Origin of the sequence: Candidatus Endomicrobium procryptotermitis (genome assembly GCA_031279415.1) — a bacterium.
Lineage (GTDB): Bacteria > Elusimicrobiota > Endomicrobiia > Endomicrobiales > Endomicrobiaceae > Endomicrobium_B > Endomicrobium_B procryptotermitis.
Window position 1 is genome coordinate 57,672 of the sequence record JAITIP010000003.1, and the last position, 40,618, is coordinate 98,289.

A 40,618-nucleotide genomic window follows, 5' to 3' on the forward strand; every position below is an offset into this window, starting at 1 on the left:
TTTTTTTTTCTGAGAAACAAAATGGAATCTTAGATACGGCAAACAACAGAAATGCAGCAAAGGCAAGAACCATTTTTTCAAAATCCCCTCAAAATTGCGCCGCACAGAGTGCAGCGCAATGCTTTAATATGTCGCACAATCACAAGAACATGCAATGACAAATGAGCAGGTGGAACAAAATGCAGGGTTGTCAGCCTGTATGTGATTCAAAATCTGCTCTTTATTGTTACAGAAAAGCTACCATTTGTTGGTATGGATTTTTCCTGCATCATACTTGTTTTTCGGCTGTGTTTCGCCTTTGGGCTTGCCTATTGGAATTACGTTTAAAGGAACAAATTCAGAAGGTATTGAGAAAGTTTTTCTTACGGCGTCAACTCTTTTTTTGTCCGGATAAACAGCCGTCCATACTGCGCCAAGTCCCAAATCCTGCACGGCAAGCAAAATATTTTCCGTAGCTGCCGAACAATCCATTATCCAAAAATCTTCCGAGTCTTTTTTCCCGCAGACTATTATTGCTATAGAAGCTTCTCTGAGCATTTTTGCATAAGGAAGCTTGTCTGCAAGAGAGTCAATCACTTCGTGATCGTCAACTATGATGAAAGCCCATGGCTGAACATTCCTAGCGCTCGGAGCAGCCATGGCAGCTTTCAAAATAATGTCCAAGTCCTGCTGTTCTATTTTGCCCCTTTCATAACTTCTGACGCTTGTTCTTTTCATAATGGTGTCAATGGTCTGTGCTGCAAAAACATTTGAAACAAAGAAAAACGAAACAACAAAATACAAAAATAATTTTTTCATTGTATCCTCTTTTTAATTATATTACGGCAAGATAAAAGTCATTAATATAAGAACTAATAATTTATACATCCGAACAAAGAGAAAGACGCGATGAGTTCACAATATTTATTAAAAAGTATTTAAATTGCCCGTAATTATACCATAATATTTTTCGTGCTTGCAAGATTCGCTTGAATATAGTAAAACCATTTGGATGATTATAAATATCATCACGACAAAATACTATTACTGAAGCAAAAAAGTTTTTATTTTATCAACGCAAGCAGAGCTTGTTTGAGGAGTGAAATAACCTGGACAATTATAAACGCCGCGATAAAAAGGCTCAAAACAGGGTCAAAAAAATACATGTCCTTAAGATAATATATTGCTGATGCAGAGGCAATCAACGGCATTAAAGCGGCGCACAGCGCGTATTTTATGAAAAGCGTTTTTATGTCTTTATTTTTTTTGATTTCGGGATAAAGAAGCAATAAGCAAAAAGCCAGCCCTGTAAAAGCCGAAAATGCCATCCAGCATGTCATAGCAAGGTTAATCCCCACAGGGTCAGCAAAAAGAACAACCGCTTTATAAATTATATACAGAGCGATTATCAGCAGCATAACCCCGTTTAAACATATCGAATAGAACTGCGAACGTTTAAAGGCTTCGCCTTCTTCTTTGCTTATGTTTAAATTTTTGCCGATTATTGCAGGCAGCGCAGCAAACGACGCTGCGAGCATCAAGCCCGCGTGACTTAAAAGAGAAAGGCTTCCGGAAAAAAAGCTGCCCACCGTTTCAACAAACACCAGCAATAAGCCGATGCCTAAAACAGTGGGCAGTTTAAACTCTTCTTTTATTTTTATCATCGTTATTATTAAACAATTAATAAATAATCATTATTGTGTTTCGCAAGTCAGGCTTGCAAAACCTGTTAACAGGTTCGTCCGCGCCGAAATTCTAAACGGTTCATTGTTAATTATTAATTGGACTCCTGTTACTTTACCAGCGGCAGCCTGTAACTGTTCTTTTCCGTGAACTTAATGATGTTTCCCATCATTTCAACCGCTTCGGCGGGATATTGTCCTACCGCGGTTTCTGCTGAAAGCATTACATAATCGCTTCCGTCAATGATAGCGTTTGCAACATCGCTGACTTCTGCTCTTGTCGGAATCGGGTTTTCCACCATGCTTTCAAGCATTTGCGTCGCGGTTATGACGAACTTTTTGCGCGAACGGCATTTCTTTATTATATATTTTTGTACAACAGGCACAGTCCACAGCGGAATCGAAATTCCCATGTCGCCCCTTGCGACCATTATGCCATCGCACACGTCAAGAATCGAAGGAAGATTGTCTATTCCTTCCCTGTCTTCAATTTTAGCTATAAGTTTACAACAGTCTTTCTTTTTTTCTTTTTCCAATATGGAAATAAGAGGTCTCATGTCACCCGCAGTTCTCACAAAAGAATTTGCAACAAAATCGACATTGCGTTTTAAAGCAAAACGCATATCTTCCATGTCTTTTTTTTCCATATGAGGAAATTGAAGGTTCGCCTGCGGTATGTTGATGCCTTTATGCGTTTTGAGAACGTAATCCGACTGCACTTCTGTGATAAGCTCATCTTTTTTCGAAGACAATACTTTTAGTTTTAAGTTACCATCATCTATAAAAATATCGAAACCTTTTTTTATGTCCATAAGAGAATTTGAGTAATCTATGTAAATCTTTTTATTGTTGCCGGCAACCTCTTTATTCGTAAGTATAAGTTTTTGTTTCTTTTTCAGTTCGACTTTACCATTTTTGATTTCTCCGACCCTTATTCTGTGACCTTCAAGATCTGCAAGAATTTTTATGTCTCTGCTGTATTTTTTATTGAAATTTCTTATTAACGCAAAATCTTTTTCGTGTTCGACATAAGTTCCGTGCGAAAAATTAAGCCTTATAACCGTCATTCCCGCGTACGCCATTTTTTTCAGAACTGATAAAGAACGCGTCGCCGGCCCCATTGTGCATATTATTCCTGTTTTTGCCATTTGTGCTCCTTTCTTCTATTCAATTTAATATAGTGCATATAAAAAACAGCTTTTATTTCCATTCCGGGATTTCCTGTATCCAAAATTCTGTGCCGTGAACTCTGTTTACCGCGAGTTTTGAAGAATTTGCCCACTCTCCGCCTAGACTATAAGTATGATACAGTAAATACGGTGTATCAGGTATTCTTATCGGGTCCATAAAAGTCTTTCTTTGAGGATTATTTTTCTTTTCAGTCATAATCTCATAAAATTTACCTGTTTTTAAATCACAAACATAAATCCCGATAGTATCTTTTTCCACTTCATCTGAAGTACGGCCTTTCAAATTTCCGACAAAATGCGTTCCGTAAAAATATATTTTTTCATTCACATTATCAACATAAAAATATGTACGCGCCATTATTGCTATATAATTTTTTGAAAGAACCCTTCTCTTGCTGCCTTCTGCTAACTCAAAAATTTTATCTGCACTTATTATATCCAAACCTCTTGCCAAAAGTTCTTGTCTTTCTTCTTCTGTGCGGAGCGGGATAAGATTAATATATTTTTTGTCGTTAATAATAATTTTATTATCAAAATTATCGTAATCTTCAGCGTCACGTACAGGTATTATATTTTCCAACAGAGAATTTATTTCTTGTTCTTTTAGCGTTAATTCCATCAAATGCCTGTCGCGGTACTTTAATATAAGTGTTTTACTATGTCCGTTGCCAGCATCATAATTTAAACATATGTACAGTTCATTTTTGTTTATTACATATCCGTCAAAAGAACAATACCTTTTTTCAAGCCTGTAAAGCATAGAAGCTTCATTGTACGGCTGTTGCATATCATCAGCCGCTACCCCGCAAGCGGATAATATAAAAAGCGTAAATATTACTATTATTTATTTCATATTTAACATTTTATGTCTTCTTATTACAAAAAAAATCAGCTGCAGGTACTCTGTCTGGACCAAATTGCACTGAAAAATTATCTGTTTCTCCAATCTCTTTAGTTCTGGTGTTATAACCGTCAACTATAACTTTGCCGTCTTGTAAATCATTGCCTGTTACAAACACTACATGTCCTTGTCCGCCTGAGGGATTGTTATATATTGCCAGAATTATGTTGCCCTCAGCTGCAAGCTGTTGAGCTGTGGTATGGTCAAGAACGCCGCTTGCCATTCGTGGAATCATTTCGCCGTTACCGGATTTGCCGAAATAATCATACATCTGGTTTGCGGTCATTGTCCATGGGCTTCCTTCCGCCATCGGCAGCATTATGCCGTATCTGGCAGCAAGCCCGCAGTACACATATAAATACAGTATGAAGAATCATTACCCTTTGCATATTGCAGGTCTCTTTCCCTTGCCTGAATATACTTGTTTAACTTCTCGTATTCTTTTTCAATATCATCTCCATATATTCCTATATCAAAGAATAGTAAAGGCATATCAAAACCAAGCGGCTGTACATCTTTGCGGGAAGGTTTGAAATACGATACGCAGCTTATATATATTACCGCGTCGGACGCATTAATAAAAGTTACGACGGCGTTTGAATACCCGTTTGCCGTAATTACGATTTTTGCCCGTTATACAATAAAAGCATGCTTTATTTATGCAACAATAAATATGTGCTATTTGTTATGAATCTACTTTCGGCAGATGAGATAAAGCTTCTTCAACTTTTTCCGAAGGATACTCATAATCCAGCATTTTTCCGGAAAGGTAGTTATCATATGCGGATAAATCGAAATGTCCGTGACCTGAAAGATTGAAAAGAATAGTTTTTGATTTTCCTTCTTCTTTTGCTTTAAGTGCTTCATCGATGGCCGCTTTTATCGCGTGTGCCGATTCTGGCGCAGGAAGAATTCCTTCCGTTCTCGCAAAAGTTACTGCAGCATCAAAAACTTCGCGCTGCTTTACCGCTATCGGTGTAACGATTTTATGTTTTACCAAAGCCGAAACGAGCGGAGATGCTCCGTGATAACGCAGTCCTCCTGCATGTATTCCGCCTGGCATAAAAGTATGTCCAAGCGTATACATTTTAAGAGCAGGCGTAAATCCCGACGTGTCACCATAATCGTACGCTAAAATGCCTTTTGAAAGTTTTGGGCATGCTGAAGGTTCCACTGCGATCGCCTTTAAATCCGCTTTTTTACCATGCAGTTTGTCCATTATAAAAGGAAAAGCCGTTCCCGAAAAGTTTGAACCGCCGCCAAGACATGCGATAACTATATCGGGATAATCGCCTGCTATTTCAAGCTGCTTTTTTGCTTCAAGACCTATTACTGTTTGATGCATTGCTACATGATTTAAAACGCTTCCTAGAGAATATTTCGCATTTTTATGTGTAATCACATCTTCGATAGCTTCGGAAATCGCTATTCCCAAAGAACCCTGATTGTCCGGATCTTCGACTATAACTTTTCTTCCGACTTCGGTTTGAACTGAAGGGCTGGAAAAAACCTGTGCTCCGTAAACTTGCATTAAAGATTTTCTGTAAGGTTTTTGTTCAAAAGAAACTTTAACCATATAAATGACGCATTCGATGCCAAACATTTTGCAGGCCATAGCGAGAGCCGATCCCCACTGTCCTGCGCCAGTTTCCGTAGCTATCCTTTTTACGCCTTCTTTCATGTTATAGTAAGCCTGCGCAACTGCGGAATTGGATTTATGGCTGCCCGAAGGACTTACACTTTCATTTTTAAAGTATATTTTTGCGGGGGTGTCTAAAGTTTTTTCAAGATTGTATGCCCTTACGAGCGGGGAAGGTCTCCATATTTTGTAAACGTCAAGGACTTCCGACGGAATATCTATAAATCTTTCCATGCTCATTTCTTGTTTTATGATTTCTGCGGGAAAAATTGCCGATAAGTCCTGTGCGGTGGCAGGTTTTCCAGTTTTTGTGTTAAACGGCGGATCGAGCGGCTGCGGAAGATCTGCCTGTATGTTGTACCACTGTTTAGGCATGTCCTGCTCGTTTAATATTATTTTCTTTAAACTTGATTTTGACATTCTGCTCTCCTTATTTAATAAATTAAAGAAATGGCTGCGACAGCTGCGGAATTACCATCGAAAGCCCGGAGCTTTAAATATTTTTAAAATATACGGTAGATAATCAAAAAGATTTTTATATTTCATAAATAATTAAAAATTATATATAATACTCGAAATAAAAGTCAAATAAACAAAAAAAATTGCATGCCCACAAAAAATCAAAAAATGATTGAAAATAAAATCATTATCGTTTTTTTAGAGAATTATTGACTTTTTTTTAAAATTATATTATAAATTAAAGGCGTTTTGAAAATTTAGCAGCTATTAAGTTGCGGAGGTATTTTTCAGATGAAAAAGCCCGATGTCATTAGGCAGGTTTCAGATGTTTCAGGATTAACTCAAGGCGATTCCAATCGAGCAATAAAAGCTCTCGTAAAAGTTATACAGGACAGTCTGAAAACCGGTGAGGTCATTTCGCTTTCAGGGCTTGGCTCATTCCGAGCTAAATCACGCAAAGCTAGACAGGGCAGAAACCCTAAAACGGGCGAAGTGATTCCTGTTCCACCCGGCAAAAAGGTTTCTTTCAAGCCCACCACTACCCTCAGGAAAATAATACAATAGCAGAGTACCAAATTTATGATAAATATAGAGCCATCAAAAAAATTAGATAAGTTACCGCCATATCTTTTTACAAAAATTAACCTTTTAAAAACTGAAGCTTACACAAAAAATCTTGATGTAATCGATTTGGGCATGGGTAATCCGGATTTGCCTACGCCCAATCATATTGTTGACAGGCTTTGTGATACTGTAAAACATCATCATAATACACACAGATACCCGCAGGCAAAGGGTATGCCGAAATTCAGAAGGGCTGTAGCCGAATGGATGGGGAGAAGGTTCGGCGTAAATATGGAACCTGAAAGTGAAATTCTTGCGCTTATAGGTTCAAAAGAAGGAATTGCTCATCTTTGCATGTCTTATCTAAATCCAGGAGATTATGTTTTAGTCTGTGACCCCGCTTATCCCGTACATTTTAATGGAGTTGTTCTTGCCGGCGCAAAAATCTATTCAATGCCTCTTCTTGAAAAAAACGAGTTTCTGCCGGATTTTACGAAAATACCGGAAAAAACGGCACAAAAAGCAAAAATAATGTTTTTAAATTACCCAAATAATCCGACAGCTGCTGTTGTTGAAGATAATGAATTTTGGAAAGAAGCCATAAGATTTTGCAAAAAGTATAATATTTTGCTGGTTTCCGACAATGCTTATTCAGAACTCACTTTCGGCGATTACTGCGCACCTTCGATTTTTGAGTTTCATGGGGCAAAAGAGGTCGCTTTGGAATTTCATTCATTTTCCAAGACATTTAATATGGCAGGCTGGAGGCTCGGATGGGTTTGCGGGGACAAAAAGCTTGTCGGCCCGTTAGAAAAATTTAAATCATTTTTAGATTATGGCGCGCCGACTTTTATGCAGCTTGCCGGCATTGCAGCTTTAAACGGTTCTCGGGAATGCGTAAAAGAGCTTTCTACAGTTTATGAAAGAAGAATGAAAAAAATGACGTATGGTTTACAGAAAATAGGCTGGAAAGTCAGAGAAAGCAAAGCGACAATGTATATTTGGGCGGGTTTGCCCGACTGTTTGTTAAAAGAAGGGTCATTAAAAGTTGCAGAAAAACTTATAAAAGAAACTGGTGTTGTGGTTTCGCCTGGAGTGGGTTTCGGCAAACATGGCGAAGGGTATGTGCGAATATCGCTTGTAACGCATGACAGGCGCTTTCATGATGCGCTTCTTAGAATAAATAAATTTACCAAAAACGCAGCAAATCAAAATGTTTCAAAAAGCATTTAAAAATAAAGGAAACGGTTTTATGAAAAAGAAATATATCAATGCAGGGCTTATAGGGTACGGCACTGTAGGCAAAGGCGTAGTAAAAATTTTGGAAGAAAACAAAAAAATAGCATTGCGTAAAGTCGGAAAACCGGTGAAAATCAAGTCAATATGTGATTTAAACCCGATAGACAGGCCAGAACTTTACGTTAAAAATTTCAAAGACATCATAAAAGATCCAGAAATCGATTTAATCATAGAACTTATCGGAGGATACGAGCCCGCAAGAACGATAATTCTAGAAGCTCTGCAAGCCGGAAAAAACGTCGTTACTGCAAACAAAGCTGTTTTGGCAAAATATTGGGACCAGATTTTTACTACGGCTCAGAATTGCCAAAAATCGATTTATTATGAAGCTTCGGTTGGCGGCGTTATTCCTGTCGTTCAGGGTTTAAGCGAAGGAATGGCTTCAGAAGAAATTCTTGAAATCAAAGGCATTTTAAATGGTACGACAAATTTCATTTTAAGTGAAATGACAAAAAAAGGTGTTGACTACGATGAAGCTTTAAAAGCCGCTCAAAAAGCGGGTTTTGCGGAAGCTGACCCTTCATTTGATGTTAATGGCATAGATACAGCAAATAAGTTAGCCATACTTGCTTCGCTTGCATGGGGCGGCTGGATAAAAGTCAAAAACATTTCCGTAAAAGGTATAGGAGATCTGGACATAGCTGACGTTTTAATAGCGCAGGAGTTCGGTTATGACATAAAACTTATCGGTTCGGCGCAAAAAACAAAAGCTGGAATAGATTTATCTGTACAGCCGTGTCTGGTAAAACACGGACATGCCTTTGCAACCGTTGAAAATGAATATAATGCCGTAACGATTACCGGAAAAGATTCGGATGATGTTTTGTTTTACGGCAAAGGAGCAGGACAACTGCCTGCTGCAAGTGCAGTCGTTTCTGACATAATAAATCTTTCAAAATTTATAGTTACAAATACAGCAGGAATCGTGCCGGATGTAATTTACGATAAAAAAACAAAAATAAAAATTCTTCCATCCGGAAAAAGTAAGAGTTCTTATTATCTGCGTTTCAACGTTGTGGACAAACCGGGCGTTCTTGCAAAGATTTCCGGCATTTTGGGTAAATACAAAGTTTCAATTGCAAGCCTTTCACAGCCCGATATGGAAGAAGACGGCATTACCCAGATAATAATTACGACTCATATGACAAATCGAGAAAATCTTGAAAAAGCGTTAAAACAAATAGACGCAGCAAAAACCATAGTAAAATCCAAAACAGTAAAAATAAAAATAGAATTCTAATATCCTTGCAGACGGAAAAATATAAAAGCATAAAAGGAGGCTGAGAAGCAGTAACCTTGCGTGCAAGCCGCATGATTTATGCTCTTGTTCTTTATCCAGCCTTCATCTTCATATTAAAATACTAAAACAATAACATCTGAAAATTAAATTATGTTCCCACAGAGCCGAAAACTGTCCAAAGAACCGTAGTTTGTACATCAGAAACCTAAAAATAGTCCTGTGGAATAACCGTGTCGAATTTTGTTTCGACGCGCTTTACTTGTCAGAAAAACACTCAGTTTGCCGATTTTAGCTTTTCACATAAGCCAAAAATCTTTAAATAATGTAAACTTTATACAAAATAATTAAAATTGACCGTGTTTTTTTTATATTATAGAATTTTTTAGATTTATTAAAAGAGGATAAGCGGCTAAATGGAAAAACTTATTTTGGAAATCATAGACGGACAGCAGATTACAAAAGAAGAAGCATCAAAACTTTTTGATTTTGAAATTGAAGAACTTTTTTTTGCAGCTTCAAAAATACGTAAAAAATATAAAGGCAACAAAGTAAAAATTTGTTCCATTATCAATGCAAAATCGGGACAATGCAGCGAAAACTGTAAATTTTGTGCACAATCTGCTCATCATAAAACAAATGTCAATGTCTATCCTTTAGTTTCAAACGAAAAAATAGAAGAAGTTTCAAATAAAGCTCTTGAAAACGCCGGATGTTTTGGCATAGTTTCAAGTGGAAACAATTTAACCGATGAAGAAATAGACAGACTTTGCGATTTGCTTAAAAAGCATAAAAAATCAGACCATTTTGGCATGTCCGTAGGATATCTATCCGATGAAAATTTAAAAAAACTTCAAAAAGCCGGCTTAAAAAAGCTTCATCATAATCTGGAAACTTCCGAAAGTTTTTTTCCAAATATCTGTACAACGCACAGTTATGAGGAAAGAAAAAACACTATAAAAAGGGCAAAAGCTTTGGGGTACGAAATATGCTCGGGTGGATTATTCGGCATGGGCGAATCCGTTAAAGACAGAATAGAATTGGCTTTTACATTAAAAGAACTCGGAGCGGACAGCGTTCCAATGAACTTTTTAATGCCGGTAAAAGGCACTGCACTTGAAAACATAACGCCTCTTGCTCCGGTTGAAATATTAAAAACGATAGCCGTATTTAGAATAATTCTTCAAACTCCTGACATTATGATATGCGGCGGCAGGGAAATAAATCTGCGCGATTTGCAGTCGATGATTTTTTATGCAGGAGCAAACGGCACCATGAGCGGCGGTTATCTCACCACTTGGGGAAGAGACCCGAAAACCGACAAACAGATGATAAAAGATTTAGGACTGGAAATAGATCCACATCGCTGATTTTTGAACGTTATATATCAGTAAAGTACATGCTTGACAAATTCATATTTAATAAGGATAAGAAATGCAAAATTATCTGAAGGTAAAAAAAGAAGAAGAAATCAAACGCAGAATAGCTGTTGACATATTTAAAGCATTTGATACGGTTTATATTATAGGTAATATCGATTTTTGTGTTTCACGGAAAGTCCATGTTCTTGATATGTTTGAAAACAGAACAGATTTTTTCTGGGCGGAAAGCAAGAAAGGTAAATCAGATATTTACGCATCCATTACACAGCTTATTTTAACTATTGGCAAAGCTAAAACTTACACAAAAGAGCTGCCGCCAATGTATATCGGAGCGTTTGATGCGGTTCAAATAGCGTTTGTTCCTTATTCTGAAATACAACATATATTTAGTCAGAATGATTTTAATTGGAATGTTACACCGAGTGATCATACAACAAAAGAATTCAAGCAAATATACAGTTTCATAAAAGAAAGTATAGATAAGAATGCAGCATTATTTGACTATGAAAGAGATGAATCAGAGCTTAAGCAATTTATCAACAACAAATTTAAGATAGGTAATGACATACAGAATAAAATCAAAATAGATAAAAATAACTATATAGTTATATATAACAAATGGCGCGAAGCAGTCAAGCCGACAATTAGTATAAACTGGGACGATATTGTTGACAATTTGATAGACGCTGATTTTTATTTAGCTGACCTGTTGTCTGCCAAGAATATAACTATCTCTGAAAAATTATTTGTTTTGCTAAACGATAATAGATATAACATCAACAAAAGAATAGACAAATATGGATTAATATCGCTACAAGAAGTAGGATTTAGAGATAAAGGCAAGGCACATACACAATTTTGGAATAGGTATGAGCATCCGCCAAAAGAGGAATACTGGGAATATATTGTCAACCGCCGGGATTTATTAGTTTCTCAAGATGTCAGAGAAATAAAAGGCGCATATTTCACACCGCAGATATGGGTAGAAAAAGCGCAGCAATATCTTGCTGACGTTTTGGGTGAAAATTGGCAGGACGATTATTATATATGGGATTGTGCCGCTGGAACAGGCAATCTTTTAACAGGTCTTTCAAACAAATATAATATCTACGCTTCAACATTAGACAAACAGGATGTCAATGTTATGTATGAGCGTATAGATAACGGTGCAAATTTACTCAAAGACAATGTATTTCAGTTTGATTTTCTTAATGATGATTTCTCAAAACTACCTCAAGGACTACAAGAGATAATCAATAATCCGCAAAAAAGAAAAAAGCTTGTCATATTTATCAATCCACCGTATGCCGAAGCAGGCAATGTCAAACAGAGAACAGGTACTGGAAAAAATAAAGACGGTGTAGCAAAAAACAATAAGTCCATATATTATAAATATTCACATCTTATAGGTAAGGCAGCAAATGAGGTATTTGCGCAATTCCTTATTCGCATCTATTTTGAAATAGCAGGCTGTAAAATTGCAGAATTTTCTAAATTGAAACTTTTGAGCGCCCCGAACTTTGCCAGAATACGTCAGATATTCAAAGCCAAACTTGAAAAAATGTTTGTAGTTCCATCATATACATTTGACAATGTTGACGGACATTTTCCGATAGGGTTTAAAGTGTGGGACACAGATAAGAAAGAATGTTTTGTAAAAATAAAAGCTGATGTATATATCGAGAATGGTGATTATATAGGACAAAAAACTATTTATTCTTACGATGATGTAAAGGGTTTTTTGAGCAAGTGGCTTGTTGAATTTAAAGATAAGCATAATACGCCGTTAGGAATGATGAACTCAGGCCGTAATGATTTTCAAAATCAAAGACTTGTTTATATCAAAAATCAAATTTCAGATAGTGCACACTCTATTACTATTACTCCTACCCTTACTAATATTATTCCTGCAAGTATATACTTTGCTGTTCGCAAGTGTATACCAGCAACTTGGTTAAATGACCGAGACCAGTTCTTATATCCGATTGATGGCTGGGAAAAAGATACTGAATTCCATAATGACTGTTTAGTCTATACACTATTTAATAACAACATACAAGCAAAATATGGCATTAATCACTGGATTCCGTATACAGAGCGGGATGTCAATGCAAGAAACAAATTTGAAAGTCATTTTATGTATGATTTTATCAAGAATAGGAAATTCTCAACAGCGGCAGAACAATTATTGGCAGCTGGCTTGGAATTATGGAAGTATTATCATTCAAAGATAACAGAATTAAATGTCGCTGCAAAAGAGCAAATAAACGCCGGATTTTACGATATTAAAGAGTATTTTCAGGGACGCAATGAAAAAGGTAAGATGAACAATAAGTCAAATGATGCCGAATATATGCGCTTAATCAAGGCAATCAGTTACAATGCCAATATAATAAGTAAAAAAATAGAGCCTAAAATATATCAATACGAATTCTTAAAAAAATGAGTTTTTGGGATTTTTAATACGATTTTTGCAATGTGTGCGGCTCTAAATAAATATCATTGTTTGCTAAAACAAAAAGGAAAGATAAAAAGTTAAATATCACTCCGAAAAAAACTAATAAAGCTATTAATTTGGTCTGTAGAAATTTAGAAATCAATTTGTCCTCCAATTTGTTTGTTATAATTAAAATAATAAAATTTACAATACCTAAATTTACATTTGAGGACAAAATTGTAAATTGTATAAAAATTGTGTAGTATGAATTGCCATCAATGTTTTCAGCAAATTAAAAGTCAGGTTGGAATAATATGCAAAATAAAACAGTGTTAATAACCGGAATTTCAAGAGGCATAGGTAAAGAGCTTGCGTTTGCGTTTTCAGAAAACGGCTGGAACGTATGCGGCTGTTATAAAACTAATAAGCCGGAATATGAAATTGACCGCTGTAAAGTTTTTCAATGCGATATTTCAAATCCTGAAGAAGCAGCTTCTTTTGTAAAAAATTCGCGGGAATCATTCGGCAAAATAGATTGTCTTATCAATAACGCATCAATAGGCAAAAATAAAATAATTCTAAAAGAGTCTGCAAAAAATTGGAATGAAGTCATACAAACAAATCTCAACGGCACATTTTATATGATTAAAGAAACGCTGGCAGTTATGTCAAAGCAGCGCAGCGGCTCAATAATAAATATTTCTTCAATTTCCGCTTTTAAATCTTATGCAGGAGCGGCAAGTTATTCAGCTTCAAAAGCCGCGGTTACGGCAATAACAAAAACCGCTGCAAGGGAAGGAGGACGTTTCGGCGTTTCTGTAAACGCCGTGCTTCCGGGTTTTCATTTTACTTCTCTCGGAAAATCTGCCGGCGGCAAATATATAGAAGAAAGAAAAGTAGAAAGCGTTTTAAATACCACTACTGACATAAAAGAACTTATAGAGTTTATTCTCATGCTTTCGCGGTTTAAAACTGTTTCCGGACAAATATTCAATATCGATTCAAGAATAATTTAAAAAATTTGCAAAAATAGCTGTTTATTTTATAACAGGAAAACAATGAACCCTAAGGTAAGATTTGCAGTGACCGGAATGGGAATAGTTTCTCCACTCGGAACTGGAAAAGAAACAAATTGGCAGAGATTGATAAGAGGCGGCTCGGCCGTACAATATGAAATAAAAAGCGAAGCATTCTTGGCACGCGTTCAAGATTTTAATATTCCGCAAAATATGCGGCGGCTCGGAATGGCTTTTATTGCCGCAAATGAAGCATTGGCAGAATCGGGCGTAAAAAATTCGGATTATTTACCGCGTCGAATAGCTCTTTCCTGTGGAGAAAGCAAACAAGATATATTTGCAAAAAATTTTACTTTAGAAAATGATTTTCCACAGCAGCTTAAAAGAGTGCTGGATATACATGGTGAAACCCGTTGTGCTGCGGCTGCCTGCGCTACTGGTTCTTTAAATATAATTCAAGGCTGCCGTATGATTGAAGAAGGTATATGCGACGCGGCATTATGCGGCGGCGCTGAAACTTCCATTCATCCCCTTTACATTGCGGCATTTAGAAATATCGGAGTGCTTTCAAAGCACGGAATACGACCTTTTGACAAAAATCGCGACGGTTTTGCCATAGGCGAAGGCGCGGCATTTATAGTTGTGGAAGATATCAAAAGAGCCCTATTGCGCGGTGCAAAAATTTATTGTGAAATAACCGGCTTTGCCGAAGGCATTTTTTCTAATCATCCGCTCAACATCGATTCATGTGAAAAAATGGCATACATCATAAAAAATGCTGCAAAAGATGAAATTCCTGATTATATTCATATGCATGGAACAGGAACAAAAGCCAATGATTTACGTGAAAGCGAAGCGATTGTTTCTGTTTTTTCAAATATACAAAATTTATCGGTAAGTTCCACAAAAGCAGCTACTGGACATATGCTCGGCGTTTCTGGCGTTGTGGGTGCAATATTTTCAATACTTGCAATGAGAAATAATATAGTTGCGCCGACGCTTAATTTCAGGGAAACCGATATAAAACAAGGTTTGAACTACACGCCCGTAAAAGCGCAAAAAAAATCTGTAAACTCTTCACTTTCCCTTTCTTTTGGTTTTGGTGGACAGGGAGCGGCTTTGTATTTCAAACGCAGCGCAGTCAACTCGTTTTAACCTCAAAGCTAGAATATTTTTTAGTTTGCGAAAAAGAAACAGTGGCAATTTCCTAAAAATTGTATAATCTTATAACAATAAAAAGTTTATGTTGAAACTTCCTGACGTTACCATAGCGGCTTTGGCTTGCACGCATGTGTATGAAACTGTCCAAGCTTTGAAATACAGCATGAAATGTGTCGAGTTTGGCGATGCGGTTTTGATAAGCTATAAAAAGCCGTTTTATCTGCCAGCTGGCATCCGTTTTGAATATACTTCAAAAAATAAAAGCATAATTGAGTTCAACCATAAGATACTTTACGAACTGCATAAATATGTCCACACTAATTTTGTTCTTTTGGTGCATTACGATGGTTTTGTGATAAATCCGGATATGTGGCGCAAAGAATTTTTAGATTATGATTATACGGGTTCCCCGTGGCCAAAATTAAAATCTTTGAAAGATATTAAAGGCAATATATGCCGTGTCGGAAATAGTGTTTCTCTGCGTTCCAAAAAGCTGCTTGAACTTCCTTCAAAAATCAAAATGCCTTTTGAAAAAGCGCACAACGGCACATATAATGAGGATTTAATTGTCTGTGTAAGCAAAAGGCATATTTTTGAAGAACACGGAATGCGAATAGCGCCTTTGGAAATTGCGAAATATTTCGGGCATGAAGCTGTAATTCCTGAAACAAAAGGCATTCGCCCGTTTGCGTTTCACGCCTATTTCGGCAAAAATTTTAAAAATAAACGTTTCGGCAGAGTTTGGCTTAAATATATTTTTATGAATAAACCTTTTTATATGCTGCGTCGTACTTTTTTAAAGCCTCTTATCGAAAAAATAAGGAAAAAGTACGATGTTTTGACAAAGTATAAATAAGAAAGTGCAGACAAAAACATTGAAATGGCAGCTTTTTTGACAATACGATTAGGAGTATAAAATGTTAGACAACTTTTTATCCGAACAATTATTACAGATACAAACTGCTGGACTTGAACGCAAACTCCGTTTGATTTCTTCTAATCCCAGTGCACATATAAATATCGGCAGGAAGAAATATATTAATTTTTCGTCAAACAATTATCTGGATTTGGCGGACAGCGCGCAAATCCGCAAAGCAGCGGCGCAGGCGGTCAAAAAATATGGCACAGGGGGTGTTTCTTCACGTTTGGTCGGAGGCAATCTTGAAATTCATGAACAGCTGGAAATGGAACTTGCTGCTTTTAAATCCAAAGAAAAAGCGCTGTTGTTCCCGAGTGGCTATCAGGCAAATGTCGGAGTGATAAGCGCTCTTGCTTTAAAAAATGCCAATGCGTGTGTTATAATGGACAAACTCAATCATGCTTCTCTTTGGGACGGCGCAAAACTGTCAGGAGCGAGAATTTTTGTTTATGAACATTGCGATATGGCTTCATTTGAAACCGTGCTCAAAAGAGCCCGCGGTTATACGTTAAAACTTGCCGTTGTGGAATCCTTTTTTTCTATGGACGGAGATTGTACTCCATTAAAAGATTTCGTACAATTGTGTGCTAAATATGGAGCTGTAAGCATGATTGACGAAGCTCATTCGACCGGCGTTTTCGGCAAAGAAGGCAGAGGCATGGCGTCAGAACTCGGTATTGAAGATAGAGTGGATATAATTATAGGCACTCTTTCAAAAGCTTTTGCCGCACAGGGCGGCTTTGTTTGTTCAAGCAAAAAATTAATTGATTTTTTAATAAATAAAAGCAGGGCTTTCATTTATACAACTGCAATTTCACCACTAATTTGCGCTGCAGCATTAAAAGCTCTCGAGATAATAAAAAAGTCCGATGACCGAAGAAAACATTTGACAGAAATTTCCAGATATTTAAAAGATAAATTGAAAAAAGCCGGTTTTAATACGTCAAATTCTGTTTCTCAAATTGTTCCGATAATAACGGGAAGCATAGAAAGCACACAAAAAATCGCTGAACTTCTTTATCGAAACGGCATATATGCTCCCGCCATAAAATTTCCAACAGTTCCGCAAGGACTTGCAAGAATAAGAATATCTTTAACATCCGGTCATGATTTTACAGATATCGAAAAGCTGCTGGAAGCTGGAATAATGAGAAGATAGGAGACCTGATAGAGTTTTATCGGACGGGCATTTGAAGGTGGCAAATTAGAATATGACATCTAGAAGCATTTAACTGAGCAAAGAGAGCTGGCAAAAGGATACTTTAGACAGTCTTTTTGACATTTCCGCACAGATTCTGCCTTACATGCCTCTGAAATCTTCAGTTAAAAGGAATTCTTGCCAAAGTGCGCATATCTCTGTTTCCGCGGGATTTTTTGGCTGCCTTATGGAGAAGCTGCCGGTTTTTGCATAAATTATTTCTATGATAGAAGAATGCTTTGTTTCTTTGTTTTTTATTTTGATTTTGTTGATTTCACAGTTTTCACTGACGACATATTGCGCATAAAATTTTGAGGTATGGTTTATAAAATTAATAAAATTTAAAGCTTTGTTTTTGAGATTTACAAATTTTTTACTTACTGTGCTTGATACGGACATGGCGGCCTTTTTTGCCAAAACGTCGGCTTCGTCGTTTTTTTTGTTTCCAGTGTGGCTTTTAATATGACGCCATTCAATGTTTATATTTGCGTTTTTTATAAAAGAGACATACTCTTTTGACAAATTGTTTTTCGGTTTCCATTCGCCTGTCGCAAACTTTTCTATACCCTGATAATCGTAATTTATTCTCACTTTCAATACTTTATTCGCAAAACACCATTTTAAAACTTCAATAACAGATTGCAGTTCTCCGCCGAACTGTCTGAATTCCACGTTTAAAATTATTCCCGTTATTTCAGCTTTTAGCTCATCGCCGAGATAAATAACGGCTCCATAACCTGCGGCTCCTGCAATATAAGAGCCGTCCACAAAAGCCTCGTAAATTCCGCTTCTTGCATCATAGGTGCTGTTTCCGTTCAGATTATTCCATGCATTGTCAATAATTACAGAAATTTTCTCATTTTTAATTTGTTTTTTTATTGAATATGTGTTTTTTGAAGGTTTATAATATATTAAAAGTTTACCATAATTTTGTCCGTTTTTGCTTACCTCGGCAATGAGCATATAATCTCTGAAACTTTCGTCATTGAAAAAAAGTTCAACTTTTTCATTTCTCAAAGCGCTATGCAATTCTAAAACTTTAATGGTCAATTCTTTCTTATAAAGAGGCATTTTGACTCGATTGTTTCGGCAGCATATCGGCCGTTATTTATGACGTTTATTATATCAAATTTCTGCTAATGCAAAGATATTATAGACTATTTTCCAATCTGCTTTTACCTTTGAGGTACCAAAAAATTTTATTTCTTGACTTAAACTATTCTTTAATATATAATCGCTTGACATGAACTGTATTCCTATTTTCTATAAATCATTATTTGGTTCTACGGCAAGCAAATTTAATATGCCGGTTTGGGACGCATGCTGGAAAGCCTATGAAAACAAACAGTATTTGAAATCGTTTGAACTTCTTTTTGATTATATAAATCCCGAATTTAATAAAAAGTACATATCCGCTGATAAAAAATCATATAAAATTCCGCATGGTTCCATAGTGGTCAGCATAAATATCGACGATAATACTATTTCCGTAAATGCGCCTTTTTTAAATATACCGGAAAAAAATGCTGTTGCGCTTTTGCGTCAAATAACGGAAATCAATTTTAATGAACTTTGCCTTGAGCAAATATTTTTAAGAGGAAGATCCCTCACTTTTGAGTATGTTTGCAAGATATGCGAATATAATCCCAACAAACTTTATTCGGTTTTTAGGCAGATATGCCTGACAGGCGACAAATATGACGATAAATTCATTTCGCAGTTCGGAGCGGAACGCATAACTAAACCGCTGATAACGCCTTTTAAACCTGAAACAGCGGAGATATGCTATAGGACTGTTGTAAATATAATAAACGAAGCTTTCGAATATGTCAAATATTTTGAAAATAACCGCTATTTTGGTTGGGCTTGGAGCATGCTTGCCTCCACAATGCGCAAAATAGATTATTACGCTCATCCTCAGGGACAATTCCGCTATGAACTCGAGCGGGAAATATCGGACATGCATTCAAATAGATTAAACCTTTCGGAAATTGTAACGCGTGCAAAAGCCTATCTTGAAAAACTGCTCACTACCGATAAAAAAAGTTTCATAAAAGATTTGTACGATATAGAAGTGTTTATTCCGTTTAAGCGAAGATCTAACCTGAAAGATATTCAGAACAATTTTCAGAAAGCGTATGAACACATAGAAAAATTTTTCGACGGTGGAGATTATATAGCCGCCGCGATGGAAACGCTTTTCTGTTTTTACAATTTATATTATCACAATGATTTGCAAGATGACATAAACGCGATAATCGTAAATGCAATGAGGCATTCGTCGGCAAAAGTATGGAGTGAAGGCACTCCGATTCTTTATGAGGCAATAAGCAAAATAATGAGGGGCGATTTGACTGTTAAAAAAGGCTTTTTTGCAAATTTTTTCGGACAATAATATGAACAAAAATAAAATAATTTCGCAAATAGTTTTTAAAGTAAACCACGCAGGCGGTTCCTGCTCGTGTTTTTATTTGAAAGACTACAATTTTTTCATCACTAACTGTCATGTCGTGGAAGGGTTCAAAAAAGTAGCCATAGAAAATTCGGAAAAAGAAAATTTTGTCACAAATGTCGTAGTGCAAGATCCAGCTGCTGACATAGCTTTTCTTCATTCGGAAAATGATTTCAGTTATCTTCCTTCCATAGAACTTTCACAAGAAATAAAACCTGAAATCGGATCTCAGGTATGCGCCGCGGGTTTTCCTTTCGGTATGCCGTTTACCATTACGAACGGCACAGTTTCGGCTCCAGAACAGTTGATTGACGGCCATAATTACATTCAAACTGACGCGGCGGTAAATCCAGGAAATAGCGGCGGACCACTATTTAGCGCGTCGGGACAGCTCATAGGAATAACGGTGTCAAAACTTAAAGAAGCTGAAAATATGGGCTATGCAATACCTGTTTCAATGCTTAAAGAAATGCTTGAATCGGTCAAAGATATTGACCGCACGGTTTTTGCCATACAGTGCAATACGTGCAAAGCTTTGATAAAAGAAGAAATCGAATACTGCCAAAACTGCGGAAATAAAATGAATATAAACGCTTTTAAAGAAGAAAAACTGACGCATTTGGCAGTTTTTTGCGAACAGTCCATCGCAAATATGGGCATCGATCCGATAATTGCGCGCAAAGGTTATGAAACGTGGCGTTTTCATAAAGGCAGTGCTGAAATAAGAATGTTCGTCTATCAAAACAATTATATGTTCTCAACGTCGCCGTTAAATGTTCTTCCAAAACAAAATATCGAGCCTTTATTAAGGCTTTTGCTTTCAGAAAACATTAAACCTTTTCAGTTTGGAATTTCAAAAAATGAAGTTTATATTTCTTACAGAGTGCAAATATCGGACATTTTCTCAGGTTCAGTCGAAGAAATTAAAAATAATTTCACACAAATAGCCATAAAAGCAAACGAACTTGACAATTACTTCCACGACAATTTTGGTTGTGCTTTTTCGGAATATTCCAAAAAGAACGGCAAAGAATAAAATGGTTCTAAATATATCCTTTCAGCTCGTCTTCAAATTTTCGCCAGTCCGGAAAAGCTTTTTTCATATACTCTTTAAACCTTTTATTGTGTTTCCTTTCTTTAAGATGTAAAAGTTCGTGAGCGGTAACATATTCGATACAGCCGACGCTCTTTTTTGCAAGTTCTACATTTAAAATTATTTTTTTATCGGATATATGGCAAAGTCCCCATCTGTCTTTCAGTCTTTTATAACCAATAATCACGGGGTTTCTTAAAATAACCTTATCCTTTTCGATTCCGCTGCCAAACCAATTCAGTTTGTCCCGCATGCTTTTAAATAAAAACTTCAACGAATCAGGTTCAGTATAAATGCCGAGTTTTTCCTCCCATTTTAAAACAAAAGACGGAACAATCTCTTCGAGTTTAATTTTATAGAATTCATCCATTGCTTTTTTTCTGTCAATGACGTCGGATTGCGGAGAGATATACATATCCACAGAATCAAAATTGAAAAAAACTTTAGGTGCAGCGGCATAATTGAAAACTTTTAACGTATATTTTTTTCCAAAAAGCTCAATGCGTTCATCGCTGACATAATTATTAACCGTTCTGGCCGGCAATGTGGATATTTTTTCCTTGTGTTTGCGTATCCATGCGATTTTTGAGGCAAAAAAAACTTCTATGGCATGCAATGACATTTTTAAAGGCGCCGATATGCAGACTTCGCCCGATAAAGAGTTTATTGAAATATAAATATTTTTGATTTTCTTTCTTTTGACCTCGGATTCAATCTCTGCGATTTTGAGTTTTTCCATATTTAAGTTATTTCCAAAAAAGCACTCCCACTTTTTATTCTTTTCCGCGGCCTTTTACCAGCTGCACATAAGCCGCAAGCCTGAAATCGTCGCTTTTAATATGATTTATAAGCCAATCGGCCATAATCTGAATCGTATGTTCGAGAAGAACGTCGCTGTAACCTTCCACATTAAGCTTTTCAACCAATTCTTTGACTGTTCGTTTAAAATCGTTATGATAACTTTTGTGGTTAAATTTGTCTGGATAATTATATTCTTCCTGCAATTTTTCTTCATCGGCGAAATGTTGTATCACATAAGCCGTAAGAAACTCTATAGTTTTATTGAGCTCTTGCGCACCTTCTCTGCGATGCTGTGCTTCCACAAGTTTATTTAATGCTGAAAACAATCCTTTATGCTGGCTGTCAATTATTTCATTTCCGGTCTCTAAATCACTGCTCCATTCATATGCCATATATTTCCTCCTTTTTTGCAATATTTTACTTTTTTTGAATACTCTTTTCCATAACATTGAAAATAATAAAAGTGTTGAAAGCAATATAATAATAATATAGAATAAGTTCTTAAGGAAAAACATGAAAAAATTCAAATCGTTTATATATGGGTCTGTAATTGTATCTTTATTTATGTCTTTGACATTTGCGCAAACGACAAAACTACTTTTTAAAATTGAAAGAAGCAAAAATGCCAATTTAGTACGCTACGATGCTAAAATTGACAACGACGGCCGGATAGATAAGGAAACTCCGATTGACTACTACTGGCTGTTATATGCTTCTGACGGAAGCCGCGAAGAAATAGCAAAGATTGAAAGAAGGGCATACGGTTTTAGCATTAAATACAATGAAGCCGGGCATTTTGATATGCAGATGAATGCAGTTAAAGACCGCAAGTTAAAAATTTTGCTTATAAATTCCGAACCTAAAGCGGAAATATTGATAAACGGAAGAAATGCATATTTATCAAAAATTTATATAAATTCCGAAGATAATTTTTTAAGTATTCCAGTCGTAAATTACTACACTTTAACCGGTAACGATATTGAAACCGGAGAGGAGATAGAGGAAAAAATAGCAGTAAAAAAATCTAAAACGGAGGAAACAAAATGAAGAAAGTAAGTCTTTTGGCTGCATTGGCAGTTATGATGGGAACAGTCGCAGTATTTGCTCAGGAAAAAAGCGGCATAACGGTTTCGGATTCGGCCGTATGTACGGCGATTGCCGACAGAATGCCTGAGGGAACAGCTGCAGAATTTTCAAAAGACACACCAAAAATTTATTATTGGACAAAAGTTGAAGGTGCTGAAGGCACAGAAATAAAACACATATGGTATGCCGGCGAAACGTCGATAGGAGAAGTTCCTTTAAAAATTACAACTCCCTCTTTCAGAACATGGAGCAGCAAAACCATTTATCCTGGTCTTGAAGGTGATTTGTCAGTTGTGGTAGTTGATGCAGACGGCAATGTGTTGAAAAAAGATGCTTTTCAAATAAAATAAACCATATTAGACTTTTCTGAGCGGCAACATTTTTTATTTTCCATAAAAAGTATCTTGAAAAGAAGGTTGTTATATGAAAAAAAATTCTGGATTTACCCTGACGGAAGTAATTGTTGTTATCATTATTATAGGCATTCTTTCAATTATTTCTATACCTATATACAGGGATCATGTTCAAAAATCAGTGGCAGTTGAAGGACAGGCATTACTCTCGGAAATTATGGCTACACAGGAAATTTATAACGCGCGAAATAAAACTTGGTACAATGCATCGTCTTTTACCGTCGTAGAAGCAAGTTATGTGCCTGAAATAGGCATTGATGCCAGAAGAAATAAGTATTTCAACAACTTTAAGTGGCGTTCAATAGATGTTACGAGTGATGATGACGTATCGTTTATCATTACGACTGACGGAATTTCAGGAACAAAAGCAGAAGGCGTGTCTTTAACTTTGAATTACTATAAAGGTAAAGCTTACGAAATAGTTCAGAATTCCACTAATTAAGCAGCAAGTTATAAAAAAGAGGAAGAACTTTGATTCTTCCTCTTTTTTTATATTTATAATTGCAGATGTTTTTGGGCAAGTAATTACTATGTTTTATTTCTATATATTGCACAGAATTTTTTCAATGTCTATGAAATACTTCAGGCTTGTAACCTGATTTTCAAACTCCCAGACACTTAATTATTGACAAGTGTCGAACAGAAAGAATTGCCCTGCATTTTTTTATATATTACCATCTCTTTAATTTAGCATAATTATAAATTTTTATTTGAATCGTTCTTATATTATATTAAAACTTATTTCCATAATAAGTTTTTAGGGAATTCTTTGTTTTTGAAGCAGTTTCACAAAGTATCTATTTTTACTCAAAATATCAAAAATAGGCTTAACCCTACTTCTAAAATTCCTTCAATATATTCTTTCTTTTTTCACTTGCTTATTTTTGAACTTCTTATGTAACTGTTTCATACTTTAAATCCGCCTTTTTAAATTTTATTTAAAGTATTTTACAGTAATTTTATTTTTGTGGAGACAGCATTTAGCACCGCTTAATTGACAAAAAGAGTGATTTTCATTAGAATACTTTATTATGAAGGAAAAAACTTTTAAACAATCTATTTCAACACTGTCTTTATTTATATTTTTTTTGATGTCGGCATGCGCAAGCGTAACGTCAAATTCTAAAACAACAATTTTGGAACATCCTCGATATGGAGAAACTATTGCAGAAACGCTTGCTGAAGAAATTTCCATTGAAGCTGCCCCCGAACCGGAAAAATTTATCAGAGGAATTCATTTATCCGCGTGGATAAGCGGTCCAAACAAACACAGAGCCGCAGTCATAGATTTATTTGACAATACCGAACTCAACACGGCGGTTATTGATATTAAAGAGATGGAAGGGCAAATATACATTGACGGAGTAAAAACTGCAAATAATAGCGGAGCCTATTTCAAAGCCATCCCGAACATCACCGAATATCTGGCAAAATTAAAAGAGAAAAATATCTATACTATTGCCAGAGTAGTGGTTTTCAGAGATAATCTTATGCCTAGGAAAAAGCCTTCCATGGGAGTAAAAAAACCAGATGGCACTCTTTGGACGGACAACAAAGGTATAACATGGCTTGATCCTTATAATAAAGACGTTTGGGAATATATTTTTGAAATGTGCGAAAGAGCGATTGACCTGGGTTTTGAAGAAATACAGTTTGATTACATAAGATTTCCCTCAGATGGAAATATAAAGAACTGCCGTTACAGCAATAAAGAGCATTCAAGCGAAACAGCTTCACAAGCTATAGTCGAATTTTTAAAAGAAGCCAACAAAAGACTTAAAGCAAAAGATGCAAAAATATCAATAGATGTTTTCGGTGGAACGACAACTTCTTCAAACGATATGGGAATAGGGCAAAAAATTGTCGAAATGGCGGAATGGGTGGATTACGTAAGTCCCATGGTTTATCCATCACACTACTATAGAGGAGAATTCGGATTACAGGAACCGAACAAAGAACCATATACGGTTGTTTACAAAGCGATAGAAGGTGCACTAAAAAGAATTCCAAAAGAAAAACTTCGTCCTTGGCTGCAGGATTTTACAATGTTCGGATATAAATACGAAAAAAAGCATATAAGAGCGCAAATACAGGCTTGTTATGACAATGAAATAGGAAATTGGTTACTTTGGAATCCCAGATGCGTTTACACAAGAGAAGCTTTAAAAGAAAATGAGGCTGAAATGTTATATGTAAAAAGTAGCCCTCTTACGCCTGAAATGATAAAGGCTGCAGAAAAGCTTGAAGTACCCGAAGCAAAACAAGAAGACAACCAGACACAAATTATAGAAACCACTAAAGAAATCGAAAAAGAAAAAACTACGGAATTGGAACAAGCCCAATAAAATTCATAAGAATGGCATAAAAGCTAAAGCTATAAGTACCATTTTTTTGTGGTCAATATGGATTTGTTCATTCAGCACACATTGGTTGACTACTAAAACTTCTTTATGGTAGAATAGCAAAAGTTATGATATTATCAATCTATTTTTTATCATTAATATTTTTTATTTTGGGCTGGATTTATTACTACAAACCGCAGCGCATACAAGGGATTAATAATTTTTTTAGAAACAAAATATTTAATGATAGATATATTTTGTTTAAAAGAAAAAAAGCTGCTGTTGTTTTTTTTATAATTGCATGTATTTTATTCACTTCCGGCTTAATAAAAGCGCATCATGATGAAAAAAATAATAAAAATTTACAGTTTGATATTGTAAATAAAGAGATTATTCTTGATATAATATCTGTTTATGTAAAACGTCTGTCGGACAGTCCAAAAGATTTGACAATATTGACAAAGTTGGCATATTCTTATGAGGCTTTCGGAGAAAAGAACCGCGAACTTCTTACGTGGGAAAAGATATTATCTTTGGATCCTGCAAATGAAACAGCGCAAAAAAAACTTAAATTTAAACGTTGAAACAAAATTATTTGCCATTTTAGGTTACCCTATAAAGCATTCTTTTTCACCGCTTATGCAAAATGCATGGTTTGAACAAGAAAAACTCAACTGTGCTTATATGTCTTTTGAAACTGATCCGAAAAATTTGAAAAAAACGCTTGAAGCTTTAAAAATCTTAGGATTTTGCGGAATCAATATAACAATTCCACATAAAACGGCCGTTATGGAATTTCTAGATTATACAGATAAGGCTTCAAAGCGCATCGGAAGCGTAAACACTATAGCGATAAAAAATGGTAAACTTTACGGATATAATACGGATTATTCCGGATTTGTTTCAGATTTGATTTCAAAAAATATAAAGATAAAAGGAAAAACAATATTTATTTTTGGAGCGGGAGGAGCGGCTAGAGCTATAATATATTCCGTAAAAAGCAGTGGTGCAAAAATGATATATTTAGCAAACAGAACGCATAAAACAGCTTTATCTCTTGCAGGAGAGTTTGAAATCGAAGCACCTCGAAAAGACAAAATTATTGAAAAAGCTGCACAGTCAGACTTGATAATAAACGCTTCATCCTGCGGTATGAACAAAACTGACAGATTTCCTTTTGAAATAAAATCATTAAAAAAAAATGCTGTAATTTATGAGATAATATATAATAAGTTGACTCCTTTTATCAAAGCAGCAAAAAAAAATAAAATTGCTTTTTATACAGGTGAAGGTATGCTGATAAATCAAGGCGCTCACGGATTTAAAATATGGACAGGAATATATCCCGACACTAAAAGTGCATTAAAATTATTAAATAAATTTATGAGGTAATCATGTTAATTTGGATTGTAAGAATTCTTATTATTTTGGCAGGACCTTTGATTGCATATTTTCAGATAGAACCTACATTGCAAAGTACTTTTGTAGGACTTACAATTTCTGCAGCAATTGTAGTTTTGGAATATTTTTTTCAAAAGACCCCTTTGGATACTCTTGTAATTGCAATTATCGGCATTGTCATGGGACTTATTGCGGCAAAAATTTTAGATTACGGAGTTGATTTACTTGACAGCCCGAAAATAAATCTCTTTTTTGAAAAATATTCGCTGCTTATTAAAATTGTCTTTTCTTATTTTGGCATGGTTATTGCCGTCAAGAAAAAGGATGAGCTTGACCTTCTCGACAAAGATATTCTAAAAATTTCAAAGAAGAATAAACCTCTTGAACCACTGCTTCTGGATACAAGTGCAATTATTGACGGAAGAATTTATGATATAGTAGAAACTAAATTTCTGCTTGCAACTCTTGTAATACCTAAATTCGTTTTGGAAGAACTGCAAAAACTAGCAGATTCAAATGATGCGATAAGAAGGAACCGTTCTAAAAGAGGGCTGGACATAGTCTCAAAACTTCAAAATTCGGAAGCCGTAGTTATAAAAATTTACGATAAAGATTATAAAAATATTGAAGGGACGGACTCAAAGCTTACTGAACTTGCCAAAGAACTGAATGCAAAAATCATAACTACGGATTTTAATTTAAACAAAATGGCGGCAATTCAGGGAATAACTGTTTTAAACATAAACGATTTGTGCAATGCTCTTACTCCTATTTTTCTGCCGGGAGAAAGTGTTATGATATTTCTTGTAAAAGAAGGAAAAGAGCCTAATCAGGCGATAGGATATTTAGATGACGGTACAATGGTTGTTGCAGAAGATGGAAGAAGATACGTAGGAAAAAAAATAGAGCTTAATGTCACTTCAATAATACAAACTTCATCAGGCAGAATGGTTTTCGGAAAAGTTTCCGAGAACAATGAATATCTCATGCCTTCACAGCGCAAAAACGGAAACGGTAGGCATTAATGAAAGCTGCAGCAATAATAGTCGCCGGAGGAGACGGCAAAAGGTTTGGATCTCAAACATCAAAACAGTTTTTAACGCTTTGTGGAAAACCAGTTTTTATGCACAGCATTGAAGCCTTTTTATCTGTGAAAGCCTTTAACCAGATAATATTAGCCGTTCCAAAATATCTGTCAGATGTTTTATCAAAAAAATATAAAAATTATGATTTTACTATTACTGCCGGGGGAAAAGAAAGATTCGATTCAGTAAAAAACAGCATGGCGTTTTTAAAAGGCGCTATAGAATTTGTGGCCGTACATGATGCGGTAAGACCGTTAATTTGCGCCGAAGATATTATATTGGTATTAAAAGCTGCAAAAAAATATGGCGCCGCAATAGCCGCTGAAAAAGCTAAAGATACTATAAAAATCTCCGAAAACGGATTTGTTAAAAGCACATTAGACAGAAACATTCTATGGAACGCGCAAACGCCTCAAATCTTTAAAGCTGCTCTTTTTAAAAAAATATATTCCGGAAAAATACCTAAAGATGTAACGGATGATTCAATGCTTGCAGAAAAAGCTGGACATAAAATCGCAATAGTTGAAACACGGTCACCAAACTTTAAAATAACGATAAAACAAGATTTCCTGTTTGCAAAACAGCTGCTTTCATCACGCTGCCGTCGATAAAAAATAACGCTGAAACTAAGAGGCTAAGTAACAGCCGTTACTAAACCCAAGATTCCAATCCTCTAATTTTCTGCCATTGCTATTTCTTAATGTTTCTATTTTTCGCAGGATATTTTTTGTTAAGTCGATTGACTGAGCTAACCGCTTAGGACGTTTGTTTAAAGGCACAATATTTCTTAAACTGAATTCTTTTTTTGCTTTTGTTTATCGTTCAATTGTTCGCGGCTATTTCTGATATTTTGCTTAATATCAGCCCTTTTGGCTTTAATTTCTTTGCTTGTTTCAAAATCTTTCGTCTTCGTTGTACTTCTTTGGAAATGTTCATTGCTATCCCCTATTTTATTATATCTAAAAAATGGACATTTCTATTTTGACCTGAAATTGTTTGAAAAAAGCAAATAAGAAAAGACTTTTTTAGTTGCAATGTTGACTGTAAAAATTGTAAAATAATCGAAAAATAATTGAAAAACGAGGATATTTAATGAATAAAAGGATAGCAGGCATAGTGCTTACTTTTTTTTATTTTTGCTGTTATTTTCCGATAAATCTTTATGCCGAAAACCAATATATGATATCAGGAATCATTACAAATAAAAATGATGATTCTCCCATAATAGATGCGCAAGTGCGCATCAGCGGAGATAAAGAGTTTTTGGAAAGAACTGATATTTTCGGATACTATCAAATTGAGAATATCGATGCCGGAATGTATCTCGAGATTACCGCCGCTAAAGATGGAATGATATTTTCTCCAGAAATTCTGAGAATTGCTTCTTTGAATTCTAATAGAACAATAAATTTTACTGCAGTTTATGAAGATCCTGAAGACAACCTAAAACCGCAGGAGCCAAAATACCCGTCAGCTTCCAGAAAAACTTCCACCGTCATAGTTTCACCTTCAGGTAGAAGTTCTAATCCCGAAGATGTACATGTAATCTCAAAACCGGCAAATGGAGTTTCTCAGCCGCAGCCTGAGTATGTAACGGCCACAGATTCCTTTTTTGATTCTTCACAGAGAGCAAAGGTCTCTTCTAGAGAAAAAGATTCTTTGCCGGCAAAAACAACTTTTGATTTAAGTGGAAAAGTCATTTATTATGCTTCAGGTCTGGTCGGAGTAAAGGTTATTGTAAATGATAATAAAAAACTTATGACGACTACCGATATTAATGGATATTATTCGATAAAAGGATTGAAATCTAATCAGAATTATACCGTAAAATTTATAAGAGACGGATTTACTTTTAACCCTTCCGAATACAAAATTGTCGATGGTAATAAAGATTTTGTGATTAATACCGAAGCGACCACCGGCAAGCAAAATATCAGCGGAAGGATAGCCGAAGGCAAAAACGGAATCGAAAATGTTTTAATTAAAATAATAAGCGGAGTCGATGAATTCACGGCATATACCGATAACGACGGTAAATTTTCCGTCAAAGGACTTGCTTATGGAAGCAACTATTTCATAACTGCCTCAAAAGAAGGCGTTTTGGTTATCCCTCCAAAAGTAACCGTTAACAAACTTGTCAGCGACAGGGTTATAAATTTTAAGGCCACGGTACAGAAATTTTCAATCATCGGGACGGTAAGAGATTATGACGGCAAAGCTGTTAAAAATGCAAAAGTTGAAGCCAAAACTGTATTTGACACTTTTAAAACCGTAACAAACTCAAAAGGCAGATATATTATAGAAGAATTACCAATGGCTTTGACTTATACTTTAACAGCAAATAAAGAAGGCTATTCTCCTTCAGAGATGATTGTCATTGAAAGTTTGGATAAAAATAAGGAGATAAATTTCCAAATAAAAAAAGAATCTAGTCCTTCTGTTAAAAAAAGAAATTCCGCTGACACTTCGGAAACAAAAAAACCTTCCGAGTCAAAACAGAACAAAAGATCCGTACAAAAAGAACGCGGCTCATCCGCACAGGAGGAAAGTAAAAGAGAGTCCGTAAAAAACTCTTTGAAAAATAATGCTGAAAAACCTCAGTCGGAAGACAGAGACGTTAATAAGAAAAAAGAGAAAAGCCTGAAGGCTGAACGCAAAAAGCTTGAAAAAGAAAGAAAAAAAGAAACCGAAAAACAAGAAAGACTTCAATATCAGGAACAAATAAAAAAAGAGAAGGAAAAAGCTTCGAAAATAAAAGGCGGTTCTTCGGACAAAGATTCTAAACCCGGCAAAGAAAAGCCGAAAAAGGTCTCTTCTGCAAAAGAAAAAATGGTAAAAGTAAGAGGTAAAATTGAATGCAAAGCAGGACGTCTTAAAGGTATAGAATTAAGTATGTCCCATGGGTTTTCGGCAAAGACAGATGAAAAAGGGAGATATGAATTTATAGTTCCAGCGGATAAAAGATACACTCTTACCGCCAACAGTCCCGATTTTTATTTTGAACCACAAAAAGTTGTTTACGATGGACTAAAGTCAAATGTCGTGCAAGATTTTGTTCCTTATATAACGATTGAAGGAGAAGTTTTTGCCGAAGGAAAAGGTATCCCTGATGTGCAGATAAACATGAACGGTGCACAAGTCACTTCTACCAATCAATTCGGAAGATATAAAATCGAAAAAATAGAATACGGTTCTCCTGTTTCGATAATCGCCTCAAAAAACGGACTTAATTTTTATCCGGGGTCGCTGCAAATTGCGGCGGTGGTAAAAAATTTAGAAAATGCCAATTTTACAGTTTCTTATTCGGTTGCCGGAAAAATAAGCACACAGATCGGAAATATGGTGCTTGGAAATGTCGTTATTGAGGTCAGCGGCAGTACAAAAACAAGCGTTTCTACGGATTTCAGTGGAAATTTTATGCTGTTAGGGCTGGCTCAAGGCGGATACTTTGAAATTACTCCTAAAGCCGGCGGATATTCCTTTACGCCTCCTTCCAGAAACTATTTCAATATGAGAGAAAGTTTTGTAGGCCAGAACTTTTCCGCAGTCAAAGAGACATATGTTGTAAAAGGGAATGTAAATGTCGGTGGAAAACCGATAAGAAATGCCGCGGTGAGCATATCTAAGAGGCCATTGAAATATTATACGGATGATGAAGGAGATTTTTATATCGCAAATCTTGATTACGGCGGACCTTACGTATTGAACGCTTTAAGCGCTGATCTCGAATTCGAGCCTATAACTATAGAACTTTTAGAAAAAGATACGACTGTAGAATTCTCCACAGATATTTCTCTTGGCGGCATAGTGGTTTCTGGAAATAACCCTCTCAAGGGAATTATTGTTGACGTCAACGGAAAAAAACATAAAACCGACGAAGAAGGACGTTATCTTATAACAGGACTTAAATATAATGGAGATTATCTTCTTTCGCTTTCCGCACCGGGAATAATATTTAATCCATCGCAAAAAGAGTATACAGGTGTTAAAAAGAGCATATTAAACGAAACTTTCAATGCTTCGGCGATAATAAATGGAAGAGTTACTTATAACGAAAAACCTTTTGCAGGAGCTTCAATAAAAATTAGTGATGATCCTAAAGAATACAAGTCCGATTCAAACGGTTATTTTTTGATAAAAGATTTAAAGCTCGGAGAAGATTATGTTTTGGAAATTTCAACTTTAGGATACAAATTTGATCCTCCAAAAAGAGAATATAAGAATCTTTCCGTAAGTAAGATGACAGAAAACTTTAAAGCTTTTGTCAGCGGTTTGTTTATAAGGGGAATAGTTACGGACAGTGACGGCAACCCACTGAAACAAACTGCCGTTATGATAGAAGGCGCTTCAAAAGCGCAGACTTTTACCAACGAGTTAGGACAGTTTATATTTGATGGTTTATCTGCAAATAAAAGATATGAACTTACTGTTTTAAGCAAATCGCACAAATTTGAAACTCCAAGCGGCATAATTGACGATATGAATACCAATATGGAAATTGAACTTGAGCCCGGAACAGCAGCTTTTGGCGTAAGTGCGGGAACGCTCGATTCCAAAGTAGGAGCTAAAAAAGTATTTTTCAAAATTAACGGTAAAGTTACCGTTAACGGCAAACCTCTTGCAAATGTTTCTATAAAAAGCAAAACTGAAAATCTTAAGACAAACGTTTCGGGAGAATACACTGTCAGCGTAAAATCCGGAGACAGCGTTGAAATAAAACCATTTCTTGACGGGTATGCTTTCAGCCCTGAACAATATTCTTTAAAAGATATTAAAGCTTCAGCTTCAAATATGAATTTTTCCGCGCGAATAAACAGCCATAATTTGAGTGGTCGCATTATAAATAAAAAATTAAAGGGAATTAAAGGCGTATCTGTTAAAGAAGAAAATTCTTACGATGATTTTATGACAGAGTCAAAAGGCGCTTATAAAATTACAGGGCTGACACATAGAAAAGACAGCATAATAATTCCTGATTCCGATGAATATGATTTTTATCCACAGAAAATCAGAGTCTTTTTAGAGAATAATTCTGTTGCAAACGATATTTATGCTTATCCAAAAAATATCAAAAAGTCCGAAGCTTTTATTTACGGTGGTATAAATTCAGCAGTTAATATCAAAGAGAATAATGTTTCCGTTGTGATGGTTTGTGCCGAAGGCGGCAGCGTTTTAGTTAAAATATCAGACAGCAGCGGCAGCGTGATAAAGGAGCTGAAGTCCAATGCTGTAAAAGGTAAAGCTTTTTCAGTTGATTGGGACGGTCGCAAAAGCACCGGAGAGGATGTGCCTGCTGGAAATTATTCTGTCGAGCTTGACGGAGCCGGTTTTAAAGGAGAAGTTTTAAAGTTCAGAGTGTTTAAATGAAAAAATTGAAAGTAAAGCTGCAGCACAATCCGTACGATATAATAATTTCCGAAAGAGAGTATGACTTTTTGTTTTCTTTTCGAAAATATATCAAATCGAAATCTATTTTTATCATTACAGATACGGCTGTTGCAAAACTTCATTTGAACAGTTTTGAGAAAATGTTACGCAAAGCCGGTTATGTGTGCAAAAGCGCCATTATAAAAGCTGGAGAAACCGGAAAAAATCTTAAATCTTTAAGCTTTCTTTACGATAAAGCTCTGGCTTGTGGAATTGACAGAAAAAGCTGCGTTATAGCGTTTGGAGGAGGCGTAGTAGGTGATGTTGTCGGCTTTTTTGCCGGGACATATATGCGCGGTATTGCACTGGTACAGGTTCCAACAACCCTTTTGGCGATGACAGATTCGTCCATCGGCGGTAAGACGGCCATAAATACTTCAGGAGGGAAAAATATTGCCGGCGTTTTTTATCAGCCTTTGTTTGTATGGATAAACACATCTTATCTGTCAACTCTTCCCGCAGGACACATACGAAACGGTATGGCTGAAATTATCAAATATGCTTTAACTTTTGATAAAAATTTTTATGATTATCTTTTAAGCCTGTTTTCAAAAGGTTTTATCTCTTTAAAAGATTTTGATTATATGATTTACAAAAGCTGCACGTTTAAAGCCGCCATCGTAGAAAAAGACGAAAAAGAAACAAAAGGTTTGAGAGAAGTTTTAAACTTCGGACATACTTTAGCGCATGCTTTGGAGACGTATACGGATTATAAAAAATTTTTGCATGGCGAAGCCGTTGCCGCAGGAATGCTTTTTGCGGCGTTACTTTCATACAAACTGACGAAATGTAAAAAAGAAACTTTTATAAAGACCAATATAATTTTGAAGGAAGCCGGATTTAACTTTAATTTGTCTGCCATGAATGCCGAAAAACTTGCTGTTTTGATGACTCGCGACAAAAAATCTATAGAAGGAAAAATAAGATTCGTGCTTTTAAAAGATATAGGAAAATCCGTTTGCGGCATAATTGCCGACAGCAAGAAAATACTTAAAATTCTTAAAAATTATTTAAAGGAAAACAAATGGAAAAAATACTTGTCATAAACGGTCCTAATATAAATATGTTAGGAATAAGAGAGCCAGAAGTATATGGTCATGTAACTCTCTTTGATATAGAAAAAGAACTTTCTGCTCTTGCAGAAAAATTAAAAGTTGAAATTGAATTTTTTCAATCTAATCATGAAGGAGAGATCGTAGATAAAATCCAGAAATCTTTGTCAAAAGTGTCGGCGATAATAATAAATCCTGCGGCCTACACTCACACATCTGTAGCCATAAGAGATGCTTTATCCGCAATTTCTGTTCCCGCGATCGAAGTGCATATATCAAACATACACGCCAGAGAAGAGTTTAGGCATAATTCTTTTACGGCCGGCGTCTGCATAGGACAAATTGCAGGGTTCGGCATTGATGGATACCTGTACGCATTAAACTATTTAAAAAAAGTTCTTACAGCTAAATAAAATGTATTGTAGGCTAAATGGAAAAACCTTGGCAATGGCAAGAATTTGCTTTTTTCCTGCCTAGATTGCGTGATGTTACAGCTATTGTAGCACATACCCCGCACACAATGACAAAAAAATAAACTTGCAAAAAAGATGTGTCACTCTATGGTGTCAAATACATATGACATCATTTCCACAAACCTTCTGAAAAATGGCGATGATTTTGCAGCTGAAATGCAGTAGTTAAACAAAAATATTATGCATATAACAATGACTATCATTGCCTCAAAAGAGAACACATGCATATTTTCCGTAAATAGCAGGTAAGGCAGAACATAAGCGATGCTTGTATTTTTTTTGCTTTTATTTAAGGGTTTTGAGTTCTTTTTTTATCGCATTTATAATTTTTGAAATTTCTTTTTTTGTCATAGTAAGATGCAAAAACAGTACCAGCGTATCGCCGAGGTTTCTTATTATCACGCCATCTTTTCTTATATTTGCGCATATTCTTGCACCGGTTTTCAATTTATAATCATAAGATTCGCCAGTGTTTTTGTCGCGCACTATCTCTATTCCCGCCATAACTCCACAATGTCTTATATTTCCGACTTTGCAATGGGCAGCAAGCGAACAAAGCTCTTTTTCAAGATGTTGGATTTTCAGCGGCAAAAATTTTAAAATTTTATCTTTTGTGAGAATGTCTATAACTGCTATCGCCGCTGCGCAAGCCAGAGGGTTTGCCGTGTATGAGTGTCCATGAAAAAATGTTTTAAAGTCTTCGTATTTTCCTAAAAAAGCATTATAAATTTCATTTGTCGTAGCTGTAACTGCAAAAGGAAGATATCCGCCAGTTATACCTTTTGACAAACATATAAAGTCCGGCTTTACGTCTTCATGTTCAACGGCAAACATTTTTCCGCTTCGCGCAAAACCCGTTGCGACTTCATCGCATATTAAAAGCACTCCATACTTTTTACACAAGTCCGCATACGCTTTTAAATAACCTTTAGGCATTACAACCATTCCGGCGGACGCTTGATTTAGCGGTTCTATGATTGCAGCGGCAATTTTGTTATGATGCTGCGCAAGAATAGTTTCAACTTCTTTTATGCATTCGCCTTTACAGTCAACTTTTTTGTTGTGCTCTTTAAAATTTACGGCATTAACTGGAAAAGGTATTTCTTTTTTTCTGTGTTCGCATCTGTAACAGTAAGGCGAACGAACAAAAAAAACGTCAAACAAAAGCCGTTTGAATTTTGCATGAAACAGTTCCATTCCGCCTACGGAAACCGCGCCTATGGTGTCACCGTGATAAGCATTTTTTAAAGATAAAAAAAATCTTTTGTCCTGTTTTTTTGACTGCCAGTACTGAAAAGCCTGTTTTAAAGCGATCTCGATTGCCGTTGAACCATTATCCGAATAAAAAATCTTTTTTAAATTTGAAGGAAGAATTTTTAAAAGCCTTTCGCTTAAATCGATTGCAGGCTTATGCGTAAGCCCTAAAAATGTTGTATGGGCAACTTTGTTTATCTGTGTTTTTACGGCTTTATCTATTTTTGGATTTCTGTGTCCAAGAAGCGTTACCCATAGCGAAGAGACGCCATCAAGATATTTTTTCCCATCAGCATCATAAAGATAAGAGCCTTTAGCTTTCTCTATTATCAGCGGAATGCAAGGATCGTCGTTTATCCAGTCGAACATCTGCGTAAATGGATGCCATATATTTTTTTTGTCAGACTTTATTAGAGCTTTTTTTATTTTATTATCCATGCATTTTTTTTCAAATCGATTTTTTCATTGTATCCCAGCTCAAGAACCGGGAGTTTAGTTATTTCTCTTATTATTTTTGCATTAGTTTTTGCCGAAATATCACTTTTATTTATTTTGCCGCTTAAAATTATTCCCAAAACTTTTTGCCCGCAGCTTTTCAATTTGTCTGCGGTAAGCAATGTGTGATTGAGCGTGCCCAGCCCGAATCTTGCAACGACGATTACCGGAAGATTAAACTTTTTTATCATATCGATTACAAAATAATTTTTCTTTAAAGGTACCATCAGCCCGCCTATACCTTCAACAACAGTGAACTCATATTTTTTTAAAAAATATTGCAGGCCTTTATAAGCGGCATTTAAATCGATTTTTTTGTTTTCAAGAAGAGAGGCTCCATAAGGCGACATCGGATTTTTATAAAACAGAGGCGTGACGGTTTTTGCTTTTTCATTTACGCCGGAAGCTTTAATCAAAATTTTTGCATCGTTTCTGTTTCCGGTAGACACCGGCTTAAAAATTCCACATGATATCGCAGCTTTTTTTGCGGCTTCGGCTATAGTGCAGGAAACATAAGTTTTTCCCACGCCGGTATCTATAGCAGTTATGAAGATTCCTTTGTACATATTTAATCCTTTAATTAGAAGCTGTGTAACGGCAAGATAAAATAGCGGTGGCTTAAAAGTCTTTGTTTTCTTGTTGCCGCTGTTTTTTTAATTTGCCGTCCGCAGCAGGACCTATTCAGTTTCCGATATATTTGTTTAACGGCTTTGTTCTATAAATAGGCGCCGGCATTTTGTCCGTTGTCACATAGCCTGGAGCCGCATTAATAACATCTGGGATTCTTCCTACTACCGTAGCACATGTGAGTTCTACAGTTGCAGGCTTGTTTATAATTACCTGCGTATTCGGTTCTCCTTCTATTATCCAATCATTTTGGTCAAACTCTTCTGGCGCGTAAACTTTGCCGATACATTCCGACTCTATGACTATCCCTTCTTTTGTTTCCGTCGTAACTACAGCAGACATTCCGGTCGCATGTCCAGCGGGAATCGTCATTTGCAACGTGGAACTTTTAAGGTCTTTCGAATATACCATCGGAATGGTTTTCTGTGTCTGCTTTGTTATCGTAAGTCCGAGTTTATCGCAAAGCCATCCATTGACGTTCCACATATAAGAAGGAAGATATTTTCCAGATTCTATTGTTTTTTGTCTTTCTTCATCAGTCACTTTGTCCACAGAAGCCACTTCTTTGTCAAAAGTTTCCAAATTAAGTCCGGCACCGTGCGCTTTTGCCAAAGCAATACCATAATCTTCAACATTATAACTTGATTTGCCTTTTATTTTTTTAATTGTCTGCGCTGCACCGGAAAGAACTGTTATAAGATTTCCCCAGAAAATATCCTGATACCCGCTGCCGCAAATTGTACATTCGTTTTTCTTTGCAAGTTCATCTATTTTTTTTGTCAGCACAGGAGAAGAGTTCTGCGGATAAAATGCTTCTTCACAGGTAGATATGGCATTTACTCCGGTTTTTGCACAGGTAAAAAACGCGTCTTTTACATCCTGCATTAAACTCATTGTGGTAATTACGCAGATGTCGGGCTTATCTTTTAAAAAAACCGATTCAGCTTCTTTAACGTCGCGCACTATAACGCCTTTTTTTCCGCTGCCTATAATATCGCCTATATCTTTTCCGATAACAGTCGGGTTTATATCGAAAGCGCTTACTATTTCGCCGCCTTTTTCATAAACATATCTCATAGAGTAAACCGACATTTTACCGCAGCCATACTGAGCAACTCTTACTTTTCTGTCCATAAAAATGCCTCCTTTTATTTCGTATTACCGCATATTTAGATTGTACATTTTTAGAAAAAAGAGCCTGCAATTTAAAATGCAGCAGGCTCTTTTATTTTATATCTCATCGACAGGCATAATTTTATCTTATCTCTATTATTATATATCTTTCTGCGATGCCTTCCGAAACTTCGTTGTCGGGTTTTGCCTGAATGACTTTTGATTTTTGTTCAATTATATCCATTAAAATTCCGTTCATTTCAAATATTCCCGCTATGACTTCGGTTCTGTCTGAAGACAAATAATCATAATCGCCGCCATTGACTTTGCCCACTTTTTGTGCATAAGCCGTTATCGTAACCTTTCCCGCTTTCAGTTTTTTTATTTCCGAAGCAATATCGTTGAAATAGGCTCTTGAACCGGAAGCCAAGAAAGAAGAATTTTCCATAAATCTTAAGTCTGAAACTTTTATTGTCTTTTTTATCGACCCAGACGGCTTCGGTTTGGCTTCAGGTTTAGGTTTTGCTGCTGATGCAAGAAGCATTTTTTCCGCTTTTTTCTTTTCGGCCGCAGCTTTAACTTTTGCTTCTTCTGCGGCTATTCTTTCTTCTTCTTCTCTCATTAGTCTTTCTATTCTTTCTTGTGCAGCTCTTGCGGCATCAGCTTCTCTTTGACGTTTAGCTTTAAGTTCCGCTTCTTTTTTTCTTTCCTGCGCCGTGTCTATGCCTTCATCAAATACTAAATCTTGCGTATCTAACGGGAAAACGTTTTCCTGTCGGCTTTGTGTAGGTTTCCGTTTTAGCTTTTCTTCGGCTTCTTTTCTTCTGTATTCTTCTTTTATCTTTTCTTGATCTTCTTTAATTTTCTTTTTACGAAGTTCTTCCGTTTCTTTTTGAGCAATTAAATCCATCTGCTGCCTTTGTCTTATTTCCCGCTCTCTCTGTTCGGCTCTGAGAGCGGCTTCTTTTTGTCCGCGCTCTCTTCTTACTTTTTCCAAATATTCTTCGCGTTCTCTTGCCGACTCTACTGCTTTGGCCGCTTCTTCCGCTCTTTGTTTAGCTTCAAGCGCAGCTTTTTTGGCTTCGGCTTCTCTTCTTCTCTGATCTTCAGCAAGCCTGGCCGCTTCTTCTCCAGCTCTTATTTTAGCCTCTCTTTCTTCCTGTTCCCTTCTTTCTTTTTCGCGCATCTCTGCAAGACGCCTTTCGCGTTCAACCTGCCTCAACTCTTCTTCAGCGGCTCTTTGTGCGGCTATGGATTCTCTTCTTATTCTCTCCTCTTCCATTCTTTGTGCTTCTCTTTTCTCTCTGATTTCAGCTTCCTGTCTTTCTTTTTCCATAATTTCCGCTTGAAGACGTTCTGCTTTGGCTCTGGCCGCAATTCTTCTTTCGGCTTCTTCTCTTACCTTTTTTTCCGCAGCAAGTCTCACCTGTTCGCGCATTTCAGCCTGCTTTTTTAACATTTCCTCTTTTGCTTTTTCTTCGGCAGCTTTACGCGCAGCCGCCATTTCTTTTTCTTTTCTTGCCTTTTCAGCTTTTTCCACAGCTTTCTGCGCGGCAAGCTCGGCGCGCTGTTTCTTTTCGGCTTCACGTCTTTCTTCAAGTCTCGCTTTGGCTTTTGCTTTTTCTTCTGCGGCTATCATCGCTCTTCTACGTTCAAGAGACTGCTGTTTTGCAAGAAGTTCTGCATTTGCTTTTGCCTGCGCTTCTCTTTGTTTTTGTAAAATCAACTGCCTTTCAGCTTCCTCTTTTGCTTTTCGTTCGGCAACAGCTCTTTCCGCTTCTGCGCGCGCTGTTTCTTCGGCTTCTCTTTGCGCAGCAACTTCAGCGGCCCGCTTTGCTTTAATATCTCTTGCGGCTTGTTTTTCCGCATCTTTTCTGGCTTTTTGCTCAGCGGCAAGTCTGGCTTTTTCCTGAGCTTCGGCACGTTTCTTTTCAAGAAGTTCAGCTTTATATTTTTCTTTTTGTTTTCTTTCAGCTTCTTTTTTTACCGCCAATTCCGCTTTTATTTTTTCTTCGGCTATTCTCTTTTCTTCCAGAATTTTCCGCCTTTCTTCTTCTTCTTTAGCTTTTTGTTCAGCAGCAAGTCTGGCTTTTTCTTCTTGCTCGGCCCGCTGTCTGGCCTGCTGCATGGCAAGAAGTTTTTCCGTCTGAACCTTACGACTTGCCGCAGCTTCTTCCGCTTCCTCTTTAAATCTTTTGCTTTCGGCTATATAAGCAGCTTTTTTTGCTTCTAGTTCGGCTTTTGCTTTTTCTCTTTCTATTCTTTCGGTTTCTTTCTGCGCAGCAAGTTCGGCTTCGCGTTTTGCCGCAAACTGCCTGTCTCGCTCTTCTTTATTTTTCTTTTCCCGCTCAAGATTTGCAATAGCTTCTTCCTGCGCGCGCTGTTTTGCAAGCAGCTCTTCTCTTAATCTCTTACCTTCTATTCTTTGTTTTTCTATATAT

36 protein-coding genes are annotated in these 40,618 nt (G+C 36.3%); 22 read left to right on the forward strand and 14 right to left on the reverse strand.

The features are described 5' to 3' along the window. Window positions 1–237: 237 nt before the first annotated feature. From LBD46_00495 to LBD46_00525, 7 genes are all read right to left on the reverse strand, one after another. On the reverse strand, window positions 238–798 hold the full coding sequence (locus LBD46_00495) for a nitroreductase family protein (GenBank protein ID MDR2425656.1): 561 nt from the start codon (window positions 796–798) through the stop codon (window positions 238–240). A gap of 245 nt (window positions 799–1,043) precedes the next feature. Then, window positions 1,044–1,643, reverse strand: coding sequence for a cation transporter (locus LBD46_00500; protein MDR2425657.1), 600 nt, complete (start codon window positions 1,641–1,643; stop codon window positions 1,044–1,046). Between the two features lie 128 nt (window positions 1,644–1,771). After that, window positions 1,772–2,809, reverse strand: a complete 1,038-nt coding sequence (gene pyk / locus LBD46_00505) for a pyruvate kinase (GenBank protein ID MDR2425658.1) — start codon at window positions 2,807–2,809, stop codon at window positions 1,772–1,774. Window positions 2,810–2,861: 52 nt separating this feature from the next. Beyond that, window positions 2,862–3,638, reverse strand: a complete 777-nt coding sequence (locus tag LBD46_00510) for a hypothetical protein (protein ID MDR2425659.1) — start codon at window positions 3,636–3,638, stop codon at window positions 2,862–2,864. Window positions 3,639–3,714: 76 nt separating this feature from the next. Then, window positions 3,715–4,104: a hypothetical protein gene (locus tag LBD46_00515; GenBank protein ID MDR2425660.1), complete on the reverse strand. Its 390-nt coding sequence runs from the start codon at window positions 4,102–4,104 to the stop codon at window positions 3,715–3,717. Then, entirely contained in the window at window positions 4,071–4,244 is a 174-nt protein-coding gene (locus LBD46_00520; protein ID MDR2425661.1) for a hypothetical protein, read from the reverse strand. The genes LBD46_00515 and LBD46_00520 overlap by 34 nt, the downstream gene beginning before the upstream one ends. Window positions 4,245–4,437: 193 nt before the next feature. Further along, entirely contained in the window at window positions 4,438–5,811 is a 1,374-nt protein-coding gene (locus LBD46_00525) for a TrpB-like pyridoxal phosphate-dependent enzyme (GenBank protein MDR2425662.1), read from the reverse strand. A 330-nt stretch (window positions 5,812–6,141) separates the two neighbouring features. Here LBD46_00525 and LBD46_00530 point away from each other — a divergent pair, with 330 nt between their 5' ends. The 9 genes from LBD46_00530 (at window position 6,142) to LBD46_00570 (ending at window position 17,024) form a co-directional block, all read left to right on the forward strand. Next, window positions 6,142–6,414, forward strand: a complete 273-nt coding sequence (locus LBD46_00530) for an HU family DNA-binding protein (GenBank protein MDR2425663.1) — start codon at window positions 6,142–6,144, stop codon at window positions 6,412–6,414. 15 nt (window positions 6,415–6,429) lie between these two features. Beyond that, a complete protein-coding gene (locus LBD46_00535) occupies window positions 6,430–7,647 on the forward strand; it encodes an LL-diaminopimelate aminotransferase (GenBank protein MDR2425664.1) in 1,218 nt (405 codons plus the stop codon). A gap of 19 nt (window positions 7,648–7,666) precedes the next feature. Next, entirely contained in the window at window positions 7,667–8,953 is a 1,287-nt protein-coding gene (locus LBD46_00540; GenBank protein MDR2425665.1) for a homoserine dehydrogenase, read from the forward strand. Between the two features lie 413 nt (window positions 8,954–9,366). Continuing rightward, complete coding sequence (gene bioB, locus LBD46_00545; GenBank protein MDR2425666.1) at window positions 9,367–10,320, forward strand: biotin synthase BioB; 954 nt, start codon at window positions 9,367–9,369, stop codon at window positions 10,318–10,320. 64 nt (window positions 10,321–10,384) lie between these two features. Beyond that, window positions 10,385–12,778 carry a hypothetical protein gene (locus tag LBD46_00550; protein ID MDR2425667.1) on the forward strand — a complete coding sequence of 798 codons (2,394 nt, stop codon included), beginning with the start codon at window positions 10,385–10,387 and terminating at the stop codon, window positions 12,776–12,778. A 305-nt stretch (window positions 12,779–13,083) separates the two neighbouring features. Next, window positions 13,084–13,785 (forward strand): SDR family oxidoreductase, encoded by a 702-nt coding sequence (locus LBD46_00555; GenBank protein MDR2425668.1) that lies wholly within the window; start codon window positions 13,084–13,086, stop codon window positions 13,783–13,785. A 42-nt stretch (window positions 13,786–13,827) separates the two neighbouring features. After that, on the forward strand, window positions 13,828–14,940 hold the full coding sequence (locus tag LBD46_00560; protein ID MDR2425669.1) for a beta-ketoacyl-[acyl-carrier-protein] synthase family protein: 1,113 nt from the start codon (window positions 13,828–13,830) through the stop codon (window positions 14,938–14,940). A gap of 88 nt (window positions 14,941–15,028) precedes the next feature. Continuing rightward, complete coding sequence (locus LBD46_00565; protein ID MDR2425670.1) at window positions 15,029–15,802, forward strand: hypothetical protein; 774 nt, start codon at window positions 15,029–15,031, stop codon at window positions 15,800–15,802. 61 nt (window positions 15,803–15,863) lie between these two features. Next, complete coding sequence (locus LBD46_00570; GenBank protein MDR2425671.1) at window positions 15,864–17,024, forward strand: 8-amino-7-oxononanoate synthase; 1,161 nt, start codon at window positions 15,864–15,866, stop codon at window positions 17,022–17,024. A gap of 141 nt (window positions 17,025–17,165) precedes the next feature. Here LBD46_00570 and LBD46_00575 read toward each other — a convergent pair whose 3' ends face one another. Further along, complete coding sequence (locus tag LBD46_00575; protein MDR2425672.1) at window positions 17,166–18,134, reverse strand: reverse transcriptase-like protein; 969 nt, start codon at window positions 18,132–18,134, stop codon at window positions 17,166–17,168. 172 nt (window positions 18,135–18,306) lie between these two features. Between LBD46_00575 and LBD46_00580 the strand changes: the two genes are divergently transcribed. Beyond that, window positions 18,307–19,458: a YbjN domain-containing protein gene (locus LBD46_00580; GenBank protein MDR2425673.1), complete on the forward strand. Its 1,152-nt coding sequence runs from the start codon at window positions 18,307–18,309 to the stop codon at window positions 19,456–19,458. 1 nt (window position 19,459) lies between these two features. Continuing rightward, window positions 19,460–20,551 (forward strand): trypsin-like peptidase domain-containing protein, encoded by a 1,092-nt coding sequence (locus LBD46_00585; protein ID MDR2425674.1) that lies wholly within the window; start codon window positions 19,460–19,462, stop codon window positions 20,549–20,551. Window positions 20,552–20,558: 7 nt separating this feature from the next. Here the strand turns inward: LBD46_00585 and LBD46_00590 are convergent, their stop codons facing one another. Both LBD46_00590 and LBD46_00595 read right to left on the reverse strand, forming a co-directional pair. Beyond that, window positions 20,559–21,347 (reverse strand): M48 family metallopeptidase, encoded by a 789-nt coding sequence (locus LBD46_00590; protein MDR2425675.1) that lies wholly within the window; start codon window positions 21,345–21,347, stop codon window positions 20,559–20,561. Window positions 21,348–21,381: 34 nt separating this feature from the next. Next, a complete protein-coding gene (locus tag LBD46_00595) occupies window positions 21,382–21,801 on the reverse strand; it encodes a bacteriohemerythrin (GenBank protein ID MDR2425676.1) in 420 nt (139 codons plus the stop codon). A 121-nt stretch (window positions 21,802–21,922) separates the two neighbouring features. Here LBD46_00595 and LBD46_00600 point away from each other — a divergent pair, with 121 nt between their 5' ends. From LBD46_00600 to aroQ, 11 genes are all read left to right on the forward strand, one after another. Then, the gene (locus LBD46_00600; protein MDR2425677.1) at window positions 21,923–22,456 is read left to right on the forward strand and encodes a DUF4833 domain-containing protein; all 534 of its coding nucleotides are present in this window, start codon (window positions 21,923–21,925) and stop codon (window positions 22,454–22,456) included. Next, on the forward strand, window positions 22,453–22,845 hold the full coding sequence (locus LBD46_00605; GenBank protein MDR2425678.1) for a DUF2914 domain-containing protein: 393 nt from the start codon (window positions 22,453–22,455) through the stop codon (window positions 22,843–22,845). The genes LBD46_00600 and LBD46_00605 overlap by 4 nt, the downstream gene beginning before the upstream one ends. Window positions 22,846–22,918: 73 nt before the next feature. Then, the gene (locus LBD46_00610) at window positions 22,919–23,350 is read left to right on the forward strand and encodes a prepilin-type N-terminal cleavage/methylation domain-containing protein (protein MDR2425679.1); all 432 of its coding nucleotides are present in this window, start codon (window positions 22,919–22,921) and stop codon (window positions 23,348–23,350) included. A gap of 589 nt (window positions 23,351–23,939) precedes the next feature. Continuing rightward, on the forward strand, window positions 23,940–25,253 hold the full coding sequence (locus tag LBD46_00615) for a putative glycoside hydrolase (protein MDR2425680.1): 1,314 nt from the start codon (window positions 23,940–23,942) through the stop codon (window positions 25,251–25,253). Window positions 25,254–25,507: 254 nt separating this feature from the next. Continuing rightward, the gene (locus LBD46_00620) at window positions 25,508–25,834 is read left to right on the forward strand and encodes a DUF4919 domain-containing protein (protein ID MDR2425681.1); all 327 of its coding nucleotides are present in this window, start codon (window positions 25,508–25,510) and stop codon (window positions 25,832–25,834) included. Further along, entirely contained in the window at window positions 25,797–26,642 is an 846-nt protein-coding gene (gene aroE / locus LBD46_00625) for a shikimate dehydrogenase (protein ID MDR2425682.1), read from the forward strand. The genes LBD46_00620 and aroE overlap by 38 nt, the downstream gene beginning before the upstream one ends. Before the next feature lie 2 nt (window positions 26,643–26,644). Then, window positions 26,645–27,676 carry a hypothetical protein gene (locus tag LBD46_00630; GenBank protein ID MDR2425683.1) on the forward strand — a complete coding sequence of 344 codons (1,032 nt, stop codon included), beginning with the start codon at window positions 26,645–26,647 and terminating at the stop codon, window positions 27,674–27,676. Beyond that, window positions 27,676–28,347, forward strand: coding sequence for a 2-C-methyl-D-erythritol 4-phosphate cytidylyltransferase (gene ispD / locus LBD46_00635; GenBank protein MDR2425684.1), 672 nt, complete (start codon window positions 27,676–27,678; stop codon window positions 28,345–28,347). Before LBD46_00630 ends, ispD begins: the two co-directional genes overlap by 1 nt. Before the next feature lie 481 nt (window positions 28,348–28,828). Further along, window positions 28,829–33,103 (forward strand): carboxypeptidase regulatory-like domain-containing protein, encoded by a 4,275-nt coding sequence (locus tag LBD46_00640; protein ID MDR2425685.1) that lies wholly within the window; start codon window positions 28,829–28,831, stop codon window positions 33,101–33,103. Then, entirely contained in the window at window positions 33,100–34,209 is a 1,110-nt protein-coding gene (gene aroB / locus LBD46_00645; protein ID MDR2425686.1) for a 3-dehydroquinate synthase, read from the forward strand. Before LBD46_00640 ends, aroB begins: the two co-directional genes overlap by 4 nt. Next, window positions 34,188–34,628: a type II 3-dehydroquinate dehydratase gene (gene aroQ / locus LBD46_00650; protein MDR2425687.1), complete on the forward strand. Its 441-nt coding sequence runs from the start codon at window positions 34,188–34,190 to the stop codon at window positions 34,626–34,628. The genes aroB and aroQ overlap by 22 nt, the downstream gene beginning before the upstream one ends. Window positions 34,629–34,973: 345 nt before the next feature. On the opposite strand, the gene bioA is transcribed toward aroQ, so the two are convergent. The 4 genes from bioA to LBD46_00670 all read right to left on the reverse strand — a co-directional run. Continuing rightward, on the reverse strand, window positions 34,974–36,380 hold the full coding sequence (gene bioA, locus LBD46_00655) for an adenosylmethionine--8-amino-7-oxononanoate transaminase (GenBank protein MDR2425688.1): 1,407 nt from the start codon (window positions 36,378–36,380) through the stop codon (window positions 34,974–34,976). Beyond that, window positions 36,365–37,003: a dethiobiotin synthase gene (bioD, locus tag LBD46_00660; protein MDR2425689.1), complete on the reverse strand. Its 639-nt coding sequence runs from the start codon at window positions 37,001–37,003 to the stop codon at window positions 36,365–36,367. Before bioD ends, bioA begins: the two co-directional genes overlap by 16 nt. 115 nt (window positions 37,004–37,118) lie before the next feature. Next, the gene (locus LBD46_00665) at window positions 37,119–38,198 is read right to left on the reverse strand and encodes a hypothetical protein (GenBank protein MDR2425690.1); all 1,080 of its coding nucleotides are present in this window, start codon (window positions 38,196–38,198) and stop codon (window positions 37,119–37,121) included. Window positions 38,199–38,319: 121 nt separating this feature from the next. Next, the coding region (locus LBD46_00670; GenBank protein MDR2425691.1) for a hypothetical protein at window positions 38,320–40,618 on the reverse strand (2,299 nt) is incomplete at its 5' end.

Coding starts and splice junctions, on each gene's coding strand:
- aroE (MDR2425682.1), top strand. CDS start 25,797: ATGAAACAGCGCAAAAAAAACTTAAATTTAAACGTTGAAACAAAATTA.
- LBD46_00595 (MDR2425676.1), bottom strand. CDS start 21,801: ATGGCATATGAATGGAGCAGTGATTTAGAGACCGGAAATGAAATAATT.
- LBD46_00550 (MDR2425667.1), top strand. CDS start 10,385: ATGCAAAATTATCTGAAGGTAAAAAAAGAAGAAGAAATCAAACGCAGA.
- LBD46_00630 (MDR2425683.1), top strand. CDS start 26,645: ATGTTAATTTGGATTGTAAGAATTCTTATTATTTTGGCAGGACCTTTG.
- LBD46_00520 (MDR2425661.1), bottom strand. CDS start 4,244: ATGCCTTTACTATTCTTTGATATAGGAATATATGGAGATGATATTGAA.
- LBD46_00585 (MDR2425674.1), top strand. CDS start 19,460: ATGAACAAAAATAAAATAATTTCGCAAATAGTTTTTAAAGTAAACCAC.
- LBD46_00605 (MDR2425678.1), top strand. CDS start 22,453: ATGAAGAAAGTAAGTCTTTTGGCTGCATTGGCAGTTATGATGGGAACA.
- LBD46_00510 (MDR2425659.1), bottom strand. CDS start 3,638: ATGCAACAGCCGTACAATGAAGCTTCTATGCTTTACAGGCTTGAAAAA.
- LBD46_00500 (MDR2425657.1), bottom strand. CDS start 1,643: ATGATAAAAATAAAAGAAGAGTTTAAACTGCCCACTGTTTTAGGCATC.
- aroB (MDR2425686.1), top strand. CDS start 33,100: ATGAAAAAATTGAAAGTAAAGCTGCAGCACAATCCGTACGATATAATA.
- LBD46_00555 (MDR2425668.1), top strand. CDS start 13,084: ATGCAAAATAAAACAGTGTTAATAACCGGAATTTCAAGAGGCATAGGT.
- LBD46_00600 (MDR2425677.1), top strand. CDS start 21,923: ATGAAAAAATTCAAATCGTTTATATATGGGTCTGTAATTGTATCTTTA.
- bioB (MDR2425666.1), top strand. CDS start 9,367: ATGGAAAAACTTATTTTGGAAATCATAGACGGACAGCAGATTACAAAA.
- LBD46_00590 (MDR2425675.1), bottom strand. CDS start 21,347: ATGGAAAAACTCAAAATCGCAGAGATTGAATCCGAGGTCAAAAGAAAG.
- LBD46_00540 (MDR2425665.1), top strand. CDS start 7,667: ATGAAAAAGAAATATATCAATGCAGGGCTTATAGGGTACGGCACTGTA.
- LBD46_00665 (MDR2425690.1), bottom strand. CDS start 38,198: ATGGACAGAAAAGTAAGAGTTGCTCAGTATGGCTGCGGTAAAATGTCG.
- LBD46_00525 (MDR2425662.1), bottom strand. CDS start 5,811: ATGTCAAAATCAAGTTTAAAGAAAATAATATTAAACGAGCAGGACATG.
- LBD46_00615 (MDR2425680.1), top strand. CDS start 23,940: ATGAAGGAAAAAACTTTTAAACAATCTATTTCAACACTGTCTTTATTT.
- LBD46_00530 (MDR2425663.1), top strand. CDS start 6,142: ATGAAAAAGCCCGATGTCATTAGGCAGGTTTCAGATGTTTCAGGATTA.
- LBD46_00570 (MDR2425671.1), top strand. CDS start 15,864: ATGTTAGACAACTTTTTATCCGAACAATTATTACAGATACAAACTGCT.
- LBD46_00565 (MDR2425670.1), top strand. CDS start 15,029: ATGTTGAAACTTCCTGACGTTACCATAGCGGCTTTGGCTTGCACGCAT.
- bioA (MDR2425688.1), bottom strand. CDS start 36,380: ATGGATAATAAAATAAAAAAAGCTCTAATAAAGTCTGACAAAAAAAAT.
- LBD46_00575 (MDR2425672.1), bottom strand. CDS start 18,134: ATGCCTCTTTATAAGAAAGAATTGACCATTAAAGTTTTAGAATTGCAT.
- LBD46_00610 (MDR2425679.1), top strand. CDS start 22,919: ATGAAAAAAAATTCTGGATTTACCCTGACGGAAGTAATTGTTGTTATC.
- pyk (MDR2425658.1), bottom strand. CDS start 2,809: ATGGCAAAAACAGGAATAATATGCACAATGGGGCCGGCGACGCGTTCT.
- LBD46_00580 (MDR2425673.1), top strand. CDS start 18,307: ATGAACTGTATTCCTATTTTCTATAAATCATTATTTGGTTCTACGGCA.
- aroQ (MDR2425687.1), top strand. CDS start 34,188: ATGGAAAAAATACTTGTCATAAACGGTCCTAATATAAATATGTTAGGA.
- LBD46_00495 (MDR2425656.1), bottom strand. CDS start 798: ATGAAAAAATTATTTTTGTATTTTGTTGTTTCGTTTTTCTTTGTTTCA.
- LBD46_00560 (MDR2425669.1), top strand. CDS start 13,828: ATGAACCCTAAGGTAAGATTTGCAGTGACCGGAATGGGAATAGTTTCT.
- LBD46_00640 (MDR2425685.1), top strand. CDS start 28,829: ATGAATAAAAGGATAGCAGGCATAGTGCTTACTTTTTTTTATTTTTGC.
- bioD (MDR2425689.1), bottom strand. CDS start 37,003: ATGTACAAAGGAATCTTCATAACTGCTATAGATACCGGCGTGGGAAAA.
- LBD46_00535 (MDR2425664.1), top strand. CDS start 6,430: ATGATAAATATAGAGCCATCAAAAAAATTAGATAAGTTACCGCCATAT.
- ispD (MDR2425684.1), top strand. CDS start 27,676: ATGAAAGCTGCAGCAATAATAGTCGCCGGAGGAGACGGCAAAAGGTTT.